This is a genomic window from Methylobacterium sp. P1-11, assembly GCF_008329595.1.
Lineage (GTDB): Bacteria > Pseudomonadota > Alphaproteobacteria > Rhizobiales > Beijerinckiaceae > Methylobacterium.
The window spans coordinates 329,466-379,877 of sequence record NZ_NPKS01000002.1 but is presented as its reverse complement, the minus strand read 5'-3'; the positions used below and the strand labels follow the sequence as shown (position 1 = coordinate 379,877).

At 69.0% G+C, this 50,412-nt stretch carries 48 protein-coding genes and 1 pseudogene; 29 read left to right on the top strand and 20 right to left on the bottom strand.

The window, feature by feature from the left end; all coding sequences use genetic code 11:
• The 8 genes from CIW48_RS04050 to CIW48_RS04015 form a co-directional block, all read left to right on the top strand.
• A partial coding sequence (locus tag CIW48_RS04050; protein ID WP_149309273.1) for a helix-turn-helix domain-containing protein occupies nt 1-154 on the top strand: 154 nt, incomplete at its 5' end.
• A gap of 93 nt (nt 155-247) precedes the next feature.
• Entirely contained in the window at nt 248-757 is a 510-nt protein-coding gene (locus tag CIW48_RS04045) for a MucR family transcriptional regulator (RefSeq protein ID WP_149309271.1), read from the top strand.
• 459 nt (nt 758-1,216) lie between these two features.
• A complete protein-coding gene (locus CIW48_RS04040; RefSeq protein ID WP_091775666.1) occupies nt 1,217-1,426 on the top strand; it encodes a cold-shock protein in 210 nt (69 codons plus the stop codon).
• 99 nt (nt 1,427-1,525) lie between these two features.
• On the top strand, nt 1,526-1,894 hold the full coding sequence (locus CIW48_RS33800) for a DUF6481 family protein (RefSeq protein WP_149309269.1): 369 nt from the start codon (nt 1,526-1,528) through the stop codon (nt 1,892-1,894).
• A gap of 44 nt (nt 1,895-1,938) precedes the next feature.
• Nucleotides 1,939-2,139, top strand: a complete 201-nt coding sequence (locus CIW48_RS04030; RefSeq protein ID WP_091775660.1) for a hypothetical protein — start codon at nt 1,939-1,941, stop codon at nt 2,137-2,139.
• Nucleotides 2,140-2,568: 429 nt separating this feature from the next.
• The gene (locus tag CIW48_RS04025) at nt 2,569-2,949 is read left to right on the top strand and encodes a nuclear transport factor 2 family protein (RefSeq protein ID WP_149309267.1); all 381 of its coding nucleotides are present in this window, start codon (nt 2,569-2,571) and stop codon (nt 2,947-2,949) included.
• Nucleotides 2,950-3,288: 339 nt separating this feature from the next.
• The gene (locus tag CIW48_RS04020) at nt 3,289-3,693 is read left to right on the top strand and encodes a thioesterase family protein (RefSeq protein WP_149309265.1); all 405 of its coding nucleotides are present in this window, start codon (nt 3,289-3,291) and stop codon (nt 3,691-3,693) included.
• A gap of 208 nt (nt 3,694-3,901) precedes the next feature.
• Nucleotides 3,902-5,854 (top strand): AI-2E family transporter, encoded by a 1,953-nt coding sequence (locus CIW48_RS04015; protein ID WP_149309263.1) that lies wholly within the window; start codon nt 3,902-3,904, stop codon nt 5,852-5,854.
• Between the two features lie 452 nt (nt 5,855-6,306).
• On the opposite strand, the gene CIW48_RS04010 is transcribed toward CIW48_RS04015, so the two are convergent.
• From CIW48_RS04010 to CIW48_RS03965, 10 genes are read right to left on the bottom strand one after another with little or no spacing between them, the layout of a single operon-like run.
• Nucleotides 6,307-6,651: a RidA family protein gene (locus tag CIW48_RS04010; RefSeq protein ID WP_149309260.1), complete on the bottom strand. Its 345-nt coding sequence runs from the start codon at nt 6,649-6,651 to the stop codon at nt 6,307-6,309.
• 29 nt (nt 6,652-6,680) lie between these two features.
• Nucleotides 6,681-7,841 carry an FAD-binding oxidoreductase gene (locus tag CIW48_RS04005; RefSeq protein WP_149309258.1) on the bottom strand — a complete coding sequence of 387 codons (1,161 nt, stop codon included), beginning with the start codon at nt 7,839-7,841 and terminating at the stop codon, nt 6,681-6,683.
• Nucleotides 7,838-8,467 (bottom strand): hypothetical protein, encoded by a 630-nt coding sequence (locus tag CIW48_RS33105; RefSeq protein WP_173009170.1) that lies wholly within the window; start codon nt 8,465-8,467, stop codon nt 7,838-7,840. The genes CIW48_RS04005 and CIW48_RS33105 overlap by 4 nt, the downstream gene beginning before the upstream one ends.
• Complete coding sequence (locus CIW48_RS03995) at nt 8,464-9,861, bottom strand: NAD(P)/FAD-dependent oxidoreductase (protein ID WP_149309256.1); 1,398 nt, start codon at nt 9,859-9,861, stop codon at nt 8,464-8,466. The genes CIW48_RS33105 and CIW48_RS03995 overlap by 4 nt, the downstream gene beginning before the upstream one ends.
• Nucleotides 9,858-10,190, bottom strand: coding sequence for a (2Fe-2S)-binding protein (locus CIW48_RS03990; RefSeq protein ID WP_091775640.1), 333 nt, complete (start codon nt 10,188-10,190; stop codon nt 9,858-9,860). Before CIW48_RS03990 ends, CIW48_RS03995 begins: the two co-directional genes overlap by 4 nt.
• The gene (locus CIW48_RS03985; protein WP_149309254.1) at nt 10,171-11,304 is read right to left on the bottom strand and encodes an FAD-dependent oxidoreductase; all 1,134 of its coding nucleotides are present in this window, start codon (nt 11,302-11,304) and stop codon (nt 10,171-10,173) included. Before CIW48_RS03985 ends, CIW48_RS03990 begins: the two co-directional genes overlap by 20 nt.
• A complete protein-coding gene (locus CIW48_RS03980) occupies nt 11,301-12,101 on the bottom strand; it encodes an ABC transporter permease (protein WP_091775634.1) in 801 nt (266 codons plus the stop codon). The genes CIW48_RS03985 and CIW48_RS03980 overlap by 4 nt, the downstream gene beginning before the upstream one ends.
• Nucleotides 12,098-12,982 carry an ABC transporter permease gene (locus tag CIW48_RS03975; RefSeq protein ID WP_149309252.1) on the bottom strand — a complete coding sequence of 295 codons (885 nt, stop codon included), beginning with the start codon at nt 12,980-12,982 and terminating at the stop codon, nt 12,098-12,100. The genes CIW48_RS03980 and CIW48_RS03975 overlap by 4 nt, the downstream gene beginning before the upstream one ends.
• Nucleotides 12,979-14,040 (bottom strand): ABC transporter ATP-binding protein, encoded by a 1,062-nt coding sequence (locus CIW48_RS03970; RefSeq protein ID WP_149309250.1) that lies wholly within the window; start codon nt 14,038-14,040, stop codon nt 12,979-12,981. Before CIW48_RS03970 ends, CIW48_RS03975 begins: the two co-directional genes overlap by 4 nt.
• Complete coding sequence (locus tag CIW48_RS03965; protein WP_149309248.1) at nt 14,040-15,080, bottom strand: ABC transporter substrate-binding protein; 1,041 nt, start codon at nt 15,078-15,080, stop codon at nt 14,040-14,042. Before CIW48_RS03965 ends, CIW48_RS03970 begins: the two co-directional genes overlap by 1 nt.
• A gap of 186 nt (nt 15,081-15,266) precedes the next feature.
• Here CIW48_RS03965 and CIW48_RS03960 point away from each other — a divergent pair, with 186 nt between their 5' ends.
• Nucleotides 15,267-16,175, top strand: a complete 909-nt coding sequence (locus tag CIW48_RS03960) for a LysR family transcriptional regulator (protein WP_149309246.1) — start codon at nt 15,267-15,269, stop codon at nt 16,173-16,175.
• A gap of 319 nt (nt 16,176-16,494) precedes the next feature.
• Nucleotides 16,495-18,087, top strand: coding sequence for an ABC transporter substrate-binding protein (locus CIW48_RS03955; RefSeq protein ID WP_149309243.1), 1,593 nt, complete (start codon nt 16,495-16,497; stop codon nt 18,085-18,087).
• Nucleotides 18,088-18,106: 19 nt separating this feature from the next.
• Here CIW48_RS03955 and CIW48_RS03950 read toward each other — a convergent pair whose 3' ends face one another.
• Entirely contained in the window at nt 18,107-19,573 is a 1,467-nt protein-coding gene (locus CIW48_RS03950) for an amidohydrolase family protein (protein ID WP_149309241.1), read from the bottom strand.
• A 169-nt stretch (nt 19,574-19,742) separates the two neighbouring features.
• On the opposite strand from CIW48_RS03950, the gene CIW48_RS03945 reads away from it, so the two are divergent.
• On the top strand, nt 19,743-20,423 hold the full coding sequence (locus tag CIW48_RS03945) for an aspartate/glutamate racemase family protein (RefSeq protein WP_149309239.1): 681 nt from the start codon (nt 19,743-19,745) through the stop codon (nt 20,421-20,423).
• A 13-nt stretch (nt 20,424-20,436) separates the two neighbouring features.
• Nucleotides 20,437-21,756: a dihydroorotase gene (locus CIW48_RS03940; RefSeq protein ID WP_149309237.1), complete on the top strand. Its 1,320-nt coding sequence runs from the start codon at nt 20,437-20,439 to the stop codon at nt 21,754-21,756.
• Between the two features lie 11 nt (nt 21,757-21,767).
• Here the strand turns inward: CIW48_RS03940 and CIW48_RS03935 are convergent, their stop codons facing one another.
• Nucleotides 21,768-23,054, bottom strand: coding sequence for a hydantoinase/carbamoylase family amidase (locus tag CIW48_RS03935; RefSeq protein ID WP_149309235.1), 1,287 nt, complete (start codon nt 23,052-23,054; stop codon nt 21,768-21,770).
• Between the two features lie 291 nt (nt 23,055-23,345).
• Between CIW48_RS03935 and CIW48_RS03930 the strand changes: the two genes are divergently transcribed.
• Nucleotides 23,346-24,362 (top strand): LLM class flavin-dependent oxidoreductase, encoded by a 1,017-nt coding sequence (locus tag CIW48_RS03930; protein ID WP_149309233.1) that lies wholly within the window; start codon nt 23,346-23,348, stop codon nt 24,360-24,362.
• Between the two features lie 34 nt (nt 24,363-24,396).
• Here the strand turns inward: CIW48_RS03930 and CIW48_RS03925 are convergent, their stop codons facing one another.
• Nucleotides 24,397-25,953, bottom strand: coding sequence for a PLP-dependent aminotransferase family protein (locus tag CIW48_RS03925; protein WP_197739342.1), 1,557 nt, complete (start codon nt 25,951-25,953; stop codon nt 24,397-24,399).
• 63 nt (nt 25,954-26,016) lie between these two features.
• Here CIW48_RS03925 and CIW48_RS03920 point away from each other — a divergent pair, with 63 nt between their 5' ends.
• From CIW48_RS03920 to hpxZ, 11 genes are all read left to right on the top strand, one after another.
• Nucleotides 26,017-26,436: a RidA family protein gene (locus tag CIW48_RS03920; RefSeq protein WP_149309327.1), complete on the top strand. Its 420-nt coding sequence runs from the start codon at nt 26,017-26,019 to the stop codon at nt 26,434-26,436.
• A 3-nt stretch (nt 26,437-26,439) separates the two neighbouring features.
• Complete coding sequence (locus CIW48_RS03915) at nt 26,440-27,270, top strand: transporter substrate-binding domain-containing protein (RefSeq protein ID WP_149309231.1); 831 nt, start codon at nt 26,440-26,442, stop codon at nt 27,268-27,270.
• Between the two features lie 45 nt (nt 27,271-27,315).
• On the top strand, nt 27,316-27,969 hold the full coding sequence (locus CIW48_RS03910) for an amino acid ABC transporter permease (RefSeq protein WP_149309229.1): 654 nt from the start codon (nt 27,316-27,318) through the stop codon (nt 27,967-27,969).
• A complete protein-coding gene (locus CIW48_RS03905; RefSeq protein ID WP_091775598.1) occupies nt 27,966-28,622 on the top strand; it encodes an amino acid ABC transporter permease in 657 nt (218 codons plus the stop codon). The genes CIW48_RS03910 and CIW48_RS03905 overlap by 4 nt, the downstream gene beginning before the upstream one ends.
• A complete protein-coding gene (locus CIW48_RS03900; protein ID WP_149309226.1) occupies nt 28,615-29,382 on the top strand; it encodes an amino acid ABC transporter ATP-binding protein in 768 nt (255 codons plus the stop codon). Before CIW48_RS03905 ends, CIW48_RS03900 begins: the two co-directional genes overlap by 8 nt.
• A gap of 380 nt (nt 29,383-29,762) precedes the next feature.
• Nucleotides 29,763-31,382, top strand: a complete 1,620-nt coding sequence (locus CIW48_RS03895) for an ABC transporter substrate-binding protein (RefSeq protein ID WP_149309224.1) — start codon at nt 29,763-29,765, stop codon at nt 31,380-31,382.
• A 4-nt stretch (nt 31,383-31,386) separates the two neighbouring features.
• Nucleotides 31,387-32,358, top strand: a complete 972-nt coding sequence (locus CIW48_RS03890; protein ID WP_043755366.1) for an ABC transporter permease — start codon at nt 31,387-31,389, stop codon at nt 32,356-32,358.
• Nucleotides 32,359-32,360: 2 nt separating this feature from the next.
• Nucleotides 32,361-33,188: an ABC transporter permease gene (locus CIW48_RS03885; RefSeq protein ID WP_149309223.1), complete on the top strand. Its 828-nt coding sequence runs from the start codon at nt 32,361-32,363 to the stop codon at nt 33,186-33,188.
• A complete protein-coding gene (locus CIW48_RS03880; protein ID WP_149309220.1) occupies nt 33,185-34,801 on the top strand; it encodes an ABC transporter ATP-binding protein in 1,617 nt (538 codons plus the stop codon). The genes CIW48_RS03885 and CIW48_RS03880 overlap by 4 nt, the downstream gene beginning before the upstream one ends.
• Nucleotides 34,798-35,979 carry an amidase gene (locus CIW48_RS03875; RefSeq protein ID WP_149309218.1) on the top strand — a complete coding sequence of 394 codons (1,182 nt, stop codon included), beginning with the start codon at nt 34,798-34,800 and terminating at the stop codon, nt 35,977-35,979. Before CIW48_RS03880 ends, CIW48_RS03875 begins: the two co-directional genes overlap by 4 nt.
• Nucleotides 35,980-36,378, top strand: a complete 399-nt coding sequence (hpxZ, locus tag CIW48_RS03870) for an oxalurate catabolism protein HpxZ (RefSeq protein WP_173009169.1) — start codon at nt 35,980-35,982, stop codon at nt 36,376-36,378. It begins immediately after the preceding gene.
• Between the two features lie 638 nt (nt 36,379-37,016).
• On the opposite strand, the gene CIW48_RS03865 is transcribed toward hpxZ, so the two are convergent.
• Entirely contained in the window at nt 37,017-38,495 is a 1,479-nt protein-coding gene (locus CIW48_RS03865; RefSeq protein WP_149309216.1) for a PAS domain-containing methyl-accepting chemotaxis protein, read from the bottom strand.
• A gap of 605 nt (nt 38,496-39,100) precedes the next feature.
• A complete protein-coding gene (locus CIW48_RS03860; RefSeq protein ID WP_149309323.1) occupies nt 39,101-39,856 on the bottom strand; it encodes a DUF72 domain-containing protein in 756 nt (251 codons plus the stop codon).
• Between CIW48_RS03860 and CIW48_RS03855 the strand changes: the two genes are divergently transcribed.
• A complete protein-coding gene (locus tag CIW48_RS03855) occupies nt 39,767-40,285 on the top strand; it encodes a DUF4186 domain-containing protein (RefSeq protein ID WP_348645120.1) in 519 nt (172 codons plus the stop codon). The genes CIW48_RS03860 and CIW48_RS03855 overlap by 90 nt on opposite strands.
• Nucleotides 40,286-40,384: 99 nt before the next feature.
• Here the strand turns inward: CIW48_RS03855 and CIW48_RS03850 are convergent, their stop codons facing one another.
• A complete protein-coding gene (locus CIW48_RS03850; RefSeq protein WP_173009174.1) occupies nt 40,385-42,769 on the bottom strand; it encodes a DNA topoisomerase in 2,385 nt (794 codons plus the stop codon).
• Between the two features lie 234 nt (nt 42,770-43,003).
• Nucleotides 43,004-43,402, bottom strand: coding sequence for a group III truncated hemoglobin (locus CIW48_RS03845; RefSeq protein WP_149309211.1), 399 nt, complete (start codon nt 43,400-43,402; stop codon nt 43,004-43,006).
• A gap of 169 nt (nt 43,403-43,571) precedes the next feature.
• On the opposite strand from CIW48_RS03845, the pseudogene CIW48_RS03840 reads away from it, so the two are divergent.
• A pseudogene (locus CIW48_RS03840) lies at nt 43,572-43,757 on the top strand (type 1 glutamine amidotransferase domain-containing protein); the annotation flags it as partial.
• 105 nt (nt 43,758-43,862) lie between these two features.
• Here the strand turns inward: CIW48_RS03840 and CIW48_RS03835 are convergent.
• Together CIW48_RS03835 and CIW48_RS03830 are read right to left on the bottom strand one after the other, a co-directional pair.
• On the bottom strand, nt 43,863-44,978 hold the full coding sequence (locus tag CIW48_RS03835) for a nickel/cobalt efflux transporter (protein ID WP_149309209.1): 1,116 nt from the start codon (nt 44,976-44,978) through the stop codon (nt 43,863-43,865).
• Between the two features lie 15 nt (nt 44,979-44,993).
• Entirely contained in the window at nt 44,994-45,272 is a 279-nt protein-coding gene (locus CIW48_RS03830; protein WP_091775566.1) for a metal/formaldehyde-sensitive transcriptional repressor, read from the bottom strand.
• A gap of 83 nt (nt 45,273-45,355) precedes the next feature.
• On the opposite strand from CIW48_RS03830, the gene CIW48_RS03825 reads away from it, so the two are divergent.
• From CIW48_RS03825 to CIW48_RS03815, 3 genes are all read left to right on the top strand, one after another.
• Nucleotides 45,356-45,571, top strand: coding sequence for a DUF1289 domain-containing protein (locus CIW48_RS03825; protein WP_149309207.1), 216 nt, complete (start codon nt 45,356-45,358; stop codon nt 45,569-45,571).
• A 372-nt stretch (nt 45,572-45,943) separates the two neighbouring features.
• Complete coding sequence (locus tag CIW48_RS03820) at nt 45,944-46,723, top strand: alpha/beta hydrolase (RefSeq protein WP_149309205.1); 780 nt, start codon at nt 45,944-45,946, stop codon at nt 46,721-46,723.
• A gap of 175 nt (nt 46,724-46,898) precedes the next feature.
• Nucleotides 46,899-48,596 carry an IlvD/Edd family dehydratase gene (locus CIW48_RS03815; RefSeq protein ID WP_149309203.1) on the top strand — a complete coding sequence of 566 codons (1,698 nt, stop codon included), beginning with the start codon at nt 46,899-46,901 and terminating at the stop codon, nt 48,594-48,596.
• A 389-nt stretch (nt 48,597-48,985) separates the two neighbouring features.
• On the opposite strand, the gene CIW48_RS03810 is transcribed toward CIW48_RS03815, so the two are convergent.
• On the bottom strand, nt 48,986-50,398 hold the full coding sequence (locus CIW48_RS03810; protein WP_149309201.1) for an FAD-binding oxidoreductase: 1,413 nt from the start codon (nt 50,396-50,398) through the stop codon (nt 48,986-48,988).
• Nucleotides 50,399-50,412 lie beyond the last annotated feature (14 nt).

The window sequence follows — 50,412 nt, the reverse complement described above, 5'->3', positions numbered from 1 at the left end:
CGAGCCGGAGCTGAAGATCATCGACGTGTTCATCTGCAAGCTGCGCAAGAAGCTCGCCAACGCCAGCCAGGGCAAGAACTACATCGAGACCGTCTGGGGGCGCGGCTACGTGCTGCGGGAGGGTGCTCCTGAAATGCGGGCGATGGCAAGTTGAAGAACCTGCGATTGAGGTAATTAATCGCTCTCGCCGTATTGATTTCCACGGCGCGTCGACGCAGATGCCCTGCTTCACTCGAGCAGGTGCACCGTGGACAAAGATTTAGAACCGAACGAGCGTGGGGCAGCCAACTACTCCGAGCTGACGGCGGACCTTGTCTCAGCCTACGTGTCGAACAATCCTGTTCGGCCTTCCGATCTGCCGGACCTACTCACCAGCGTTCACGCTGTGCTCGCTGGCCTAGGCCGGGCGGGCGCAGCCGCCGCTCCGGCCGTCGAGAAGCCCAGCCCCGCCCAGATTCGGAAGTCGATCACGCCGGACGCGCTGATCAGCTTCATCGACGGCAGGCCGTACAAGACGCTGAAGCGGCATCTCACCGGAAACGGCCTGACGTTCGAGGAGTACCGGGAACGTTACGGTCTGCCGCGAGACTATCCGACCACGGCTGCCAGCTACTCCGAGCAGCGCTCCAGGCTAGCCCTGTCCTTTGGACTTGGGCAGCAGCGTAAGAAGGTGGCGCCGGAGGCTGCCGCGGCTTCGGAGACCGTTACGGAGAAGCCAAAACGGGGTCGCCGGTCGAAGGAGCGGCCCGGGGCATAATCGCGCACAGGATCCTGTCCTCAACGGCGGGAGCTCCTTTCTTTTCCGATCGCGGAGGTTAAGCGCGCTCACATTCCCGCCCGCGAGCGTGCCGGCTACGCTGTCGTCACCGTTCGCGTGCGGTCGGCGCGTTCCATCAAGCCGAGAGTCACCAAGCACGCCCGGCGCCTTCCTGCGGGATGTGATGTGCGCCAGGGCCAGCGATCCTGCGCAGGCACCTCACGGCGCGAGCGCCGAGACTGTCGGTTCTCCAAGCATATCTGCCTCAGTCGGATGTGCGGTTGTGATTATCTGACGAATGGCGTACACGTATTAAATCGACTTTTGGCCAGATATTCGGCCGCACCGCCTTACCAGGGCGCGCGTTCTGCATCTCTCCCATTTTCGACGACCATCGACCGAGCGCGTGCGGTGCATGCGCTCAGCTTATTCGCTTGCCTATATGGATACGGAATACCTATGAGCATCGGCACCGTTAAGTGGTTCAACGACACCAAGGGTTTCGGCTTCATCCAGCCGGATGACGGCGGCAAGGACGTGTTCGTCCACATCTCGGCCGTCGAGCGCGCCGGAATGCGAAACCTGGTCGAAGGGCAGAAGGTCTCCTACGAGATGGAGACCGACCGTCGCAGCGGTAAGCAGTCCGCGGGCAACCTTCAGGCCGCTTGAGCCTCGCTCATCTGCCTCTGACGAGTTTCGGAGCCGTTCCCCCGGGAGCGGCTTCATCTGTTTCTCGCCACCCCGACTAAGCCGCGGTGCGCATAAGGAATGTACGTGGGTCAATTCAAAACTAACCAGCTCGTTGATCGTCTTGAGGCGACCGCCAAAGCGCGGCAGGCCACACTTGCCCGGTTCCGGGCACGCCCCGCGGCCGACGATCCGGCCGTCCTTGCGCGGCAGGGGGCCCGACAAGCCGTCGTACAGGCGCGAGAGGTGCGGATCAGCGAGCGGGAAATAGCCCGTTTGGCGGCTGAGGCTGAGCGCGAAGCTGAAGCCCTGGCTGCAAGAGAGCGTGCCGCGGCGGAACTCGTCCGCCAAGCTGCCGAGAGAGCGGAACGGCAGGCTGCCCTCGCTGCCGAGCAGAAGGCTGCGCGCGACGCACGCTTTGCTGCCCGCAAGGCCAAGGCTCGCCGGTAGGCGGGCCCAGGATCGCAAAGCGGCAACAACCCAGAGGACGAGAGATGTCTCATAAGTTCAAGGTCGGTCAGAACGTTCGGCAGCTGGGTATCAGCTATGCCGGTAATAAGAGCACCGTCGTCGACGGCCTCTTTGAGGTGGTGCGGCTCATGCCTGACGACCGATCCGGTGAGCCTTGCTACCGGATCAAGTCGGCGGCGGGCGAGCGCGCTGCTCGGGAAGGCGAACTCACTCTCGCCTCCTGAACCATCGGCGCCGAACGAGATCCTGTAGAGTTCATGCGGGTGAAGGCGGGGTTGGCATACTTGACGAGGGGACCAGGTTCGTCGGGGTCGACCGCGGTGATCAGGATGGCCTTGATGGATCATGTGATCGTTTGAACTAGGTCGAGGCTTTCAAGGTGGGCCGATCGAAGATGAAGCGGTGCCTTACGTTCCGTCTGTGATCGCTTCGCTACGCGCAGCGGTCGGACAACGTCGGCGGTCAGCGCAGGAGCGGCGACTGCCGAACCAGTCCCCTCAACGGCAAGCAGAAGCGCGGCAGGTTGGTAGGGCTTCGCGATCAGCGGGAGGCCCGCTTCGATCGCCCTGGCGGCTTGCTCGCGGTAGCCTGTTACGAGGCAAGCGCGTGGTATGGTGGCCCAAGGTCGCCGGTCCTGTTCAGGGAGGCTCGCTATGAACGATCAAGAGGTTCGAGAGGCTCTGGATCGTCACTGGGCTTCATCCGACGCGGGCGACTTCGATCAGGAACATGAGATCTATCGGGACGAGGCGGTCCTTGAGTATCCGCAATCAGGCGAGCGCATCCGCGGGCGGCGAAACATCCAGTCGTCCCGCGTTGCACAACCGAACCGGAAGCGCTTTGCAGTGCGACGGATCATCGGTTCAGGATGCCTCTGGGTTACCGAATATGTTCTGACGTATGACGGGCAGCCGTCTTACACCGTGAGCATCATGGAGTTTCTAGAGGGGAAGGTGATCCGGGAAACCCAGTATTTTGGCGATGCGTTCGAGCCGGGGGCGTCCCGAGCGCAATGGGCCGAGCGGATGGCGTGAAGCCGGGGCGTTGTGGAAAAGGGGCACCGAGCAAGGTAGGGGGCCTGAAGTTTGGGTTGCCCCAGGGTCAGTGGCGATCTCGTCGCCGGTGCGTCGACTGGTCCCTGCGTCGGAAGAGGTCTTCTATCCCTCGCCGAGGGCGCACATTCGCGCACGCTCAACCGCAGAGATTTGGGCGAACACGTCCTTGCCGCAGCACCTCCACGGCCGGACTTCTTGCTTGATCAGGTCAGGCACGCGCTCGACGGCCTGTCAGGACGGCAGCGGCGACAGCTCCGCGCTGCCCCGACGCGCTTGGCGGTTCAAACCGGTAGAGTGGTCCGGATCTGGAGAGAGCAGATGCAAGACATCCCATTGGGCGCAAAGGGCAGCTTCGCCATGCTGGTCCGTCCCCCGCATTTGGCGAACCAGTTCAAGGACACCACCCTGCCGCCCGTCTTTGCCACACCGATGATGATCCTGATCATGGAGAACGCAGCCCTCAACGCCATCCGCCAGTTCCTTGACCCCGGCGAGAGCGCCGTCGGAACGAAGGTCGACGTGAGCCATATGGCGGCGACCCCAGTCGGTCACCGGGTGAGAGCGGAGGCGGAGGTAGTGGGTGTGACGGGACGTCAGATCCAATTCCGAGTTGCGGCCTGGGATGAGGCAGAGCAGATCGGCGCCGGGACGCACGAGCGGATGGTGATCAACTTGGAGCGGCTCGAAAAACGTCTCATCGACAAGCGGCCCTCCTCATCGTGAAGCGCGCGGGCGTCTGTCCGCTTCTGAGACGGATCGACTCCGAATCGGATGTGCCCCTTTCGGCCAGGTTCCGGCGGCCGCTTCGAGCACAGGGGCGCATGAGCGCCCCATCCAACAGGTCGAGAGCCTGAGGCTAAAACACTCGCGACAGCGTTACCCCGACTGTGTGCCGCGCAGTGTCGGCGCAGCGACGAGGAGTATACGCCGCATGCCTGTCGACGAAGCCGCCCCGCGTCAGCCGGCTCAGGTTCCGCCGCCGCTCGTGCCAGGCCTGCGCGGGCTCCTGACCCTCGCTGTCGGCGTCGTGCTCGTCGCGGCCCTGTATTTCGGGCGCGAAGTGTTCATCCCGCTCGTGCTGGCCGTCCTGCTCAGCTTTGTCCTGGGCCCCGTCGTCAATCTGCTGCGCCGATTACGCCTCGGACGCGTGCCGTCCGTCATTGCCGCCGTCCTGCTCGCGCTCGGCGTCATCGGCGGCATCGGGGCAGTCATCGGCACGCAGGTCGCGGGACTCGCCGGCAACCTGCCACAGTACCAGGCGACCGTGCAGAGAAAGGTCGCGGGCCTGCAGCAGGGCTGGCTCGGCGAGGCCAACCGCGTCCTCCAAAAGTTCAATCACCAGGTCCACGACGTCGGCCAGAAGGCCGAAGCCGCCGGCACGACCGCTGAAACCGCACCGGCCGGGGACACGCCCAAGGCGCAGCTCGTGCGCGTGCAGGAGCCCGAGCTCTCCCCCCTGGCGCTGGCGGAGAAGGTACTCGGGCCGATTGTTTCACCGCTGACCGATGTCGGCATCGTCCTGGTGGTGGTCGTGTTCCTGCTGATGCAGCGCGAGGATCTGCGCAACCGCATGATCCGCCTGTTCGGATCGAGCGACCTGCACCGCACGACGGTGGCCATGGACGACGCGGCGGGTCGGCTCGGCACCTACTTCCTCGCCCAGCTCGGCATGAACGCCACCTTCGGCGTCATCGTCGGCGCCGGTCTGTGGTTCATCGGCGTGCCCAATCCGCTCCTGTGGGGCGTGTTCTCGGCCATCATGCGCTTCGTCCCGTATATCGGTGCCATCGCGTCGGGCATCCTTCCGGTCGCCCTGGCCGCCGCCGTCGATCCGGGCTGGACGATGGTGATCGAGACCGCGGCGCTCTTCCTGATCGCCGAGCCGGTGTTCGGGCAGGTGATCGAGCCGCTGCTCTACGGCCACTCCACGGGCCTCTCGCCCTTCGCGGTGATCGTCTCGACGCTGTTCTGGGGCTTCCTGTGGGGGCCCATCGGCCTGATCCTGGCCACCCCGTTCACCGTCTGCCTCGTGGTGCTGGGGCGGCACGTGGACAGCCTGGAGTTCTTCGACGTCCTGCTGGGCGATCGGCCGCCGCTGACGCCGGTCGAGAACTTCTACCAGCGTATGCTCGCCGGCGACCCGGACGAGGTGCGTGACGTCGCGGAGGCGATGCTGAAGGAGCGCTCGCTCTCCTCGTATTACGACGAGGTGGCGCTCAAGGGTCTCCAGCTCGCCGCCAACGACTTCGCGCGCGGCGTGGTCACGCCGGCGCAGCTGGAGAACATCCGCGCCTCGGCCCGCTCGCTCGTGGAGGATTTCGAGGACCACCCCGACGCCGAGCCGGCGCGCGACGACAAGGCGGTCAACCCGAGCGAGACGCCGACCCTGGCCGAGCGGACCCATACCAAGACCGAGGCTGTGCCGGGCCAAGCCCCGCCGCGGGAGGCCCTTCCGGAGACATGGCGGGGCGAAGCGCCGGTGCTGTGTGTGGCGGGGCGGGGGCCCCTCGACGAGGCCTCTTCGGCGATGCTGGCCCAGTTGCTGCGCAAACATGGGCTCGGCGCGCGGGTCACCCCCTACCAAGCGGTCTCGCGCGAGCGCATTCGCGACCTCGACCTGACCGGCGTGGCGATGATCTGCATTTCCTATCTCGACATCACCGGCAACCCGGCGCACCTGCGCTACCTTCTGGAGCGCCTCAAGCGCCGCGCTCCGGGCGTTCCGGTGCTGGTGGGTCTCTGGCCAGTGGGCGAGAAGGTGCTCACCGATGCCGTGCTCGGTCGCGAGGTCGGGGCGGACGTCTATGTTTCCTCGCTGCGCGATGCCGTCGATGCGTGCCTAGGGACGGCCGCCGAACGCGCGGACGAGGCCAGGGCCGCCTGAGGGCGTGGCATCTCCGCGTCGCGCGATCGCAACCCATCCCAAGGCGGTCGATCGCCGGAGGCGGGATGGCGGTCGCCGATGGCACGGTCGTCGGCACCCGGATCGGCGCCCCAGGCTTCCTGGCTCAACCCGCGTACACCATCCGGACGTCGGGTACCGGGCGTGAGCCAATGAAGGTCAGGACCCTTCCGGTCGCGCTCGGCCTGGATGGCCGCCCCGTCTCGGTTCCGGGGTGCTCTGGATCGGGAACGCCATCAGGAAGGTCACGAGGGTTGTGCTGGTCTCGATGACCGGCTGTCACGCGTCAGAGAAGCCGAATAGCGGCCTTCCTGGGCGAGCAGGTTTCGGAGCAGGGTACCGCCGATAGCCGTCGGCCATCGCACCGAAGGCGCGGGTCCCGATCCCGCACCTGCCGAGCGCGACGGCCGCGATCCCCTTGCCTCTGGCGATGCTCATCGCGCCGCGGTGATCACCGCCTCAATCAGGATCTGGGGACCGAGCTCGGCGACGCCGATGGTGGACCGGCTCGGCAAGATTTCGGGGGCAAACCACGCGGTCCAGGCGGCGTTCATCTCGTCCTTGAGCGCCATGTCGGTGATGTAGAGCGTGGCCGTGAGGATCTTGGTCTTGTCGCTGCCCGTCTCGGCGAGCAGCGCGTCGATCCGCGCAAGGATCTGCTCCGTCTGCCCCCGCATCGATGCGGATCGATCTTCGGCCACGATGCCGCCGAAGTAGAGAACGCCGCCATGCTCGACCACGCGGTGCATGATGGGCGTACGGATATGACGTTGGATCATCGAAACGTGTCCTTCGGTTCCTGAGGATGCTAACCGGCGGGCTGCAGCAGGGCCGACCGGGTCTCGGAGACGGCGCCTGGCTGCCCGAAGCGGGCCGGGCCGAACGCCGCGATGGGGTGGCGCGACACGCCATCGAGCAGCAGGTCGGCGGCGATCTCGCCGACGAGCGGCGCTAGGGCGAAGCCGTGGCCGGAGAATCCGAAGGCGTGAACCAGCCCGTCCGCCACGGCGGACCGGCCGATGACCGGCAACTCGTCGGGCGTGACACCCTCGATCCCGGCCCAGGCATGCACGATCCGCGCGTCGCGCAGGATCGGGAAGAGGTCGAGGGCCGTGCGCGCCGAGTAGGCGAGGCGCGGGACATCGAGCCGGACGTCTCCCGTGTCGAGATCCGCGTGCCCTTTGTGGCCGCCGCCGATCATCACGTGCCCGGTCTCGGATTGCTTGAACGACAGTGGCCGGCCGGCCGCCCCGACGACCGGTGCCAGGAATGGCGGCAGAGCGTCCGTGAGCAGCATCTGGAAGGCGTTGAAGCCGAGCGGAATCGGCTCGCCGGCCGCGCGGGCGATGCGCCCGCCCCAGGCGCCTGCGGCGTTCAGCAGGAGCGGAGCGGCGTGCAATTCCCCCTCGCGGGTCCGCAGCTGCCAGAGCCCGGCGCGGCGTTCCACCGTCGTGACGCGCGCGTCCTCGGCAATCTCGGCGCCTGCGGCCCGCGCCGCCCGGGCAAAGGCCAGCGTGGTGCGCAGGGGCGCCGCGAAGCCGTCGCGGCGCGTGACGATGCCGCCCACGACATGGGGCGCGACCGCGGGGAGCAGTCGGCGCACCGTCGCGGCATCGGCCAGCTCCTCGTGCGCCCAGCCCTCGACGCGCAGGCGCGCGACCCGTTCAGACAGGCGTGCGAGTTCCGCCTGGGTCTCGGCCACCCTGACCTGCCCGGCGGCGTGGAAGCCGCAGCCATCGCCGACGAGGTCCGCGATCCGGTGCCAGCGCGCGATGGCCTCCAGGGCGAGCGGCACTTCGGCGATGTGTCGGCCCAGCGTGCGCACGCCGCCCGCCGAATAACCCGAGGCCTGGGCCGCGACCTGTCGGGCCTCCAGCACGCGCACCCGTCGACCGGTCCGGGCCAGGTGCAGGGCGGCGGACAGGCCGTGCAGACCGCCGCCGACGACGAGGATGTCGGGATCCGTCATGCGAGTGCGCCCTCGTCCCTCTGCGGCGGGATCGGCTCCGGCATCGCCGCGACGAGGCCGGCCAGGGCCGCGAGACTCACCGGCCGGGCCGGAACCACCGCGCCCAGGATCGCGCGCTGCGCGAGCGCGGTCCCGTTCCGATCGGGCCCCCCGGGCTGTTCCAAGAGGGACGCGAGGGCAACCGGGTCGAGCCGGGTCGCGGCGGGATCCAAGGCCGAGGGCGCCTCTCCCAGTTGCAGGACCCGCGGATCTGCGCGCAGGGCGCGCGCCGCGGCGACGGCCTGCCGCTCCGCTTCTTGCGGGGTGGCCGCGCCAGCGCCGCGCCCGGCCAGCGCGACGCCGGGCACGCTCGTCCGCCCCTCGGCATCGGTCAGCACCCGTCCGTCCGAGACGGCGCAGCCGAGCGCCGCGAGCAGCAACGGCTCATCGGCGCAGACGAGCAGGATGTCGAACGGCTCCGCCCAGACTCGCCCACCGCCCTCGACCCAGACATGGCCGGGCTCCGCATGCCAGGCCGTGGCTTGGGGCCGGGCGATCAGGACGGCCCCCGGAAGCTCGGCCAAGGCGGCGCGTCCGGCCGGGCCACCGCCGACGATCACTGCGCGGCATGTCTCGGCGGTGGTCACGCGGTCAGCTCCGGGATCGCATCGGGCCGCTGGTTGGCCAACTCGCCCACCGTCATCGGTTTGAAGGGGGCGCGCGGCCGCAGGGCGCCGACCGACTCCATGGAGGTGCCACGGGTCTCGGCGATCAGTCCTGCGACGACGGTTCCGCACATGCGGCCCTGGCAGGGCCCCATGCCGGCCCGCAGATACGCCTTGACCTGGTTCGGCCCGGCGGCGCCGAGGCGGGCGGCGTCGCGGACCTGCCCGGCCGTGATCTCCTCGCAGCGGCACACGATCGTGTCGTCGGCGGGGGCGAGCACGCCCGGGCCCGGGCGGTAGAGGCGATCGAGGAAGGGCCGCAGCGCCAGGGCTGCCTGTCGGGCCATCGACGCATCCGCGGCGCGGGCCTCGCGGACGGCGGCATCGAACCGGCCGAGGCGGTGAGCCGCGTCGATCGCGGCCAGGCGACCGCCCGCGGCCGCGGCCTCCCAGCCGCCGATGCCGCCGCCATCGCCGGCGACGGCGACATTCGCATGGCTCGTGGCGCCCCACCAGTCGAGACGCGGCCGCCAGCAGAGCTGCCGCGCGTCCCAATCATGATCGAGCCCCAGTGCCCGGGTGATGTGCGTGGAGGGGATCACCCCCTCGTGCAGGAGGAGCGTGTCGCAGGCGAGCGCGTGGTCGCGGCTCCCCTGGCGCCAGCGCACGGTCCGGATCCGGCCGTCGCCCTCTGCCCGCAGGTCGCGGACATTGCGCACCACGCGCAGGCCGCGCGCCCGCGTCTCGCGCATCAGGGCCACGCCCTTCGCCAGGAGCTTGCGGCCGGTCCAGAGGCCGCCGGCCCGCAGCGCGTCCCGGAACGCGCCGCCGGAGCCGGTCTCGAGGAGCGTCAGCCGCTCGACGCCGGCGCGCAGCAATTGCACGGCGAGCAGCCAGCAGAGCGGACCCTGTCCGGCGATCACCACGGATCCGTCCGGCACGGCGCCGGCTGTCTTGAGCAGGATCTGGGCGGCGCCCGCGCTCATGACGCCGGGGAGCGTCCAGCCGGCGATCGGCACCGGCCGCTCCTGGGCGCCGGTGGCGAGCAGGATGCGCCGGGCCTGGATCTCCGCGGTGGCACCGCCCGAAACCACGGAGAGCAGGCCGGCCTCGGGATCGAGGTGCCAGAGCGTCGTCTGCGGACGATAGGCGATGCCCCGGACCGCGCGGAAGGCGGCCGCCAGGGCACCGCCGGCATCGCGGAACTCGCCGGCGAGCGCCGCGTCTCCCGAGGCTGCCTCCACTGCGCGGAACACCTGGCCGCCCGGAGCGGGCTGCTCGTCCAGCACGGTGACCGAGAGTCCGAGGGCGGCGGCCTCGATGCCGGCGGCCATGCCGGCCGGGCCGGCGCCTACGATGGCGAGATCGTAGATCATGCCGCCTCCGGCGCCGTGTCATCGGCCCGAGCCACCCGCGCACCGATCTGCGGCTCGATCCGCATGCCCGGAGCGACCGGCACGAGGCAGGACTGGCGGTTGGCGACGCCGTCGATCTCGGCGAGGCAGTCGAAGCAGATTCCGATCATGCAATAGGGCAGGCGCGGAGCCCCGCCGACCGGCGTCGTGCGGATCGCCGGCGCTCCGGAGAGCAGGACGGCCGCTGCCGCCGAGGCGCCCTCGGGAACGCGGAGTGGCCGGCCCGCGACGAAGACCTCCACCAGCCGGTCCTGGGTGGCCGGACGGGCCTCAGGCCGTCTTCTGAACATGGAAGCGTCTCGCGCTGAAGGGGGACAGATCCGGCGCCAGGGCACCAGCGGCGATCATCGGGGCGAGCAGGCTCGCATGCGCGCCCGCCAGCGTGACGCCCGAATGGCAATTGGCGATGTAGGCGCCGGGGAAGCGCTCGGACGCGTCGTAGATGGGCTTGCCATCGGGCGACATGACGCGCAGCGCCGCCCAGGCCCGGACGATGTTCAGCGCGGCGATCCACGGGAAGGTCTGAACCGCCCGCCGCGCGATGGCGCGCATGATCGCCGGCGTCTGGGTCAGCGTGTCGAAGCCCAGATCCTCCTTGCTGTCGCCGAGGAGCAGCGAGCCCTCCTCGGTCTGGCGGACGACGTGGGTCGGCAAGGCGAGCACCTGCCGCGCGCGCTCCGTGACCAGAATCTGCCCGCGTTCGGGCCGCAGGGGGGCGGACAGGCCGACGAGGGGCGCAAGATCGGCGTTGCCGAGGCCGGAGGCGAGGACGAGCCGCGGCGCCCGGACCGTGTCGGCCCCGAGATCGACGGCGAAATCGCCCGGCAACGCCTTGATGGCCGTGACGAGGGCGTTCGGCCGGTAGAGGCCGCCCGCCCCCTGGAACGCTGCGTGGAGCGCGCGCAGGAGGTGCAGCGGGCTCACGTGGCCATCGTAGGGCGTCCAGGACGCGCCCACCACCTGCGGTCCGAGCCCCGGCACCATGTCGTGCAGCTCGGCGGCCGTGATCATGCGGTATTCGTAGCCGGCGTTGCCGGCCTCCCGGCGCAACTGGCCCATCAGTGCGTCGCGCTGGGCCATCTCCTCGTCGGAGAAGCAGAAATGCAGGCCGCCCGGCTGGTGCAGCCCGACGCCGATGCCCGTTGCCTCGAGGAGATCGGCGGCCAGCTCTGGCCACGCCCGGGCCGAGGCGTGGGTCCAGTGCTGGTAATGCGGCGCGCCGAGGCCCTTCGACTGGACCCAGACCAGACCGAAATTGCCGCGGCTCGCCCGGTGGGCGACGTCGCCCTCGTCGAGCATCACGGTCGACAGGCCTTGCCGTTGCAGCCCGTAGGCGATGGCCGCCCCCACCAGCCCGCCGCCGATCACGATGGCGTCCCGCGTCGCGTGTCTGGTCGCGTTCATGCGCGGCGTTCCCCTGTCAGCAGGCGGTCGATCGGGTAGAAGCGATCGAGCACCAAGAGGACCAGGGCGGTGACGAGGATCAGTGCCGCCGAGACCGAGGCGACCAGCGGGTCGGTCATCTGGTCGATGTAGTTGAACAGCTGCACCGGCAGCGGGTTGGCCGCCGGCGAGGCGAGGAACAGGCTCACCGTCAATTCGTCGAAGCTGGTGACGAAGGCCAGGATCCAGCCGCCCGCCAGGCCCGGCGCGATCAGCGGCAGCGTCACACGCCGGAACACCGTGAACCGGTCGGCGCCGAGGCTCTCCGCCGCACGCTCGATGCGCGGATCGAGGCCCGACAGGCCAGCGCCGACGAGGCGCAGCATGTAGGGCGTGATCACGATGATATGGGCCGCCACAAGGCCCGCGAAGCTGCCCGAGAGGCCGAATCCCGAGAAGAAGCGCAGCAGCGCCACGCCGAGCACGACGTGCGGGATCATCAGCGGCGAGGCGAGGATCGCCACCAGCGTGCCGCGGCCGGGAAAGCGCCAGCGCGCGATCGCCAGGGCGGCCGGGACGGCGATCAGCGCCGAGAGGGTCGCGGCCGTCACTCCGAGGCGGACGCTGTACCAGAAGCTCTCCAGGAAGCGCGGGTTCTCGCCGATCGCCCGCCACCAGCGCAGGGAGAGGCCTTCGAACGGCAGGGCGAGATAGCCCTGACCGGTGAAGGAAACGGCGATCACCACGAGAAGCGGCGCGAGGATGAAGGCGAGGAACAAGGCGTGGAAAGCGAGCGCCAGGGGACCGTTGCGGCTCATGCCGGGCCTCCCCGCGCGACCTCGCCCAGGCGGCGCAGCGCCCGCTTCTCGACGAGCCGTGTCCAGAGGAGCGTGGCGAGCAGGATCGCCGCCATGAGCACGGTCGCCAGCGCGGCGCCCAACGGCCAGTTCAGGGTGTTGAGGAACTCGTTGTAGGTCATGCTGGACACGACCTTCAGCCGCTTGCCTCCGAGCATGGCGGGGGTCGCGAAGGCGGAGGCCGAGAGGCAGAACACCATCAGCGCCCCGGCCAGGATGCCAGGCATGACGTTGGGCAGCACGATCCGGGTGAAGATCGTGAAGCGTCCGGCGCCGAGGCTGATGGCCGCCCGCTCCAGCACCGGATCCAGCCGGCCGAGGCTCGCCCAGACGGACAGGACCACGAGCGGGACCATCACGTGGACGAGGCCGATCACCACGGCGAGTTCCGTGAACATCAGCCGGAAGGGGGCGCCGGGCATGTGGAGGGCGGTCATAGCCTGATTCACGAGCCCGTTCGTGCCGAGCAGGACCATCCAGCCGAAGTTGCGCACCACGACCGAGACCAACAGCGGGCCGACGACGATGAGGAGCATCGGTCCACGCCAGCGCGGATCCATGCGGTGGATGATCCAGGCTTCGGGCACCCCGATGAGGAGGCAGATCAGGGTGGTCAGCGCGGCGATGCGGAAGGTCCGGGCGAGCGCCTCGCCGAAGAGCGGATCGGTCAGGAGGTCCCGGTAATTCGCGAGATTCCAGCCCGGCAGGATACCGTCCTGGAAGTCGAAGCCGTGCAGGCTCAACGCCAGCACGCCGGCGAGGGGGACGAGCAGCGCCCCGGCATAGACGAGGGCGGAGGGCGCTGTCAGCAGCGCGGGTGTCAGGCGGTCGAGGCGGGTCATGCCGGTTCCAGCCGCCGCAGGCTGTGGGCGTCCCAATCCAGCGTCACTGCGGCCCCCTCGTCGAGGGGTGTCGCTCCGGTGTTCTGCGCCATGACGGCGAAGGCGCCCAGCGCCGTCTCTACCGTGTACAGCCAGAACCCGCCGAGGAAGAGCCGTGCCTGCACGCGTCCGTCCAGCCCGGGCGCACTCTCGGCGGTGCGCTCGCAGCGGATGCGCAGGCGCTCCGGCCGGATCGTCAGGAGGATCTCGCCGTGCCGGTCGGCGAGTTCCGGCGGCAGAGAGAAGCGGTGACCCGCCGCCTCCGCCTCGCCGGACGCGGCCCGGGCAGGCAGGCGGTTGCTGCGGCCGAGAAAGTCGGCGACGAACGCGTCGGCCGGGATATCGTAGGCCTGCCAAGGCGCGTCGATCTGGACGACCCGGCCGCGCTGCATGATCGCCACCCGGTCGCACAGCGCCATCGCCTCGGCCTGATCGTGCGTGACCAGGACCGTGGTGACGCCGATGCGGCGCTGCAGCGCGCGCAATTCCACCTGCATCTCCTCGCGCAGCTTGGCGTCGAGGTTCGAGAGCGGCTCGTCGAGGAGCAGCAAGCGCGGCTCGAACACCAGCGCCCGCGCCAGGGCGACGCGCTGCTGCTGGCCACCCGACATGTTGCGCGGGAAGCGATCGGCGAGATGGCCGAGGCGGACCTGGGCCAGCGCCTCGGCGACCCGCTTGGCCCGTTCCGCCTTCGGTACGCCGCGCATCTCCAGCCCGAAGGCCACGTTCTCGGCGGCGGTCATATGCGGGAACAGGGCGTAGGACTGGAACACGAGTCCGATGCCGCGCCTGGCCGGCGGAATTCCGGCCAGATCACGCCCCTCCATCAGGACGTGGCCGCGGCTCGGCGTCTCGAACCCGGCGATCATCTGCAGCGTCGTCGTCTTGCCGCAGCCGGAGGGACCGAGGAGGCCGAGGAACTCGCCGGGCGCGACCGTGAGGCTGACCGCGCGCACGGCGGTCACGGTGCCGTAATCCTTGCCGACGCCGTCGAGCGTGAGGAAGGCGGGCGCGGACATCAGCGCTCGACCTGCCGCTGCCATTGCCGCGTCCAGTCGGCGCGGTTACGGTTGACCACGTTCCAGTCGAGGCCGATCAGCGTGCGGACCTGATCCTCACCGTAGATGACGCGGCTTGCGACGTCCGGAGGCAGCTTCGTCGACCGGTTGGTCGGGCCTGCCCCGTACTGCGTGGCGAAGATCTCCTGGACCTTCGGCGAGACGAGGTAGGCGAGGAACCTGTCGGCGAGCGCCGGCTCGGGACTGTCGGCAATGGCACAGCCCGCCGTCATCAGTACCACCGCGCCCTCCTTGGGCCGGGCGATGGCGAGGGGGAATCCCGCCTGCTGCATGGCCGCGACCCGAGACGAGCCCCAGACGGCCAGCCAGATCTCCCCCGACTGGAACATCTCGCTCATCTTGCCGGGACTGCTCTCGTAGGCGAGCACGTTCGGATTGATCTGCTGGCGCATGACCTTCAGACCCGGGGCGATGTCGCTATCGCTGCCACCGTGGATCCGCGCCATCATCGCCAGGGTGTGGACGCCGTAGGTGTTGTCGATGCCGGGGATCGCGATCCGCTGCCGGTATTCCGGCCGGGCCAGATCCATCCAGGAGGTCGGCGCCGTAAAGCCCCGCTCCCCGAAGAGCTTCGTGTTGTAGGCGATCCCGGTGAAGCCGAAGCCGGTGCCTACGGCATGGTCATCGCCCAGGACGGCGATGGAATAGACCCCGTCCCGGATCGCGTCGGGGAGCTTCCGGCACAGACCGAGCGACACCGCCTGGACCATAGGACCGTCGTCGAGCACCGCGACGCCGACGGTTTGGTTGCCGCGCTGCGCCTGCATGCGGGCGAGATTGTCGGAAGAGTTGCCGGTCAGATAGTCGATCCGAACATTGTTCTCGCGCTCGAAGGCCGGAATAACGCTCGTGCGCATGATCTGCTCGTAGCTGCCGCCGTAACCGGCAACCGTCAGGCGCTGCTCGGCCGAGGCCGGGGACGCCGCCAGGACGAGCGCTGCGGCCGTTGCGGTAAAGAGTCCCTGTATCGCCCGCAGCATTGCTTTGCCTCCGTGAGCATTCGGAAAGCTATCCGTGGGTATGAAGTAAGCAGGACGCTCCTCTGTTGAGCATTCCAGCCACTTTTCGACCCTGAATTGTTATCAACGTGCGGTCTCTTGACGTGGGAGGCAAATTCATAATTTTTGCCGTTTCATTCCTCCGGGTAGTGAGTCGCAGGATTTGGAATGACACCGAGCCGGCTCCGCCAGTTGGAAGCGTTCCGCGCAGTCATGCAGAGCGGCTCGGTCAGCCGGGCGGCGCAGCGGATGTATCTCTCGCAACCGGCGGTCACGAAGCTGCTGCGTGGCCTGGAGGACGAGACCGGCCTCCCGCTGTTCGACCGCTCCCGGCGTCACCTTCAGCCCACGCCGGAAGCCGTGAAGCTGGAGGGCGCCGTTGCGACCCTGTTCGCAGCCGCCGATCGCCTGGATCGCACCATCGACGATATGCGCGGTATCGGGAGCGGCGAATTACGCGTCGCCGCCATGCCGCTCATGGGCCTGTCGCTCATCCCGCGACTTCTGGCCAAATTCGCCCGGGAGGTGCAGCCGGTGCGGATCTCGCTCGTTGTGGCAAGCTCGCGCGAGGTCCATGACTTGGTGCAGGCCGGCAACGCCGACCTCGGTTTCGCCCTGCCGGTCGGTCGGAGCGCGCTCGTCGCAGCACCACCGATCGAACTCCCCGGATTGGTGGTCCTGCCGCCCCGGCATCGTCTGGCGCGCAACAAGATCGTTCCGCTTACCGAGCTCCACGACGAGCCCTACATCTCACTCGGTCGACAGTATCGCCTCCGCGATCAGGTCGACGAACTCTTCACCGTGAACGGAGTCACGCCCCGCCTCGTCGCCGAGACCCAGAACGCCGCCGCCGCGTGCGCCATGGTCGCCGCGGGTCTTGGCTTCACCGTCGCGGAGGCCGTGACCGTGAAGGGGCTCGGTGCGCAGGTCGTTGCGCGCAGCCTCCGGCCGACGGTGACCTACTCGGTCACGGTCCTGGGCAGCCCAGGACACCCGCTCTCCACCGCCGCTCTGGCTTTTCTCAAGCTGGTACGCAGTGAGGTTGCCAATAAATCTCCTGTTCTTGGCGGCCGCTGATCTGTTCAGGCTTGAGGTCTTTCATGTCGGTCCGGTCCATCCCTTGTCTTAATCAACCGGGATGTGGCGGCTTTAGGCATGCGGATCCTGATGGTGATGGCCGTTCGCGATGAAGCGGATGGCCATGGTGGCGTCTCATCCCTATCGGCAAACGTTGGACCGGCGGGCGGCCGTCTCATTGCGAAGGTTGAAAGCTGATCAGCGGCGCTCAAGCACGAGCCGGCCCCGTTCCTGCAAGCAGCGGCATGCCGGGCGTCTCGAAGGTTTCCGGCCTGCCGGTGTGCGACGCGCCTGACCGGCGCTGAGCGGGAGGTTTCGGATGAAGCGACGCACGCTGTTGCAGGGAGCCGGCGCCTTCGTCGCCAGCGCCGTTGCCGCGCCGGCCCTTGTCCGCGCGGAGGCGGTCACGACCCTGCGCTTCATCCCGCAGCAGGATCTGGTCACGCTCGATCCGGTGACGACCTTCGCGTACATCACCCGCAACCACGGCTACATGGTCTTCGACACGCTCTACGGCATGGACGCGGCCTATCGCGCCACGCCGCAGATGGTCGAGGGCCACCGGGTCGAGGCGGACGGGCGCCGCTGGGACCTGACCCTGCGCGAGGGCCTGCGCTTCCACGACGGGACGCCGGTGCTGGCCCGCGACTGCGTCGCCTCCCTGCGGCGCTGGGCCAAGCGCGACCCGTTCGGCGGCTCCCTCATGGAGATCACCGACGAACTGTCGGCGCCCGATGACCGGACGATCCGGTTCCGCCTCAGGCACCCGTTCCCGCTCCTGCCGATCGCGCTGGGCAAGGCGTCCGTCCCGGTCTGCGCCATGATGCCGGAGCGCCTCGCCGCCACCGACCCGTTCCAGCAGGTGCCGGAGCTCATCGGCTCGGGCCCGTTCCGCTTCAAGGCGGACGAGCGGGTACCCGGCGACCGCACCGTCTACACGCGCTTCGAGGGCTACGTGCCGCGCCGTGACGGCCCGCTCACCTGGACCTCGGGTCCGAAGGTCGTCCACTTCGACCGGGTCGAGTGGCGCGTGATCGGCGACACCGCCACGGCGACCTCGGCGCTGATCGCCGGCGAGGCGGACTGGCAGGAATACGCCTCGCACGACCAGCTCGGGCTCCTGCACGCCGCCAAGGGCGTGAGCACCCGCGTCCTCGACCCGACCGGCTTCGTGACCATGCTGCGGGTCAACCACCTGCAGCCGCCCTTCAACAACCCGGCGATCCGGCGGGCGCTCTGGGGTGGGATCGACCAGACCGCCTGCATGCAGGGCGTCGTCGGCGCCGAGGATCCCGGGCTGTTCCACGTGCCCCTCGGCTTCTTCTGCCCGGGCACGCCGATGGCCTCGACGGACGGATTGCAGCCGCTCACGGATCAGCGCGATCCGGCGCGGCTGCGCGCCGACCTCAAGGCGGCCGGCTACGGCGGCGAGACCGTGCTGCTGATGGTGCCGTCGAACTCGGCGCCCCTGCTGGCGCTCGGCCAGGTCGCGGCCGACCTGCTGCAGCGCGTCGGCATGAAGGTCGAGGTCTACGCGGTCGAGTTCAACGCGATGCTGCAGCGGCGCAACCGCAAGGGGCCCGTCTCCGAGGGCGGCTGGAGCGCCTTCGTCACCAATTGGTCCGGCATGGATTGGCTGAACCCCGCCGGCTACATCGCCCTGCGCGGTACCGGCGAGACCGGCTACGCCGGCTGGGCCACGACCCCGCGGATCGAGTCCCTGCGCGACGCCTGGCTCACCGCCCCGGACGAGGCGGCGCGCGCCGCGCTCTGCCGGGACATCCAGCTCCAGGCGATGCTGGACGTGCCTTACTACCCGCTGGGCCAGTACCTGCAGCCGACCGCCTACCGCTCCCGCCTCACCGGGATCCTCGACGGGTTCCCGACCTTCTGGAACGTCCGGCCCGCCTGAGGATCACGGCGCCGGGGCCTCACAGCCCCGGGAAGGTCGGCGGCGCGATCGCGTCGGGGCCGCGCCCGGCCCAGTCGAGCTGACGGATCTGCGCGAGCGCGCGGCCCTGCGCTTCCTCCAGGGCCGCCGCGGCGGCGGCGTAGTCGACCGTGAGGGCGCGACCGTCGCGCACGATCTCGCGGCCGCCGACGAAGACCTGGCGGATCGCGCGGTCGCCGGCCGAGTAGATCAGCGACTGCACGGGATCGCGGCACGGCCGCATGGCCGGATGCGCGCAGTCGACGAGAACGAAGTCGGCCTTGCAGCCCGGCGCGAGCCGGCCGATATCGCCGCGCCCGAGCGCCCTGGCGCCCCCCACCGTGGCGGCGTGGAACACGTCTGCCGCGCGCGTGTCGCGGGGATTTTCGGCGACGACCCGAGCGAGGTACGAGACCAGGCGCATCTCGTCGAGCATGTTGTGCGGGTAGACGTCGGTGCCGACGCCCATATTGACGCCCGCCTGGAGGTAGCGCCCGAAATGGTGGAGCGCGATGCCGCGGCGGGCGAAGACCGTCGGGCAGTGGGCGACCGTGGCGCCGCGCTCGGCCAGGCGGCGCATGTCCGAGCCCGGGCTGTGCCAGTGGGTCCAGGGATGGTCGTCCAGGAAGATCCCGTGGCCGACGATCGTGCGCTCGGTGAGCACGCCGAGATCGTCGAGCCACTCGATCGGCGTCATCCCGGTGCGCCGGGTGATCTCGTGGAATTCCGACAGGGACTGCGCCGCATGGGTGTGGAACCGCAGGTCGCGCCGGACCGCCTCGGCATGGGCGTCCCGCATCAGCTCCGCCGTGCAGGTGTCCACCTGCGCCGGGCAGAGCATGCCGGAGAGGCGGCCGCTCGGGTGGCGCTGCGCCGCCTCGATCTCGGCGAGCGCCTGCTCCAGGCCGCGCTGGCCCGCCGCCGCGTCCCATTCGTACTCGACGCTGTGGCCATTCCGGGTGAGCCAGCGCCCCGACCGGAACATCGGGGCGATGCAGACCCGCAGGCCCGACGCGCCGAGGAGGTCAAGCCAGCCGTCGCTCGGCAGGGCGAGGTCGCAGACGGTGGTGACGCCCGACAGCGCGAGTTCCGCAAGCGCCACGCCGTAGGCGGCCCGCGTCCCCTCCGCGTCGGGCCGCAGGATCGGCAGGTACTCGTACAGCGACGTGTTGTAGAGCCGCTGGCTGCCGACCTCGTCCCACATGCCCTTGTTCATCGGCTCAGAGAACAGGTGCGTGTGGATGTCGACGAGCCCGGGCATGACCATGCAGCCCGAGGCGTCGACGGTCCGCGCCGGCTCGGGACCCGTGTAGCCCGGCCCGACATGGATGAGGGTGCCGTCCGCGAAGGCGATGTCCGCGTCGGTGCGGTAGACGTGACCGCCGCTGTCCGGATCCCAGGCGACGACCCACCGGGATCCCTTCACCAGGGTGACGGCGGCGGTGGCGTCCGGAGCTTCGTCGTGCATCGGTAACCTCTTCCTTGCGTCGGCGGGCGGGCAAGAACGGTGCCTCTCGGTCGGATCGGCGGCCGTGCGGCCCGGGTTTCGCTTGGCCCCATCCGCGGTCACGATCAGTCGGTCGACGTCTCGACTCCGGCGTTGGTCCGGATCGACCCGCGTACAGAGGGAAGGCGCCGTGCAGCCTCGCGACACCACCGCCCCCGCGCGCATCCTCGTCATCAACCCGAACGCGTCCCGGGCGGTGACGGCCGCCATCGACGCCGCCCTGGCGCCGCTGCGCCTGCCGGGCGGCCCCACCCTCGCGGTGACCGACCTGCCGGAGGGCCCGGAGAGTATCGCGACCCAGCAGGACGCCGATTCGGTGGTGATGCCGCTCGTCCGGCGCGTGGCGGTCGATCCGTCCGACGCCTTCGTCATCGCCTGCTTCAGCGATCCGGGCCTGCACGCGGTCCGGGAGGCGGCAAGCGGTCGCCCGGTGATGGGCATCGCCGAGTGGGGGATCCTGCGGGCCCTGACGCTCGGCGAGCGCTTCGGCATCGTGGCCCTGTCGGAGGGCAGCGTGCGGCGCCAGCGCCGCATGGTGCGCCAGATGGGCCTCCGGGATCGCTATGCCGGAAGCCGGCCGGTGGAGGCGCGGGCCTCCGAGACCGCGGACGCCGCCATGGGCCCGCGCCTGATCGCGGCCGGTCGGACCCTGGTCGAGCGCGACGGCGCCGACGTGGTCGTGCTCGGCTGCGCCGGCATGGCGCTCCATAGGACCGCCGTGGAGGGCGCGATCGGGTGTCCCGTCATCGAGCCCTGCCAGCAGGCGGCTGCCGCGGCCCTCGGGGCCGTGCTGCTCCGGGCGGCCCTGTGAGAAGGATCCGGCCATGCATTACGACCTCCTGATCCGCGGCGGCACCTGCGTGACGCCCTGGGGCTCCGAGACGGCGGATGTCGGAATCCGCGACGGGCGCATCGCGGCCCTCGGGGTCCCGGCCGGCGCAACCGCGGAGGCGGTGATCGACGCCGCAGGCCTGCACGTCCTGCCCGGCCTGATCGACAGCCACGTTCACCTGCGCGATCCCGGCGACCCCGCGGTGGAGACGATCGAGACCGGCACGCGGGCCGCAGTGCTGGGCGGGATCGCCACGCTGTTCGACATGCCCAACACCGTCCCGCCGATCGCCGACGCCGAGCGCCTCGCCTGGAAGCGCGACTACGTTGCGGGCCGCAGCTGGTGCGATATCGGCCTCTACGTGGCCGGGACCAAGACCAATATCGACGCGCTCGCGGCCCTGGAGCGGGAGGCGGGGGTCTGCGCCGTCAAGGTCTTCGCCGGCAGCTCCACGGCGGCGCTGATGATCGAGGACGACGCGCATCTCGAGCGGGCGATGCGCGCCGGCCACCGGCGCATGGCCTTCCACAGCGAGGACGAGTACCGGCTCCAGGCGCGCAAGCCGCTGTTCAGCCGCGGCCAACCCTACCGGACCCACATGGAATGGCGCGACGCGGAATGCGCCTTCCTGGGCACGCGGCGCCTCATGGCCCTCGCCCGCAAGACTGGCCGGGCGACCCACATCCTCCACGTCTCGACCGCCGAGGAACTCACCTACCTGCGCGACTTCCGCGACGTCGCCACCGTTGAGGTGCTGGTCAATCACCTGACCCAGGTGGCGCCCGAGTGCTACGACACGCTGGGCGGTCTCGGCGTGATGAACCCGCCGATCCGCGACGAGCGCCACCGGGCGGCCGCCTGGGCGGCCCTGCGTGACGGCACCGTCGACACGGTCGGCAGCGACCACGCGCCCCACGCGCGGGCGGCCAAGGCGCAGCCCTGGCCGGACTGTCCGGCCGGCCTCACCGGGGTCCAGACCCTGGTGCCGGTGATGCTCGACCACGTCGCGGCGAGGCGGCTGTCACTCGCCCGCCTTGTCGACCTGATGGCGGCCGGGCCGGCCCGCGTCTACGGGCTCCTCGGCAAGGGCCGCATCGCCGCCGGCTACGACGCGGACTTCACCCTGGTGGACCTGAAGGCCCGCCGCAGGATCGAGGAGTCCTGGATCGTGTCGCCCTGCGGCTGGACGCCCTTCGCGGGCGTCGACGTCACCGGCTGGCCCGTCGCCACGATCGTGCGCGGGACGCCCGTCATGCGCGACGATGTGGTGCTGGGCGAGCCCGTCGGCCGCCTCGCGCGCTTTGCCGGCTGACGGGGCGCCCGTCAGCCGGCGCAGGTCTCCGCCACCAGCCACGCGGTGAGGATCGCCACGGCGTCGAGCAGGTCGTCGATCGCCATGGCCTCGCGGGGATTGTGGCTGCCGTTGGCGTTGCGCACGAACAGCATCGCCATCGGCACGCCGGCCTTCGCGAAGGCGGCGGCGTCGTGGGAGGCCGGGCTGCCGAGGGGCCGGGTCGCGATGCCGAGCGCGTCCGCGGCCGCCGCGAGCCCGTCGCGGATCCGGGGCGAGACCGCGCCGACGCCCGCCTCGGCGCGGGAGCCCAGCGTCACCGTCACGCCGCGGCGCGCCGACGCCTCCGCCACCGCCGCCAGGAACGCCGCCTCCAGCTCGGCCAGCACCTCGGCCGCGTAGGCCCGCATGTCGAGGCTGAACCGGAATTCGCCCGGGACCGTCGTCAGGCCGTGCGCCGCGGCGTCCGTGTGGAACCGGCCGAAGGTGACGGCCATCGGGCAGCCGGCCGCCTCGCGCGCCGCCCAGACCCGGTCCAGCGCCAGGGCGATCTCGGCCCCGGCCATCGCCGCGTCGCGCCGGAAGCGCCGCGGCGTCCCGACATGGTCGTAGCGGCCGGCGATGCGGACGTCGGGATAGCGGACGTTGCCGGGGATCCCGGTGCACAACCCGACCGGGATCCCGGCCTCCTCGAGGCTCGGCGCCTGCTCGATATGCACCTCCAGGAAGGCGTGGATCGCGGCGGCCTCGCGGGCGGCCGGGCCGCGGCGCAGCGCGTCCGGGTCGCCGCCCTCCCGGGCGATATGGGCGGCGAGGCTGAGGCCGCTGTCGATCCGGGCGGCGTCGAGCGCGCCGTCCGGCAGGGCTCCGAGGGCGGCACGGCTTCCGATATAGGAGACCTGAAACCACACGCTCTCCTCGGCGCGGATGCCCATCACGGTGATGTCCCGCTCCGGCTCCAGGCCGAGCTGGCGGATGGCCGCGACGGCGGCGAGCCCGGCCACCACGCCGGCGGCGCCGTCGAAGTTGCCGCCCTGGGCCACGGTGTCGAGGTGGGAGCCGATCAGGATCGGCGGAAGAGTCCGGTCCCGCCCCGGCAGCGTCATCGCGGTGTTGGCGGCGGCGTCCCGACCGATCGCGAGGCCGAGATCCGCGGCGCAGCGCGCCACCACCGCGTGCGCCTCGGTTTCCTCCGGACTGTAGGAGGGCCGCGTGAACCCGGGGTCCGTCCGGCCGCACCGGGCCAGCTCCGTGAACAGGGTCTCGACCCGGCCGTGCTGCGCGCGCACGGCTGCCTCGATAGCGGCCACGCTGTCCATCGCTACGTCTCCCCGGGCGGGAGCCGGAATGGACCCGCCAGTGCCGCTCTGCCACTTTCGTGCCGGCCTGTTGGCTGCCCCAAGGTAGCGCGGCAGCCGGAGCATCGCGCCCCGCCCGGAGACTGGGTCTGCCGGATCGCCGGTCGCGCGGCCACCTTGCGCCCCGGGGATGTCGCGGTTGGGGGGTTGCCGAGCCGTGCGCGGGTCAGGCCCGCGGCCTGGGATTGTTGCTCGACCGAACCGTGGCGGCTATCGCCAATCCGGCCAGACGAGAGGGCAGGGGTTCCGCAGATGAAGAAGATCGGGTTCCTGTCCTTCGGACACTGGTCGCCTGCCGGGCGGTCGGAAACACGGACCGCAGGCGACACCCTCCTGCAGTCGATCGACCTCGCGGTCGCCGCGGAGGAACTCGGGGCGGACGGCGCCTATTTCCGGGTTCATCATTTTGCACGCCAGCTCGCCGCGCCCTTTCCGCTTCTTGCGGCAGTAGGCGCCCGGACGAAGCGCATCGAGATCGGCACCGGCGTCATCGACATGCGCTACGAGAACCCGTTCTATATGGTCGAAGACGCCGGCTCGGCGGACCTCATTTCGGGTGGGCGCCTGCAACTCGGTATCAGCCGCGGTTCACCCGAGCAGGTCATCGACGGCTGGCGTCATTTTGGTTTCGCCCCGGCCAACGGCGAAACGGATGCCGACATGGGTCGGCGGCACGCCGAGGTCTTCCTCGACCTGCTACAGGGGAGGGGATTCGCCCAGCCCAACCCGCGGCCGATGTTCGCCAACCCGCCGGGGTTGCTGCGCCTCGAGCCGCATTCCGAAGGCCTCCGGGATCGGATCTGGTGGGGATCGGCCTCCGACGCGACCGCCGTCTGGGCGGCACGACAGGGCATGAACCTGCAAAGCTCCACCCTCAAGGCAGACGAGACCGGCGAGCCGTTCCACGTCCAACAGGCCAAGCAGATCCGCCGCTATCGGGAGGCCTGGACGGAGGCAGGGCACACCCGCGCGCCGCGGGTCTCCGTCTCGCGATCGATCTTCGCGCTCGTCAACGACCGCGACCATGCCTATTTCGGGCGCGGCGCGAGCAGCGACCAAGTCGGCATCATCGACAACATGCGGGCGGTGTTCGGCCGCTCCTACGCTGCGGAGCCGGAGCGGCTGATCGATGAGCTCAGGGGCGATGAGGCGATCGCTGAGGCCGACACCGTACTGTTGACGGTCCCGAACCAGTTGGGCGTCGCCTACAATACTCACCTCATCGAGAGCATCCTCAAGCACGTGGCTCCAGCCCTCGGCTGGAGATGACCAGCCCGTAGATGGGAACGCTCGATACCTGTCCTCACACTGCGGCCCTGAATCGAACCGTGGGCGGTGCACCTGCCTCGAGCAAACCTGCCAACTTCTCCAGGGCCGCACGAAGCGCCTCTTGATCGGGCGCTGCGTTGACGCAGACTCGGACGGTATCGCTTTGGTGCAACGAAGACACCTCGAACAGGCTGATCGGCGTAACCCCCACCCCTGCCTCCTCCGCGGCCCGCGTATAAGCTTCCGCTGACCAGCCGTTCCCCAATTTCAGGCAGAAATAGTACGCGTTCGCTTGGGTGAGGACGGCTTGCCTTGGCAGGAGGCCAGCAACGAGGGCCTGCCGTGCTTGCGTTTCCGCACGCATCGCGGCGACGATTTGATCGATCTGCTGCGACTCCAAAAGGCGCGTCGCCCATTCCGCGTTGACCGGCGATGCCATCAGCGTGGTCGCACGCAGCGCGATCCCGAAAGCATAGACCAGGTGCCGGGGCACGCGCAGGAAGCCGACGCGCAATCCCGGGCCCGCAAGCTTCGACAAGCTCGAGATGTGCACGACCCGGTCTGGCGCTGATGCAGCGAGTGGTTTCAGGATTGGGTCCGGCAGGAAGCCGTAGACATCGTCCTCGACGATCAGGACGTCGTGGCGTGCACAGACTTCGGCCACCTCCCGCCGCCGCTCGTCCGACATCGTGGCGGTGGTCGGGTTGTGCAGCGTCGGCGTGCAGACGAGGACCTTCGCGCCGGTTCGGCGGCAGACCACGTCGAGGTATTCGGGCACGATGCCTTCGCGGTCCATGCGGACCCCGACCAGCGAGCGACCCAGCATGCCGGCCGCGGATTTCAGGCCGTAGAAGCTCAGCTCTTCGGCCAGGACGACATCGCCCGGATGCGTCAGCGCCATAAGGGAGAGCAGCAGGCCGTGCTGGCCGCCGCAGGTGACCAGCACCTCGTCGGCCTCGGCCTCGATCCCGAAGCGACCGAGCCATCGCGCGGCGATGGCCCGATGCCTGTGAAGACCGACGTCGACCTGGCTCGCGAGCAGGGCTCCGAGATCGACAGCGCCGTCGAGTTCGGGGCGGATCAGCGCCAGCGCAGGGTGATGCATCGCATGCGCCGGGAAGTTGTGCGACAGGTCGATAAAGGTCTGACGCGGGACCGGCTCCCGAAGTGACGGCGGCCCGTCCGGATCTTGCACGTGGTTGAGGAAGGTGCCGCGGCCGACCTCGCCTCTGACAAGGCCCAGCCGCTGCATCTCGGCATAGGCCCGGCTGACCGTCCCGATATTGAGCGACAGCCACGCGGCCAAGTCGCGCTGCGGCGGCAGCCGATCGCCTGGCCGCAGGGCGCCGGTCCGCAGCGCGATCTCGACCGCGCCGACGATGGCCAAATAGCGGGCGCCGGCCGTCCGCTCGACGGCATGGGTCCATTCGGGTCGACTCATCCTTGCACCGATTGTCCCACACATTGTCTCGGTCCGACCGGATCTGCGACCGAAATTCGAGCGCCATGCCGCCGATATCCGCGAGCCAGGTCCGACAATGTCGCCTAGCTTGATCATGACAATACGGCCCGGAACCTCGGTCTGGGACATCACGCGGGTCAAGCCTGCGGAACGGAGATCGCGGTGCCGAAGACACAATCAGCCCCATCTGCCATGCTGTTCCACATGGTCTCCGGCGGGCCGCAGCCGGTGGCTCCCTTCAGCCACGCGGTCGAGGCCGACGGCTTCGTCTTCGTCACGGGGCAGATGCCGGACACGCCGGCCAATCCCGGCATGCTGCCGGACGGCATCGAGGCGCAGACCCGCAACGTGATGGCCAACCTCGAAACGGTCCTGGCCGGGCTCGGCCTGGGATTGGAGCACGTGGTCGTCGCGCGCGCCTTCCTGACGGAGTTCAAGCGCGACTACGCGGCGTTCAACGCCACGTACAAGTCCTTCTTCCCGCATGACCGCCTGCCGGCGCGAACCTGCGTGGGCACGACGGGGCTCGCCTACGACGCCCTGGTCGAGATCGACCTGATCGCCCGCCGGGGCGATGCGCCATCCCTTCCGTCGAGCGCGCAAAAGGACTGAGCCATGGCTTCCGTTCGGGACAGGATCATCGGCATCGCCACCGCGGCGGCGCTGAGCTTGAGCTTCGGGGCGTCACCGTCCTCTGCGGCGAGCCTCGACGAGATCAAGACCAAGGGGTCCATGGTCGTCGCGACCGAGGACAGCTACAAGCCGTTCGAGTACGTCGAGAACGGCAAGCCGATGGGCCTCGACCACGACCTCCTCGCGCTGCTGCGCAAGGAGGCGCCGTTCAAGATCGACCAGCAGATCATACCCTGGACGGGGCTTCTGGCCGGCGTCGCGACCGGGAAGTACGACGTGGCCCTGACGGCGGCCGTCATCACCCCCGATCGCGTCCAGAGCCTCGCCTTCACGATGCCGATCGCCGAGGCGACGCAATACTACGTGGTCCGCGCTGACGAGACCCGGATCAAGGGCGTCCCCGACTTGGCCGGCAAGACGGTCGGCGTGCAGTCCGGCGGCGCGTCCTACGCGGCCCTGGCCGATCTCGAACCCACGCTCGCGAAGACCGGCGGCAAGCTCGGCAAGGTGGTGCAGTACACCTCGCTGCCGGAGGCTTACCAGGATCTCGCCAATGGCCGGCTCGACTACGTGATCAACGGCGTCGTCAACCTCGTCAGCCTGACGAAGGACCAGCCGAAGCGCTTCAGGATGGGCGAGGCTGTCGGCGCGCCAACCTATGCGGCCTGGGCCGTCGCCAAGGGGAACGACAGCCTCCTGGCCTACCTCGACCAGTTCATGGCGAAGGTGCGGGCAAGCGGAGAGCTCTATGCCCTGCAGGAGAAGTGGCTCGGCCGCGCCTTCAAGGACCTGCCGTCCGCACCGACCAAGTAGCCTGGGAGCGCGGGACGATAGAGCCGGACGCGGAGAGTGACGGCCATGACGTGGCCAGCGATACGCACCATCCTCGACGGCGCGGTGGTCACCGCCGCGCTCGCCGCGGTCAGTATCATGTTCAGCCTGCCCCTGGGTCTGTTGCTCGCGCTCCTGCGCGCGAGCCGCATCCCCGTGGTCGCGGGTCTTCTCGCCGCTTTCGTCAGCCTCGTCCGGGCGACGCCGTTCGTGACGCTCGTCCTGTTCGTCTTCTTCATCCTGCCGGCGGCCGGATTGGAGCTTGAACCGGCTCCGGCCGCCATCGTCGCGCTCACGCTGAATACGGCGGCGTTCAGCAGCGAGATCTGGCGCTCGGCACTGCTGACGTTTCCCCGGGATCAACTTGAGGCGGCCACCGCCTTCGGTCTGTCGAAGCGAGCGACCTTCATCCGCATCGTCTTCCCGCAGATCTGGCGGGCCAATCTCGGGCCCCTGGTCAGCGAGGTCACGATCCTCCTGAAGTGCACCCCGGCCGTTGCAGTCATCGGGGTGGTGGAGATCACCCGCGCGGCCGGCCGGGTCGGCGCAGAGACCTACGAGCCGCTGCCTCCCTTCCTCGTCGCGACGCTCATCTACACCGCGCTGATCGCAACGCTCGTGCGTGGCCAGCGCGTCGTCGAGCGCAGGATCGCACGGCGCTTCGGATTGGTGCGCCCGTGAACGGACTTCTGGTCGTCTGGGAGAGCCGGGACGTCTTCCTGTGGGGGGCGGCCAACACCCTGTCGCTTGTGCTGGGCTGCCTCCTGCTCAGCATCCCGGTCGGCATCCTCGGCGCCGTCGTCCTCACGGAGGCACCGGCTCCGCTGCGCCGCCTGTTCGGTGAGGTCGTCGATCTCCTGCGGTGCGTGCCGTTCCTGCTGCTCGCCTACGTCGTCTACTACGGCCTGCCCGAGCTCGGCCTCAGACTCGATCCTTGGTGGGCCGGACTGATGTCGCTCACGGTCTACACGACGGCCTACCTCGCGGAGATCTTCCGGGCGGCGTTCCTCGCGGTTGCTCCGGACAACATCGAGGCGGCGCACGCCTTCGGCCTGTCCCGCAGCCTGATCTACCGGCGCATCATCCTGCCCCAGGTCGCCATCACCGCTGCCCCGGTGATCGGGAACCAAGTGATCACGACCATCCGGGACAGCGCGCTCCTCATGATCATCACGGTGCAGGAACTGACCTTCGCGGCGAACTTCGTCAGTGCCAACCATTTCACGCCGTTCGCGCCGTTCGCCGCGGCGGTCGGCCTCTACCTGCTCATGTCGTTCGTGGTCGAGGCGGGCGTGCGCCGCATGGAGCGGGTGAGGAAGGTACGCTATGGCTGAGACCGACGCCGCGATCTCGGTGCGGGGTTTGTGCAAGGATTTCGATGGGTTCGAGGTCCTGCGTGACATCGACCTCGACCTCGCGCCCGGTACGACGACCTGCATCCTGGGGCCAAGCGGCTCGGGCAAGTCGACCTTTCTGCGCTGTCTCAACTGGCTTGAGCAGCCGAGCGCGGGCTCCATCCGCATCGATGGCAAGCTCATCGGCCGGAGCGGGGATGGCAGGGCCGCGAAGCCGATGGCACGGCGCGAACTGGCCGCCACGCGAACCAGCATCGCCATGGTGTTCCAGCACTTCGCACTCTGGCCGCATCTGACCGTGCTCGGCAACGTGACCGAGGCGCCGGTCCACGTCCTCGGCCGTCCCAAGCGAGAGGCTGAGGAGGAGGGCCGCGCGATCCTGGCGCGCGTCAACCTCATGGAGAAGGCCGACGTCTACCCGCACACGCTGTCCGGCGGTCAAAAGCAGCGCGTCGCCATCAGTCGCGCGCTCGCCATGAGGCCGAAGGTCATCCTCTTCGATGAGCCGACCAGCGCCCTCGATCCCGAGATGGTCGGAGAGGTGCTTTGCGTCATTCGCGAGCTTGCGCGGGAGGGGCTGACCATGGTGGTCGTAACCCATGAGATGAGCTTCGCCCGTGAGGTCGCCGACACAATCGTCTTCATGGACGGGGGGCGCATCCGGGAGGTTGCTGCGCCGACGGACTTCTTCACCAATCCGCAGTCCGACCGAGCCAGGCGGTTCATCTTTCGAAATTGATCGACGCCGTGGGCTCTCGCGGCCCGGTGTCCTCTTGAGCAAGCGCCGCCGCACAGATGGTTGTGTTTGCTGAAATTGGATGGAAACATCCTCGAAAGACAAGCATCCGGTCTCGCCTGCTCGCCGCGACAATCTTCGATGGAGAGCCTCGATGGCGCGGATGAGAAGGCAAGTTGCCGAAAAGTCCTGCACAGAACAGTCAGTTCCACTCCCGCGCTCCGGGCCAGATAAAGTTGCGTGCTCGACGCCTCACGGTCACCCGGGCGTGACCACGTTCTGGATGAGAAGCCTCAACCGATAGTTGTGAAGATGTTGTCGGCTTCCTCGCCTGAGTGGCATGCGCCTTGCTGTGCGATGAGAAGCTTCAGGAGTTTCTTGGCTTGTCCCGCACGTCCAACGTGACCGATCTCTCCCGCCGCACAATTCTGGCGCTTCCCCTCGGCCTCGCAGCGGCGGCGACCGGCGCGCGCGCCGCCGAGCCGAAACGCGGGGGGACGATGGTGATGATCGTCCATCCGGAGCCCTCGACCCTGGCGCATTACGCGGTGTCGGCGGGCAACATCCCGCCGATCGCCACGCAGGTCTACGAGGGGCTGTGCACCTACGACTGGGACCAGAACCCGCAGCCGAACCTCGCAAAGTCGTGGGAGGTCGCGCCCGACGGCAAGACCATCACGTTCAAGCTTCAAGACGGCGTGACCTTCCACAACGGCAAGCCGTTCACCAGCGCCGACGTGCAGTACTCCTTCATGGAGATCCTTAAGAAGTACAATCCGATCGCGCCGGTCATGCTCGCGGAACTGGTCGCCGTCGACACGCCGGACCCGATGACCGCAATCCTGCGGCTCGCCAATCCGGCGCCCTACATCATGAAGGCGCTCTCCGGGCGCGACCTGCCGATCCTGTGCCGCTCGGTCTTCGAGGGCACGGACGTCCTCCAGAACCCCAGTGCCAACAAGCCGATCGGGACCGGCCCCTTCAAGTTCGTGAGCTGGGAGCGGGGCCAGTCTGTGCGCCTGGACCGCAACGAAAACTACTGGAAGCCGGGTCTGCCGTATCTCAACCGGATCGTCGCCCGGTTCATCCCGGATGCGGCCACGCGCTCGGCGGCGATGGAGGCGGGCGAGGCCCATTTCGCCGGCTACAGCGCGGTGAACTACGCCGACCTCGAACGGATGAAGACCAACCCGATCCTCGATCTCACGACCAAGGGCTACGAGATGACGCCCGCCCAGAGCGTCCTCGAGCTGAACGGCCGTCACCCGCATCTCCAGAAGAAGGAGGTGCGCCAGGCAATCGCCTACGCCATCGACCGCAAGGTCATCCTCAAGGACGTGATGTTCGGCTACGGCCTGCCCGCCACCGGTCCGCTCAGCCGCAAGTTCAAGACCGCCGGCCTCTACACCGACGACGTGCGCCAGTACGACGTGCCGGACCGGCTGGACATCGCCAACCGGCTGCTCGACGAGGCCGGCGCCCCGCGCGGCGCGGATGGGACCCGCTTCGCCCTTCACCTGGAGGTGAATTCCTTCGGCGAGCAGTGGCTGCGGCAGGCCGAGTACCTGAAACAGGCACTTGCCATTGTCGGCATCGCCGTGACGCTGCGCTCGGAAGACACCGCGACCTGGCTGCGGCGCGTCTACACGAACTACGACTACGACCTGAACGAGCCGTTCCTCAGCCAGGGCGTCGACCCCGTCTACGGGCTGAACAAGCAGTTCCTGACCAGCCAGATCCGCAAGGGCGTGACCTTCGTCAACGACACCTTCTACAGCAATCCCGAGGTCGACCGCATGCTCGGCGAGGGCGCGCGCGAGCCGGACGCGGAGAAGCGCGCCGCGCTCTACAAGAAAGTCCAGCAGATCCTGGCGGAGGACAGCCCGATGATCTGGCTCATCGACGTGCAGTACGTCAGCGTCTTCAACCGCCGCCTCAAGGACCACACGACCGGCCCCCTCGGAACCCAGCAAGCCTTCGAGCGGGCCTGGATGGACAAGTAGTCCCGTGCGGCTCGCGCGTTTCCTCGGTTACCGGCTGCTGCTGGCGATCCCGGTGGTGCTCGGCATCGTCGTGCTCAACTTCTTCCTGATCCACCTCGCGCCCGGCGACGCGGCCTCCGTGCTGGCCGGCGAGAGCGGGGCGGCCAGCCCTGAATACATGGAGCAGCTGCGCCACAAGTTCGGCCTCGACCAGCCGCTTGCCACGCAGTTCGGCGTCTACCTGCTCAACATGCTCCACCTCGATCTCGGCTACTCGTTCCGCAACGACAGCCCGGTTGGGAGCCTGATCGTCGACCGGCTCTGGCCCACCGGGCTGCTGATGCTGACCGCCTTCGCGGCCGCGTTGCTGATCGGCACGCTCCTCGGCCTCGTGGCCGCGACCGGGCGCAATTCGTGGCGCGACGCGGTCATCTCCCTCGTCAGCCTCGTGGCCTACGCGACGCCGGGCTTCTGGCTCGGACTGATGATGATCGTGGTCTTCGCCATCCGTCTCGGCTGGCTGCCCACCAGCGGCTACGACACGGTCGGCGCCGACAACGAGGGCTGGGATGAGGTCTGGGACGTCGGCCGCCACCTCGTCATGCCGGCGGTCGCGCTCGCGCTGTTCTACCTCGCGGTCTACGCCCGGGTGATGCGCGCCTCCGTGCTGGAGCAGGTCGGCATGGACTACGTCACCACCGCCCGCGCCAAGGGCCAGACCGAGGCGCGGGTGATGACCGGGCACGTCCTGCGCAACGCGCTGCTGCCGGTGGTCACCATGGCGGGCGTGCAGGCCGGCAACCTGATCGGCGGCTCGATCGTGGTCGAGACGGTGTTCGGCTGGCCGGGGGTCGGCACGCTGGCCTTCAACGCGCTCCAGTCGCGCGACCTCAACCTGCTCCTCGGGATCTTCTTCGTCTCGGCCTGCCTCGTCGTGGTGATCAATCTCGCCGTGGACCTCGTCTACGTCTGCCTCGATCCGCGGCTGGAGCTCTAGCGATGCGCACGGCTCTGGCGCGGTTCGCGCGCAACCGCCTCGCGCTCGCGGGGGCGGCGGTGCTCCTCGGGCTGGTCGCCCTCGTGGCGCTCACGCCGCTCCTCTATCCGGGCGATCCGTTCCGGCTCGTCGGCCCCGCCCTCCAGCCGCCGGGCAGCCAGTTTCTGCTGGGCACCGACACGCTGGGCCGGGACGTGGCCGCCGAGATCGCGTACGGCGCCCGCACCTCCCTGATCATCGGCCTCAGCGCGACCGGGGCGGCGATCCTGCTCGGGACCCTGATCGGTGGGCTGGCCGGCTACTACCGGGGCGGTGTGGAGGTCGCGCTGATGCGGCTCACGGAGTTCTTCCAGACGATCCCCGCCTTCGTGCTGGCGATCCTGATCGTGGCGATCCTCTCGCCGTCGCTCTTCAGCGAGGTCGTGGCCATCGTGGCCGTCTCCTGGCCCGGCATCGCCCGGCTCGTACGGGGTGAGTTCGTGGCGCTCGGCGGCCGCGAGTTCGTGCTGGCCTGCGACGGCCTGGGGGCGGGCGACGCGCGCATCGTCTTCCGCCACATGCTGCCGAACTGCACCTCGGCGATCATCGCGGTCGGCACGCTCCTGATCGGCACCGCGATCCTGATCGAGGCGGGGCTCGCCTTCCTCGGCCTCGGCGATCCCAACGTGATGAGTTGGGGCCTGATCATCAGCTCGGGCCGCGCGGTCCTCCGGTCTGCGTGGTGGATCTGCACATTCCCCGGGCTGGCGATCCTGCTGACCGTCCTCGCCATCAACCTCGTCGGGGACGGCCTGAACGAGGTCCTGAATCCGAGGCTCCGAGAGCGATGAGCGACGCCGTCCTCGAGATCGAGAAGCTGACGATCACGCTCCCACGCGGTGCGGATCGGCCGAACGCCGTCACCGATCTGGATCTCGTCCTGCGGCCCGGCGCGGTCACCTGCCTGATCGGCGAGAGCGGGTCGGGCAAGTCGATGGTGGCGCGCGCGATCCTGGGTCTGCTTCCGGGGCCGCGGGTGCGCGTGGCCGGTGGGCGCATCCAGTTCGAAGGGGCGGATCTCGCGGTGATCCCGCCGCGTCAGATGCGCGGCGTCCGAGGGGCGCGCATCGCGATGATCTTCCAGGAGCCGATGACGGCCCTGAACCCGCTCCACACGATCGGGCGGCAGATCGACGAGGTCCTGCGCATCCACACGACGCTCGGGCGCGCGGACCGCCGGGCGCGCATCCTCGCGCTCCTCGCGAGCGTCCACCTCCCGGACCCGGCCCGGCTCCTGCGCTCCTACCCGCACCAGCTCTCGGGCGGCCAGCGCCAGCGCGCGATGATCGCCATGGCGCTGGCGCTGAACCCGCGGCTGCTCATCGCCGACGAGCCGACCACGGCGCTCGACGTTACCACGCAGGCGCAGATCCTCTCTCTGATCCGCGACCTGCAGCGCGAGCACGGCACGAGCGTCCTGTTCATCACCCACGATTTCGGCGTCGTGGCCGACATCGCCGACACGGTCGCGGTGCTCCAGAAGGGCGTCCTGGTCGAGCAGGGGCCCGCAGCCGCGGTCCTCGGGGCGCCGAAGCATCCCTACACGCGGGCCCTCATCGCCGCCGTGCCGAAGCTCGCGCCGCCGCCGCGCCGGGCCGCCAGCACCGCCCCCCTGGTGGTGGAGGCGAGGCAGGTCGAGAAGACCTACGGCGCCCGCGGCCTGTTCGGCGGCCGCGTCACCCGAGCCCTCGACGGCGTGGACGTCGTGCTGCGACGGGGCGAGACCCTGGGTCTCGTCGGCGAGAGCGGCTCGGGCAAGAGCACGCTGGCGCGGGCGATCACCCGGCTGATGCCCGTCGATGGCGGGGAGATCCTCCTGGCCGGGCACAGCGTCGCCGAACTGAGCCGCCGCCAGATGCGCCCGCACCGCCGGCGCGTGCAGATGGTGTTCCAGGACCCCTACGGCTCCCTCGATCCGCGCCAGCGCGTGGTCGACATCGTCGCCGAGGGGCCGATCATCCACGGCACCGAACCCGGGATCGCGCGTGTCCAGGCGTGCGAGATGCTGGCGCTGGTCGGCCTGGATCCCGCGGCGGCGCAGCGCTACCCGCACGAGTTCAGCGGCGGCCAGCGCCAGCGGATCGGCATCGCCCGGGCGCTCGCCATGAAGCCCGAAATCCTGGTGGCCGACGAGCCGGTCTCGGCCCTGGACGTCTCGGTGCAGGCGCAGGTCCTGGCGCTGCTCGCCGACATCAAGGCGCGGCTCCACCTCAGCATGCTGTTCGTGACCCACGACCTCCGGGTCGCGCTGCAGGTCTGCGACCGGATCGCGGTGATGCGGTCCGGTCAGGTGGTCGAGGTCGCGCCGACGTCCGAGATCTTCTTCGCGCCGAAGCACCCCTACACCAAGGCGCTGTTCGCCGCCGTGCCCGGCGCCCAATGGCAGGACCCGATCCCCGCATGACCACCGCGCAGCCCCTCTCGACGGACCCGTTCCTGCCCGGGCCGCGCATCCGCGTCGCCGGATCCGCGACGGGGCCGCTCGCCGGCCTCGCCTTCGCCGTCAAGGACCTGATCGATGTCGCGGATGCCCCTACGGGGGGCGGCAACCCGGACTGGCCACGCGTCTACCCGACGCCGACCCGCCATGCCGGCGTGGTGCAGACGCTGCTCGATGCGGGTGCTTCGGTCATCGGCAAGACGGTGACCGACGAGGTTTCCCTGGGCATCCTCGGCGAGAACGCTCACGACGGCACGCCGCTCAATCCCGCGATGCCGGACCGGGTGCCCGGAGGCTCGTCCAGCGGATCGGCCTCCGCGGTGGCCGCTGGCGCCTGCGACTTCGCCCTGGGCACGGATACCGGCGGCTCCGTGCGCGTGCCAGCGAGCTTCTGCGGCCTCTACGGCATCCGGCCGACGCACGGCCGGATCGACTTCGCCGGGATCTGTGCCCAGGCGCCGACTTCGGATACCTGCGGCTGGTTCGCCCGGGACGCGGTGACCTTCGCGCAGGTCGGCGAGGTTCTGTTCGGCCAAGCGATGCCGGACCACCTGCCCCACACGCTCCTCGTGGCCGCCGACGCGCTCGGCTTCGCCGACGCCGCGGTCCAGGAGGCGCTGGCCCCGCAGATCGACCGTCTGGCCACCCTGATCGGCAATCGCCGCGATGTGACGATGGCGCCGCAGGGCCTGTCCGTCTGGCAACGGGCGCAGCGCGTCCTGCAGAGCAGCGAGGCGTGGCAGACCTTCGAGCCTTGGCTGGATGCCTGCAATCCACGCTTGGCCTTCTCGGTCGCCCGCTCGTTGATCCAGGGCTCGATGATGACCGACGCCGAGCGCAGCGCGGCGAGCCTGATGCGGATCGAGGCGAGGGCCCGCCTCACGCGGCTCCTGCCCCCCGGCACGATCCTGTGCCTCCCGACCACACCGTTCCCGGCGCCCTTGCGCGGGCTGCCGCTCGGCGCGCTGCATCCCCTGCGCGAGCGCATTGCCTGCCTGACGAGCCATGGCGGGCTCACCGGCGTCCCGCAGGTCAATCTGCCGGGCGCACGGGTCGACGGCGCTCCGGTCGGCCTCTCGATCCTCGGCGCGCGCGGGACCGACCTCGATCTGATCCGCATCGCGGTCGCCCTGGAGGGTTGAATGGACGTGACCGTCAACCGTCCCGAGGTCGTGGCCGAGATCGCGGCCCTGTTCGAGCGCTACGAGCAGGCGCTCGTCGAGAAGGATGTCGCTGTCCTCGACGCGACCTTCTGGGACAGTCCGCACACGATCCGCTACGCCCTGGGCGAGAATTGCTATGGCTTTGCCGAGGTCCACGCCGCCCGCGTGGCGGCCGATCCGCCGCCGGGCGGTACCAAGGAGGCGCGGATCCGGCTGGAGATCCTGACGCTCGGGACCGACGTCGCAACCGTCAATCTGGAGTTCAAGCCGCGCGGCAAGCCCGGCATCGGGCGCCAGAGCCAGACCTGGATGCGCTTGCCCGACCTCGGTTGGAAGGTGGTGTCAGCTCACGTGTCGATCATGCCGGTTGCAGGCTAATTCATAGATGCGCAGGTAGATCACCGCCTCGCTGCGGCGCCGGGAAAACCTTCATCGGGCGGCGCCTCGAATGCACGTGACTATCGCCTGGGCCCGACGGCCTCCAAGTGGAGGCGGTTGATGTCTCGCTACAAAACGCTGCGCGCGCTAGAAACTCATTCTGAATTGACGCCAGGCATCGGTTCTTTATCGGCTTAAGTTGAATACCCGATGCGTCCTCGTTCGAAGGCGGGCGGACGGCGGTTGGTCGGATCGGACTGGAGCTGTTGCCGTTCAGTCTGACCCGGACGGGATCGGTGTGGTGGCCGGTGCTGTGAGGCGATGGTTTTCGGATCACGGAGGAGCACTATGGCTGCTCTGGCCCGCAAATCTCCAGAGCCGGCCACATGACGCCCGATCGCGGCGACCGCGGCACCGAGCTCATCCGCCGCGGTGTCGGCCTCTGCCTGACGGGCCGTCGCGGTCGCGATGCCGCTCATGCCGGAGGCGTTGCCTGCAGCTCGGTCGCCGCGCGGCCACGGAACCGCGCACGACCCCGACGGTGGAGAGGCCCCCATCCCGCGTTACGCGGTCAGGAACTCGCGCAGGAGCGCGTCCACCGCCCCTCTGCTCGGGTCAGGATGACAGGTGGACGGCCGTCAGGCCGCCATGCTGCGCGAGGCGTCGCGGACGAGACGTGCCGAGGCATCCACCTCCCGGGTCGAGGTGGCGATCAGGCCGACGCTGCGGCTGATCTCGCCAACCGCGCCCGTCATCGCCTGCATGTTGGCCGACATCTCCTGCGCCACCGCGGCTTGCTGCTCGACGGCGGCGGAGATGGCGGACGAGATCTCGTTGACCTCGCCGATGGTCTCGCCGATGCCCGAGATGGCGATGGCCGCCCGGTTCGCGGCGTCCTGCGTCTCGGCAATCTGGCCACCGATGCTCTGCGTAGCCTTGGCGGTCTGCGCGGCAAGTTCCTTCACCTCGGCCGCCACGACGGCGAAGCCCTTGCCGGCCTCGCCGGCGCGGGCGGCCTCTATGGTCGCGTTGAGCGCCAGGAGGTTGGTCTGCGACGCGATGCCGGAGATCATCCCGACCACGTCGCCGATGCGCTGGGCCGCCGAGGCGAGCCCGGCCACCACGGTCGAGGTAGCGTTCGCCTGCTCCACGGCGCGCCCGGTGACCTGCAGGGCGCGGTTGACCTGCCGGCCGATCTCACCGACCGACGAGGCAAGCTCCTCGGCGCCGGCAGCGACGCCCTGGGTGTTGCCCGACGCCTGCTCGGCCGCGCTCGCCGCGCCGACGGCCTGCTCCGAGGCTCGCGAGATCGACGTGGCGATGCCGTCGAGATCGCGGTCGATGCCGCGGTGAAGTTCGGCTCGTCGCAGCCGTTCCGCGACGGCCTCGGTGACGTCGGTGGCGAACTTGACGACCTTGACGAGGCGGTCGGCGGCGTCGCGGACGGGATTGTAGGTGGCCTGAATCCAGACCTCGCGTCCGCCCTTGCCGATGCGCTTGTACTCGGCCTGCTGGAACTCGCCCCGACGAAGCCCGTCCCAGAAGGCGCGGTAGGCCTCGCCTTCCCGCTCGGCCGCGTCCACGAACATCGAGTGGTGCTTGCCCCGCACCTCGTCGAGGCTGTAGCCGACGACCGCGAGAAAGTTGGCGTTGGCGGTGATGACCGTGCCGTTGAGGTCGAACTCGATGATGCCCTGGGAACGGTCGAGGGCGTCGAGCTTGCCCTCGTTGTCGGCGTTGCGCAGCTTCTGCGCGGTGATGTCGGTGGCACACTTGAACACGCCGTAGGGTTTGCCGTTGCGCCCGACGAGCGGGTTATAGCTCGCCTGGATCCAGACCTCGCGCCCGCCCTTGCCGATGCGCTTGTACTCGGCGACCTGGTGTTCACCTCGGCGCAGCGCCGCCCAGAACCGCCGATAGGCCTCGCCCTCGCGCTCGGCAGGGTCGACGAACATGGAGTGATGCTGCCCCTGGATCTCCTCCAGGCCGTAGCCGACGGCGGTCAGGAAGTTGGCGTTGGCCGTCACCACCTTGCCGTCGAGGTCGAACTCGATCAGCGCCTGCGAGGCGTCAAGTGCCTGCAGCTTTGAATTGAGCTTGACGTTAGGCAACAGCATTGTCTTCCCCTCGCGCGACGGGCTGACCGCCGTCGAGGGAAGCAAATTATCCGGGCCGACTTGCCGTGAATTCATCGGGATCCGCGAAAATCTGCGGTATCCCACGATTTTTCGGTCGAATTTTCGGTCATTCCCGCGCCTGTGGTGATGGGCCGAAAGCCTTTGGCACATTTCCTGTCATGCCGAAGGTCGCCGGACATTCGGCGCCGCCAGTGCGTTGCCGGGATCCAGTCCAGCGGCACCGCACGCGGTCCTGGCGCGCACCCGACTTCGTGCCGTCGGCCGGCCGTGGTCGAGGGTGGCCTTTTACTCCGAGCGGGCGACCAAGCGTCGGCCGTCGGGACGGAGGCGCCAGGACAGAGCGACTGCGCAGCGATGCAACCACGCGTGACCCGATCGACTGCACCGGGCGCGAGCCCGGACAGAGCCAATCATTGCCCGAATCGAGGAAGGCTGCCCTGCGGCACACCATGCACGAACGTGCCCACTCCGCTCGACCTCACGGGACACCCCACACAGCCGCTTTCCTCCACCGCGCAGGCGCTGCCCCGGAATTCATGAACGAAGCCGGATGATTTCTGATCGGCCGATGCTCCGCCTGGAATTCAGGGCGTGCAGGGCCTGCTCGACGTTATGAGCGCAAGGGTGTCCAGAGCATTGCCGGTGGCTGCAAACTCTGCGGTGTTGTCAAAGATGCACCAGGCGCGGCCTCCTTGAGCCGCCTGCTGGTGCAGGTGCGTGGCCATCTGGCTGAGAACGGGCGCTTCATATGCGGAGTGGTACATGCGTGGGGAGCCGTGGAGCCGGTAATAGACCAGGTTCGTCCACCCACCCGGGATGTCGGCGCCACGAGCCGGCGCGGGGTCGGCGGCGACGCGGGCGATCGCAAGTCCGGAGAAGAGTTTGTCAACGTCCTCGGCAAGCCAGGTGGCGTGGCGCGGTTCACAGACGATGTCGCCTGGAAAGCGCCGCCTGAAGGCCACCAGGAAAGGCTCGGCGGATGTTCGGTCGAAAGCCAGGCTCGGCGGGAGCTGAAGCAACACCGGCCCGAGTTTCGGCCCCAGGCCCGCGACCTCCCATGAAAAGCGCGCCAGGAGTTCGTCCGCGCCGGTCAGGCGCTGCTCATGCGTAATCGCCCGCGGCACCTTCACGGCGAAGCGGAACCCGTCCGGCACCGCCGCGGCCCACTTCTCGTAGGTCGAGACCCGATGGGGTCGATAGAAGGACGTGTTGATCTCAACTGCGGAGAAACGCTGCGCGTATCGCTCCAAATGGCTGCCGGCCTCCGGGAAGTGAGGCGCATAGGCCTTCGGCAGGCTCCAGCCCGCGGTTCCGACAGCAATGGGGTCCGGTCTCAGCATGAGATACCATACGGCGTCGAAGCCGTGCCGGGCAGAGGGGCGGCGGGTGATCGGGTCCCTGTGTGCATGCGAGCGCTTGAAGAGGTCTTCCATCGTCTCCCGCAATCCGCATTTCGGCGGCGGTTTCGCCTCGCGGCCGCCGACCAAGCCTATTTGCGGGAGAAGGGCCTCCCGATCGTTCTGGAGCATGCACGGGACTTCGTGAGGCGACGCCTTGCGCCGGCCGAGCCCAGGAACGAAGGCAAGCAGACGCCCTTTCGTGGACACCCGGTCTTCACGGCACAGCATGCGACCGCAACCTGCTGCCGCGGCTGTCTGGCCAAGTGGTACGCCATCCCTGCGGGGCGGGATTTGACCGCTGCCGAGCAGGCACATGCGGTCGCCGCCATCGCACGCTGGCTGCGCTCTCAGAACGTCGAGGGCGCGTAACGCAGCCACCAGACCTGCGGCGACCGGATACGCGCTTCGCGAGTCATTCGTGGGGTCACGATCGGGAGCCGGAATCCCGGATGCCTGCGCCGGAGCGCGTCAGGCGCGGCGCCGTGCCGCCGCCGCTCGCGCCATCCGAGGCACCCTGCTCCGCCGCTTCTCCCGCTCGGCAGGCGTTTTGCCGTTTGTCGCTCCAGAGCTTGGTTCACCTGTCCGCGGCCGCGGCTGAGAGACATGCGCGTCGAGGAAGCGTCGACAGGCGTCGAAATCTGTCTCGGCCTCCGGCGGACAGGTGAGACCTCGCTGCTCCGCCAGACTGCGTGCGTAGCTGAGCATCGCCGCGCTCGGGATCCGGCGTTCGCCGGGTTGGCGGGCATTGTCCGTCTGAGGTGCGCGCGGCCCGGCATGCGTGTCCAGAAACGCCCGGCAGACGCTGATGCTGCTCTTGCAGCCGCGCGGCAGCGTCAAGCCCTTTCGCTCGGCCAAGCTGACCGCGAACGACGTCATGGCCGAGGTCGGCGGCCGATTGTCGGCCTGACCGGGCGGGATCAGACTCGGATCGAGGCTGAGCGCCGGTGAGCTTGAGATCGCGGCGATCAGCTCATCAAGGCGCGCGCGGGTGCGCTGCCGGAAGGTGTTCGCGCGCTGAACGGCCTCAACGCGCGTGGCCGCGCGACCGATCTCCGCCAACTCCGCCTCGAACATGGCGCGCCCGACCGGATCACCGTAGGCCGGGAATACGCGTCGCACCGCCGTGATGAAGGCCAGCCCGACCTCGGTGACTTCGATGGCTGGATCCTTGCCGTTCGCCAGTGTGATGTAGCGGCTCTTCAGGAGCTTGGGGAGGATTGTATCGCGCGTCGCGGCCGTGCCGAGGCCCTTGGGTTCGTTCGGATTGACCGGATTCTCGAGGGCACGCTTGGCCGCCGGATCATCGACTTGGTCGATCAGCCGACCCATCACCACCGGCAGCTCGCCTCGGGTGATCCGCCGCGGCGGCTCGGTCATGGCGGTGGCGATCTCTGCGCTCGCGGCCGATGCAGCTTCGCCGTCTTCCACGAACGGCAGGCGAGCGGACGTGGCCTCCGCTTCGCGCTTGGCCTTGCCGGGCACGAGGTCGACTTCGAGCTCAGCCTCGCTGCCGTAGACCGCCCGCCAACCCGGAGCGCGGATGACGCTGCCGGAGGCGACGAACCGCTTGGAGCCCAGCGCGGTCCCGACCTCGGCCGTCACGCTCGTGCGGGCGTCGATGCCGTCGGGGAGGTGAGCCGCGAGGTAAGCTTTCGCGACGAGGTCCCACAGCCGGAACTGATCGGCTGACAGGCGGCTCTGCTCGGGCACCTTGCGCAAGGGCACGATGGCATGGTGCTCGCCCGGATCCTTGACGTAGTGCCCTTTGGCGCCGCGGCGGATCAGGGGCACATCGGCCTGTGAGATGAGGCTGCGCAGATGGGTCAGCACGGAAGTCACCGCTGCGATCACCGTTGCGGCGTCCGCAGCCTGCCCTTCCGGCAGGTATTCGGATTCGGTGCGCGGGTAGCTGAGGTAGCCCTGATCGTACAGGTCTTGCGCGAGGCCGGCCGTGTGCTGCGGATCCCAGCCGAACCGCTTGGCGCAGCGCCGCGCCAGGGTGTCTTTTGAGAACAACCGGGGTGGCGCGCGCCTCACATCCTTGAGATCGACCGCCAAAGGGCCCGACCATGCCGCGGCTGCCGCCCGGATCGTCTCGGCGACCGCCCCTTCGAAGATCCGCTCCTTGGGCGCATGCCACAGGGTCAGCTCGGCCCCGGATGGGGTGCCCGCGTGCAAGGCGACCTTGAAGAAGTCCCGCGGGACGAAGGATCGGATACGCTCCTCCAGGTCGGCCAGGATGGCGAGGGTGGGCGTCTGCACGCCGCCGAAGCGCCAGGGCTCCCGGAAGGCAGGCGGGCGCAGGCGCAGCGAGATGGCCCGTGTGCCGTTCAGGCCGAGATGGTAGTCCTCGTACTGCCTGCAGAGCGCCTCAAGGTAGGCGGCATAGTCGCGCTCACCCGAGCCCGGCTCTCTGGCCAGGGCGGCGAAGGCGCGGCGGATCGAGACATCATCGAGTGCTCCGAGCTTGAGCCGATCGACCCGACCGCGCCAGCCGAGGTGCTCCAGAACCTCCCAGGCGATCATCGAGCCCTCGCGCCCGGGATCGGTGGCGATGATCACGCGCTCGACGCCACCCAGCGCTTGCCGGATGGCGGCGATCTTCGGCTCGTGCGACTGGCCGGACCGGTTCGTGCCGCAGCTGACCGGGATCGTGGGAAGCACGATGGGCAATGCGTCGAACCGCCAGGACTTCCATTCCGGCCGGATGCTGCCTGGCTCCTGGGCCGACAGAAGGTGTCCCTCGGCGGCCACGCAGACCGTGTCCGGCGAGCGGAAGAAGCGCTGCAGCTGCCGCATCGCTGAGGGCTTCTCGAAGAAGAACAGCGTCCGGCCGGAATTCGGAGGTGACATGTCGCTGACCGCGAAGGCGTCCGCTGCGCCCGACAGATAGTTCACATTTTGTTCTAGGGCAACCGCGCAGGCAACCGCCGGGAAGGGGTGCGAAAGGCCGCAGCTCACGCCGAACGCGAGCAGCTGCCGTCCGCCGGGTTCGGCCCTGAAGGCGCAAGCCGGCGCTGTCGCGGGTAAGACCTCGGTCCTGCGCCCGCACACCGTACATGAGCTGTCCCGAAGGATCGACGTGGGTCACTCTGTCTGCGACCCGTGCATCGGGCTCGGTCGGAAGAACAAGCCGGCCTTCAGACTGTCGCCGATGCGGTGCGCGCGGTCCACTACGACGGCAGCGGTTTCAGGCGGAAAGTGTGCCGATGCGGTCGCTTCGAACAGGCCGAGCCATCGTGCAAAATGCTCCGGTTCCAGGCTGCCCAGGGCGACATGCTTGCCGAACGGATTACCCTTGTACCGGCCTGTCTTGAACAGAACCGATGACCAGAACGCCTGGATGGTCGCCATGTGTCGAGGCCAGTCCGCCTCGGAGATCGCTGCTGCGAAGACGGGGCCGATCAGCGCATCGCCGCGTACGCGTTTGTAGAAGGCATCGAGAAAGCGGGTGAGGCTGTCTTCGTCGAGCGTGACGTCGGGCATGATGATGAGATGCCGGTAGGCGCTGGTCTCTTCAAGGGGAGACAGGACGCCAACCGGGCTGGCGGAGCTGGAGGGAGAGCCTGAGCGTCCGGCCGTAAGCCGGTGTTCCCTGTCCGCGTCGAATTCGTTTCGTCGTACGGGCGCGCGCCTTTGCCGTGGCTCTCATCTGGTCGGTCTGACCGCGGTGGTCCCGTTCCTCGTCGAGGACGCACTCAAGGCAAACGGCGGCAGCTTCACCAAGGCGGGGGACTGGGCGCCGTACGTGGTTGCGGACGGCCTGCTGATCACCGGCCAGAACCCGGCTTCGTCCGGGCCTGCAGCCGAGCGCCTCCTCCAGAGGCTGGCGAACGCCTGAGGCCAGCGGGTCTCACGCATCCCGGCCGAACGCGCCGCGGCCGTCATGCCCGGAGCAGCCCCGAGGTGCGGTCGGTCTCGATCAGGTTGTCGAATAGGCCGCGCCTTATCCGTGCCTCGGATTCAGCACGAGTGCATGCACGGCATGGCCCTGCTGGATGCCCTGCCAGCCCAGCCAGCCAGTGTAAATGCCGACGAGCACGATCAGCGCGGCCGAGGCGTAGGGGGCCTGCCGTGCGAAGGTGCTGAACCCGGCCCAGCGATTGGCGATGTGCTTGACGCTCAACGCCGCGATCACGCCCGCCGATACCATGGTGATCGCCAGGCCGATGCTGAAGGACACCACCAGCACGAAGCCCAGGCTGATCTGCTTCAGCTGGATGCAGAGCAGAAGCACCGTGATCGCCGCCGGGCATGGGATCAGGCCGCCCGTCAGGCCGAACAGAACGATCTGCCCCGTCGTCACCGGCCGCCCCGAGAAGCGCCGCCGGATATCGTCTGCATGCGCCCGGGCATGGGCATCATCCTCGTCGCCCAGGTTCAGGTGCCCGTGATCATGGCCGTGCTCCTCGAACGCGACCTCATGGATCTCCACGCCAGCCGATCCAACCAGGGTCAGCCGCGCCGTGAAAGCATGCGGCTCCGGGATCTCCTCCCTGCTCTCCAGGAAATCGCCGCCGTCCGTGAAGGAGAAGGCCTGACAGCCGCCGTCCGGCCGGATCGTTTCAAGAGCAACGCGCTGCGGTGGAGGCAACACGCCCTTGATCCGGCTCAAGCGCCAACGGGGTGGCACGCCGCCCTCGAACACCTCCAACTTGAAAACGCCGTCGCGGGCGGCGACGTGCTTCGCTTCCTCGTGGTGGTGATGCTCGTCGCGCGGCTCGCGCCATGTCCGCCACAGCATCCAAAGGGCGATCCCGACGATGATGACGGCGGAGGCGAGCTGGAAGTACGGCTCGCTGGTCTCGCCCCCCCAACGTTGCCCGAGATATTGACCGCCGAGGGCAATGACCCACACGACCGCCGTGTGCGAGAGCGTCGCCGCCAAGCCCAGCAGCACCGCCTGTGTGACGGTGCCGCGCACCGCGATGATGAACGCCGCCATCATCGTCTTCGAGTGACCGGGTTCGAGCCCGTGCAGGGCGCCCAGCAGGATCGCGGTCGGCACGAACAGCCAGGCATGTGCGGTCCCCTGCTGAAGCAGGTCGGTCAACGGCGTCATGGGGCAGACCCCTCGTCACTTGAGGTAGGTGCGAACCACCTCGATCAGCTCGGCCGCACCACGGGCACGCTCGGCGTCTGGCTCGGTGGCCGGGTTCACGACGTGATGGCGGATGTGGTCCTCCATCAGTTCGGCGGTCAGGCCATTGATGGCGCCACGCATCGAGGCGACGAGCATGAGCACATCGGTGCAGCCGAGTTCGGCCTCCAGAGCGCGCTCGACCGCTTCCGCCTGCCCCCTGATCCGGCGCACGCGGGCGAGCAGCTTCGTCTTGTCCTTGATCGTGTGGCCCATCGGGCGCCCTTCCGTTGATGTGATATAGGGGGGTACCCTATCGGTGTCGAGCCTGATCCTCACCGGGATGACGAGCCCCTACCATGAAGGAGGACGACCCATGCGTCGGCGTCTGCCAGTTCGACGGCCGGACAGGATGGTGCGCGGGTTGCGGCCGCACAATCCCGGAGATCCGGGCATGGCGGAAGATGACGCCCTACCGGCGCGCGAGCCTCATGCGTGAGCTACCACTTCGGATCACACGGGCCGGCAAGGTGAATCGAGCGCGGCCCATGTCGGGATTGCCGTCCGCTTCATAGCCGGCGCGCTCATAATGGGACCGGCGTAAGACCACCGCGCTGCCAGTCCGGGAGCGACTGATACCGGCCGTTCTGACAGCTGTCGCCGCTCCCCGTCAGCAGCCATCCGTGGGTCATCCCGCAGGGGCGGCTTGGAGAGGTGAACTAGGTTACCTCCGCTTCTCCGTTGCTTGCGATGATTGGGCAACACGGCGAGACTGGCGAAGAATATGCCGTACAGCACGCAGGTGAGATCTGCCTGCAGACCGAGACCGAGGCCGCCGGGCCACGCTCAGGGCGAGCGCCGACGCTCATCGGACGTATCCGTCCCGCGCCGACGGCGAAGATGGACGGCATGCCTGCAACTGCCAGCCCGGAACGGAGATGCGCGCCATGATGACCAGGAGAATGCTCGGCCAGACGCTCGTCGCCGGCGCGGCCGCCGCGCTGCTTCCCGCGGTGGCGTCGGCTCGGGATCTGCCGCGTGCGCGCAACGTCGTCCTCGTCCACGGCCTGTTCGCTGATGGGTCGTGCTGGTCGGAGGTCATCCCGCGATTGCAGGCGACGGGCCTGAACGTCACCTCCGTGCAGAACCCGTTGACCACCTTCGAAGAGGCGGTCGCGTCCGCACAGCGCGTTCTGTCCCGGCAGGAGGGACCGACGGTCCTCGTCGGCCACTCGTTCTCCGGCATGATCGTGACCGAGGCCGGAGTCGACCCGAAGGTGTCCGCACTCGTCTACGTCGCGGCCCGGGCGCCCGATGCCGGCGAGGATTACACGGCGCTGGCCAAGACCTATCCGACACCGCCCGCCTCGGCGGGGATCCTGTTCGACGGCGACGAGGGACGTCTGAGCGAGGCGGCCTTCCTGAAGGACTTCGCGGGCGACCTGCCGGCGGACCGGGCCAAGGTTCTGTTCGCGGTCCAGCAGCCGTTCCACAAGGCGTTGTTGACGGGGAGGACGACCCAGGCGGCTTGGCGATCAAAGCCGAGCTTCTACGCGGTGTCGACCGAGGACCGGACCATCAACCCGGACCTCGAACGGTTCATGGCCAAGCGCATGAACGCGCGGATTGTGGAACTCAAGGCGAGCCACCTGTCCCTGATTTCGCATGCCCAGGACATCGCGGACCTCATCCTTGAGGCTGCCGGCCAACCACGAGCACGCCGCTGACCGAAGGAGCCCTCGCAGGCTGAGCCACGGCGCGGATGCGCCGGGCTGACAGGACCGGGATGATGCGCGTATTCGAGGATCTGCTCGACATGCGCTTCAGAAGCCGGGATCCCGGCGGCCGCTGCAACAGACCGGACGGCCGGGCCACCCGGTCCGATCGCGCGAGGAAACGACCATGACCGACGAACCGCACGGCTTCGACCGCGGCCTGACCAATTACGGCGACCGCGACTTCGCCCGCTACCTGCGCCGCTCCTTCGCGCGCTCGATGGGCATCTCGGTCGGCCTGCTGGACAAACCTGTGGTCGGCATCGCCATGACGCCCTCGGGCTTCAACAATTGCCACCGCGGCATGTCCGACCTGGTGGAGGCGGTCTCCCGCGGCGTGCTGGCGGCCGGCGCCCTGCCGCGGCCGTTCCCCACCGTGTCGCTCGGCGAGGTTTTCCTCAACCCGACCAGCATGATGTACCGCAACCTCATGGCCATGGACACGGAGGAGATGATCCAGGCCCAGCCGATGGACGCGGTCGTGCTGATCGGCGGCTGCGACAAGACCGTGCCGGCCCAGCTCATGGGCGCGGCCTCCGCCGATCTCCCGGCGATCCAGCTCGTGACCGGACCGATGTCGACGGGCCGCCACAAGGGCCAGCGGCTCGGCGCCTGCACAGATTGCCGGGGCTTCTGGGCGAAGTACCGGGCCGGCACCGTCGATGCCGAGGAGATTGCCGAGGTCGAGGGACGGCTGTCGGTGACCCAGGGCACCTGCGCGGTGATGGGCACAGCCTCTACCATGGCGTGCATCGCCGAGGCGCTGGGCATGTCGTTGCCGGGCACCGCGGCGATCCCGGCGGTGCATTCCGACCGCCTGGTCGCCGCCGAGGAGACCGGCCGGGCGGCGGTGCGGTTGATCCAGTCGAAGGTCCGGCCCTCTCAGGTCATCACCGAGAAGTCGGTGGAGAACGCGATCCGGGTGCTGATGGCGGTCTCGGGCTCGACCAACGCCATCGTGCACCTCACCGCCATCGCCGGACGGCTCGGCATTCGCATCCCCTACGAGCGCTTCAACCAGATCTCGGAGGAGACCCCGGTGCTGGTCGACCTGAAGCCGGTGGGTGAGGGCTACATGGAGGATTTCCACGCCGCCGGCGGCATGGGCGCGCTGCTGCGCGAACTGCGCCCGCTCCTCCACCTCGATACTGTGGACGTGGAGGGCCGCACGCTGGCCGAGCGCCTGGACGAGCCGGTCGGCTGGGTCGACCATGCGGTGATCCGCGCCTCCGACAACCCGGTTTCGGCCGTGGGCGGGCTGGTGGCGCTCACCGGCAACCTCGCCCCCAAGGGCGCGATCTTCAAGCGGGCGGCCGCGACCCCACAGCTGTTCGAATCCGAGGGGCGGGCAGTGGTGTTCACCGGTCTGGAGGATCTGAGCCGGCGGATCGACGATCCCGATCTCGACGTGGCGCCGGGGGATGTGCTGGTCCTGCAGAATGCCGGGCCGCACGCGGCCGGCATGCCGGAGGCGGGCTATCTGCCGATCCCCAAGAAGCTCGCCAGGGCGGGGGTGAAAGACATGGTGCGCATCTCCGACGCGCGGATGTCGGGCACGGCCTTCGGATCGATCGTGCTGCACGTGGCGCCCGAAGCCGCAATCGGCGGCCCGCTCGCGGCGGTGCGTGACGGCGACCGGATCCGTCTGTCGATCCAGGACAAGCGGATCGACCTGCTGGTCGAGGCCGACGAGATTGCCCGGCGGCTCGCCGACCACCGGCCGCCGCCGGTTCCGGCCCGGGGCTACAAGGCCCTCTATCGGCGCAGCGTCACGCAGGCGCCGGAGGGCTGCGACTTCGACTTCCTCGCGAAGGCCGAGGGCTGAGAGAAGCGGAGCCGGCCTTCCGACCGGGACCAGGGGACGACCACGGCGGACATCTCCGATCCCACCCCAGCCGCGGCGCTGCGCGCCGACCTGTGGTCCAGAAGGCGGCCGATCGGCGCGATGCCGCCCGGACTTGGCCGCGCGATGGAGGAGGGCTACGCCATCCAGGACGCCTCACCGCCAAACGCGGCAAGCCCGTCGCCGGCTGCACGCTCGGCTTCGGTAGCGCTTCGTCGGCGGCACCCTTGCACGCGGCGGTCAGCACGATGCGGCGGTGGCGCCGAAATCGGCCGTTTCATCGCCCCTGTTGGATTAGGCCTACGGCGTCGGCGATCCGGGCTCGGAGACCATGACGAGCGATCCCGCAGTTCCCGGCGCGAGGACCGATCCTATCGGGCATCCCGCTCGGGCTCGGCGGTGAGGCCGTCGAAATAGTCAAAGAACACGCGGTCCGGATCATATTGGTCGCGCAGGCCGCACAGCTTCTGCCACTTCTCGGGCGTGAAAGCCTGGGCGACGATGTCGGGTTGCTCGACCGTGTTCGTCTCGCCGATGTAGTAGCCGACGTTGAACGGCTTCAGAGCGGTGATTACCGCCTGATGCCATGCGGCATTGGCCTGATCGGCCTCCGCCTCGTGCCACATCGTCCAGGGCCCGCCGTAGACCTTGGAGCTGATCGACCGGGCCATGTTTTTCTGCGGCCTCGGGACGTCGGGTCCGCAGAAGATCGTTGAAAGGAACACCGAGGTCGCCGAAGGCGCGCTGTGCCAGAGCGGCAGGATCGCTGCCATCAGTGCGCCGGGACTGTGATTGGAATAGGTCGCCTCGACCCGAGACCGCACGCCTTCCGGGAAGAGCGCGCCGGAGGCGTCGAAGAGCTGCTCGAAATCGAGCGGTGTGGCCCGTGAACACGACAGCGGCTCGACCGGAACGTCATCCAGCGGATGGAGCGCGCGCCGGGCCGCCTCCGGGCTGTCCTCGAAGGCCGTCGCGGTGACCATGCAGACCCAGCCGTTCTGGCCAGCCGCGACCTCCGTCAGCGCGGGGGGCGCCTTGACGATGAACTGGGTCAGCTCGACGCTGGGCGCGATGCGCGGCGCGGCCGTCCCGAGCCACGTGCCGACGGCCGGCGCATCCTCGAGGCGATAGAAATACGTACTGCCGAGAATGGCCTTCGGCAGGGCGTGGAGCTTCAGGAAATACTTCGTGACGACACCGAAGAAGCCCGAACCGGCGCCGCGCGCGGCCCAGAAGAAATCCACGTTCTCGGTTTCGCTCGCCCGGATCAACGCACCCTGTGCGGTGACCAGTTCGATCGCCTCCAGGCTCTCGGTGCCGTAACCCCAGACGGTAGGGTTCCAGGCCATGCCGCCGCCGAGGAAGTAGCCGCTCGCCTTGACCTGCGGACAATGGCCGGTCGGGAAGGCGAGGCCGTGGGCGTTGAGAGCCTTCTGGATCTCGCGATTGCTGAGAATGGGTTGGATGACGGCCCTGCGATCCTCGACATCGATCGAGATAATCTTGTTGAGGCTCTCGAGGTCGATCAGGATGCCGCCGTTGCGCAGGCTCGGCTGGCACCAATTATGGCCGCCGCCGCGGACGACCACCTTGAGGCCATGCGCGCGGGCGAACTTGATCGTGGCGATGATGTCGTCTTCGTCGGCCGCCTTCACGATCATCTGCGGCGCCCGGTCGGGGATCAGTCTGTTCCACAAATTCCCATGAAGGGCCTCCAGGAAGCGGGCATCGCCCGCGCCGATGACAGGGCCCCTGCAGACGTTCCTCAGGTTCTCAATATTCATGGCCGCGCACTGCA

Bases quoted from the DNA above. Each gene is read 5' to 3' on its own strand.
- CIW48_RS04040 (WP_091775666.1), top strand. From the start codon at position 1,217: ATGAGCATCGGCACCGTTAAGTGGTTCAACGACACCAAGGGTTTCGGC.
- CIW48_RS33800 (WP_149309269.1), top strand. From the start codon at position 1,526: ATGTACGTGGGTCAATTCAAAACTAACCAGCTCGTTGATCGTCTTGAG.
- CIW48_RS04030 (WP_091775660.1), top strand. From the start codon at position 1,939: ATGTCTCATAAGTTCAAGGTCGGTCAGAACGTTCGGCAGCTGGGTATC.
- CIW48_RS04025 (WP_149309267.1), top strand. From the start codon at position 2,569: ATGAACGATCAAGAGGTTCGAGAGGCTCTGGATCGTCACTGGGCTTCA.
- CIW48_RS04020 (WP_149309265.1), top strand. From the start codon at position 3,289: ATGCAAGACATCCCATTGGGCGCAAAGGGCAGCTTCGCCATGCTGGTC.
- CIW48_RS04015 (WP_149309263.1), top strand. From the start codon at position 3,902: ATGCCTGTCGACGAAGCCGCCCCGCGTCAGCCGGCTCAGGTTCCGCCG.
- CIW48_RS04010 (WP_149309260.1), bottom strand. From the start codon at position 6,651: ATGATCCAACGTCATATCCGTACGCCCATCATGCACCGCGTGGTCGAG.
- CIW48_RS04005 (WP_149309258.1), bottom strand. From the start codon at position 7,841: ATGACGGATCCCGACATCCTCGTCGTCGGCGGCGGTCTGCACGGCCTG.
- CIW48_RS03995 (WP_149309256.1), bottom strand. From the start codon at position 9,861: ATGATCTACGATCTCGCCATCGTAGGCGCCGGCCCGGCCGGCATGGCC.
- CIW48_RS03990 (WP_091775640.1), bottom strand. From the start codon at position 10,190: ATGTTCAGAAGACGGCCTGAGGCCCGTCCGGCCACCCAGGACCGGCTG.
- CIW48_RS03985 (WP_149309254.1), bottom strand. From the start codon at position 11,304: ATGAACGCGACCAGACACGCGACGCGGGACGCCATCGTGATCGGCGGC.
- CIW48_RS03980 (WP_091775634.1), bottom strand. From the start codon at position 12,101: ATGAGCCGCAACGGTCCCCTGGCGCTCGCTTTCCACGCCTTGTTCCTC.
- CIW48_RS03975 (WP_149309252.1), bottom strand. From the start codon at position 12,982: ATGACCCGCCTCGACCGCCTGACACCCGCGCTGCTGACAGCGCCCTCC.
- CIW48_RS03970 (WP_149309250.1), bottom strand. From the start codon at position 14,040: ATGTCCGCGCCCGCCTTCCTCACGCTCGACGGCGTCGGCAAGGATTAC.
- CIW48_RS03965 (WP_149309248.1), bottom strand. From the start codon at position 15,080: ATGCTGCGGGCGATACAGGGACTCTTTACCGCAACGGCCGCAGCGCTC.
- CIW48_RS03960 (WP_149309246.1), top strand. From the start codon at position 15,267: ATGACACCGAGCCGGCTCCGCCAGTTGGAAGCGTTCCGCGCAGTCATG.
- CIW48_RS03955 (WP_149309243.1), top strand. From the start codon at position 16,495: ATGAAGCGACGCACGCTGTTGCAGGGAGCCGGCGCCTTCGTCGCCAGC.
- CIW48_RS03950 (WP_149309241.1), bottom strand. From the start codon at position 19,573: ATGCACGACGAAGCTCCGGACGCCACCGCCGCCGTCACCCTGGTGAAG.
- CIW48_RS03940 (WP_149309237.1), top strand. From the start codon at position 20,437: ATGCATTACGACCTCCTGATCCGCGGCGGCACCTGCGTGACGCCCTGG.
- CIW48_RS03935 (WP_149309235.1), bottom strand. From the start codon at position 23,054: ATGGACAGCGTGGCCGCTATCGAGGCAGCCGTGCGCGCGCAGCACGGC.
- CIW48_RS03930 (WP_149309233.1), top strand. From the start codon at position 23,346: ATGAAGAAGATCGGGTTCCTGTCCTTCGGACACTGGTCGCCTGCCGGG.
- CIW48_RS03925 (WP_197739342.1), bottom strand. From the start codon at position 25,953: ATGTCCCAGACCGAGGTTCCGGGCCGTATTGTCATGATCAAGCTAGGC.
- CIW48_RS03920 (WP_149309327.1), top strand. From the start codon at position 26,017: ATGCTGTTCCACATGGTCTCCGGCGGGCCGCAGCCGGTGGCTCCCTTC.
- CIW48_RS03915 (WP_149309231.1), top strand. From the start codon at position 26,440: ATGGCTTCCGTTCGGGACAGGATCATCGGCATCGCCACCGCGGCGGCG.
- CIW48_RS03910 (WP_149309229.1), top strand. From the start codon at position 27,316: ATGACGTGGCCAGCGATACGCACCATCCTCGACGGCGCGGTGGTCACC.
- CIW48_RS03900 (WP_149309226.1), top strand. From the start codon at position 28,615: ATGGCTGAGACCGACGCCGCGATCTCGGTGCGGGGTTTGTGCAAGGAT.
- CIW48_RS03885 (WP_149309223.1), top strand. From the start codon at position 32,361: ATGCGCACGGCTCTGGCGCGGTTCGCGCGCAACCGCCTCGCGCTCGCG.
- CIW48_RS03880 (WP_149309220.1), top strand. From the start codon at position 33,185: ATGAGCGACGCCGTCCTCGAGATCGAGAAGCTGACGATCACGCTCCCA.
- CIW48_RS03875 (WP_149309218.1), top strand. From the start codon at position 34,798: ATGACCACCGCGCAGCCCCTCTCGACGGACCCGTTCCTGCCCGGGCCG.
- hpxZ (WP_173009169.1), top strand. From the start codon at position 35,980: ATGGACGTGACCGTCAACCGTCCCGAGGTCGTGGCCGAGATCGCGGCC.
- CIW48_RS03865 (WP_149309216.1), bottom strand. From the start codon at position 38,495: ATGCTGTTGCCTAACGTCAAGCTCAATTCAAAGCTGCAGGCACTTGAC.
- CIW48_RS03855 (WP_348645120.1), top strand. From the start codon at position 39,767: ATGGCTGCCGGCCTCCGGGAAGTGAGGCGCATAGGCCTTCGGCAGGCT.
- CIW48_RS03860 (WP_149309323.1), bottom strand. From the start codon at position 39,856: ATGCTGAGACCGGACCCCATTGCTGTCGGAACCGCGGGCTGGAGCCTG.
- CIW48_RS03850 (WP_173009174.1), bottom strand. From the start codon at position 42,769: ATGTCACCTCCGAATTCCGGCCGGACGCTGTTCTTCTTCGAGAAGCCC.
- CIW48_RS03845 (WP_149309211.1), bottom strand. From the start codon at position 43,402: ATGCCCGACGTCACGCTCGACGAAGACAGCCTCACCCGCTTTCTCGAT.
- CIW48_RS03835 (WP_149309209.1), bottom strand. From the start codon at position 44,978: ATGACGCCGTTGACCGACCTGCTTCAGCAGGGGACCGCACATGCCTGG.
- CIW48_RS03830 (WP_091775566.1), bottom strand. From the start codon at position 45,272: ATGGGCCACACGATCAAGGACAAGACGAAGCTGCTCGCCCGCGTGCGC.
- CIW48_RS03825 (WP_149309207.1), top strand. From the start codon at position 45,356: ATGAAGGAGGACGACCCATGCGTCGGCGTCTGCCAGTTCGACGGCCGG.
- CIW48_RS03820 (WP_149309205.1), top strand. From the start codon at position 45,944: ATGATGACCAGGAGAATGCTCGGCCAGACGCTCGTCGCCGGCGCGGCC.
- CIW48_RS03815 (WP_149309203.1), top strand. From the start codon at position 46,899: ATGACCGACGAACCGCACGGCTTCGACCGCGGCCTGACCAATTACGGC.
- CIW48_RS03810 (WP_149309201.1), bottom strand. From the start codon at position 50,398: ATGAATATTGAGAACCTGAGGAACGTCTGCAGGGGCCCTGTCATCGGC.